This window comes from Kitasatospora sp. SolWspMP-SS2h, assembly GCF_003259315.1.
Classification (GTDB): Bacteria; Actinomycetota; Actinomycetes; order Streptomycetales; family Streptomycetaceae; genus Kitasatospora; species Kitasatospora fiedleri.
The window spans coordinates 287,502-342,781 of record NZ_QLLT01000004.1 but is presented as its reverse complement, the minus strand read 5'-3'; the positions used below and the strand labels follow the sequence as shown (position 1 = coordinate 342,781).

At 75.5% G+C, this 55,280-nt stretch carries 57 protein-coding genes and 1 tRNA gene (2 of these 58 cut by a window edge); 34 read left to right on the top strand and 24 right to left on the bottom strand.

What is annotated here, in order from left to right:
* On the top strand, window positions 1-922 hold the 3' portion of the coding sequence (locus tag K353_RS07440) for a hypothetical protein (RefSeq protein ID WP_111552758.1). Its footprint begins 386 nt before the window's first position; only the last 922 of its 1,308 coding nucleotides appear in the window; the start codon falls outside the window, past its left edge; it ends in the stop codon at window positions 920-922.
* Window positions 923-1,183: 261 nt separating this feature from the next.
* On the opposite strand, the gene K353_RS07435 is transcribed toward K353_RS07440, so the two are convergent.
* Both K353_RS07435 and K353_RS07430 read right to left on the bottom strand, forming a co-directional pair.
* A complete protein-coding gene (locus tag K353_RS07435) occupies window positions 1,184-1,807 on the bottom strand; it encodes a GNAT family N-acetyltransferase (RefSeq protein WP_111552757.1) in 624 nt (207 codons plus the stop codon).
* Window positions 1,808-1,995: 188 nt separating this feature from the next.
* Entirely contained in the window at window positions 1,996-2,727 is a 732-nt protein-coding gene (locus K353_RS07430; protein ID WP_111552756.1) for a Clp protease N-terminal domain-containing protein, read from the bottom strand.
* Between the two features lie 188 nt (window positions 2,728-2,915).
* On the opposite strand from K353_RS07430, the gene sph reads away from it, so the two are divergent.
* Window positions 2,916-3,893 (top strand): sphingomyelin phosphodiesterase, encoded by a 978-nt coding sequence (gene sph / locus K353_RS07425; protein ID WP_111552755.1) that lies wholly within the window; start codon window positions 2,916-2,918, stop codon window positions 3,891-3,893.
* Window positions 3,894-3,969: 76 nt separating this feature from the next.
* On the opposite strand, the gene K353_RS07420 is transcribed toward sph, so the two are convergent.
* Both K353_RS07420 and K353_RS07415 read right to left on the bottom strand, forming a co-directional pair.
* Entirely contained in the window at window positions 3,970-4,383 is a 414-nt protein-coding gene (locus K353_RS07420) for a VOC family protein (RefSeq protein ID WP_100834958.1), read from the bottom strand.
* 95 nt (window positions 4,384-4,478) lie between these two features.
* The gene (locus K353_RS07415) at window positions 4,479-4,847 is read right to left on the bottom strand and encodes a helix-turn-helix transcriptional regulator (RefSeq protein WP_370447569.1); all 369 of its coding nucleotides are present in this window, start codon (window positions 4,845-4,847) and stop codon (window positions 4,479-4,481) included.
* Window positions 4,848-5,122: 275 nt separating this feature from the next.
* Between K353_RS07415 and K353_RS07410 the strand changes: the two genes are divergently transcribed.
* A tRNA-Cys gene (locus K353_RS07410) sits at window positions 5,123-5,193 on the top strand.
* A gap of 67 nt (window positions 5,194-5,260) precedes the next feature.
* Window positions 5,261-6,658: an NADP-dependent succinic semialdehyde dehydrogenase gene (locus K353_RS07405; protein ID WP_111552753.1), complete on the top strand. Its 1,398-nt coding sequence runs from the start codon at window positions 5,261-5,263 to the stop codon at window positions 6,656-6,658.
* Between the two features lie 90 nt (window positions 6,659-6,748).
* Here the strand turns inward: K353_RS07405 and K353_RS07400 are convergent, their stop codons facing one another.
* Window positions 6,749-6,964 (bottom strand): hypothetical protein, encoded by a 216-nt coding sequence (locus K353_RS07400; protein ID WP_100834960.1) that lies wholly within the window; start codon window positions 6,962-6,964, stop codon window positions 6,749-6,751.
* Window positions 6,965-7,116: 152 nt separating this feature from the next.
* On the opposite strand from K353_RS07400, the gene K353_RS07395 reads away from it, so the two are divergent.
* The 8 genes from K353_RS07395 (at window position 7,117) to K353_RS07360 (ending at window position 14,903) form a co-directional block, all read left to right on the top strand.
* Window positions 7,117-7,785, top strand: coding sequence for a cupin domain-containing protein (locus K353_RS07395; protein ID WP_111552752.1), 669 nt, complete (start codon window positions 7,117-7,119; stop codon window positions 7,783-7,785).
* Window positions 7,782-7,964, top strand: coding sequence for a hypothetical protein (locus tag K353_RS35350; RefSeq protein WP_111552751.1), 183 nt, complete (start codon window positions 7,782-7,784; stop codon window positions 7,962-7,964). The genes K353_RS07395 and K353_RS35350 overlap by 4 nt, the downstream gene beginning before the upstream one ends.
* A 73-nt stretch (window positions 7,965-8,037) precedes the next feature.
* Window positions 8,038-9,198 (top strand): hypothetical protein, encoded by a 1,161-nt coding sequence (locus tag K353_RS07385; RefSeq protein WP_111552750.1) that lies wholly within the window; start codon window positions 8,038-8,040, stop codon window positions 9,196-9,198.
* A 112-nt stretch (window positions 9,199-9,310) separates the two neighbouring features.
* The gene (locus tag K353_RS07380) at window positions 9,311-10,144 is read left to right on the top strand and encodes a hypothetical protein (RefSeq protein ID WP_233533429.1); all 834 of its coding nucleotides are present in this window, start codon (window positions 9,311-9,313) and stop codon (window positions 10,142-10,144) included.
* A gap of 19 nt (window positions 10,145-10,163) precedes the next feature.
* Window positions 10,164-10,772: a hypothetical protein gene (locus K353_RS07375; protein ID WP_111552748.1), complete on the top strand. Its 609-nt coding sequence runs from the start codon at window positions 10,164-10,166 to the stop codon at window positions 10,770-10,772.
* Complete coding sequence (locus K353_RS07370) at window positions 10,765-12,612, top strand: asparagine synthetase B (protein WP_233533428.1); 1,848 nt, start codon at window positions 10,765-10,767, stop codon at window positions 12,610-12,612. The genes K353_RS07375 and K353_RS07370 overlap by 8 nt, the downstream gene beginning before the upstream one ends.
* A 105-nt stretch (window positions 12,613-12,717) precedes the next feature.
* Window positions 12,718-14,040 (top strand): aldehyde dehydrogenase family protein, encoded by a 1,323-nt coding sequence (locus tag K353_RS07365; protein ID WP_111552747.1) that lies wholly within the window; start codon window positions 12,718-12,720, stop codon window positions 14,038-14,040.
* Window positions 14,041-14,102: 62 nt separating this feature from the next.
* Window positions 14,103-14,903 (top strand): aminoglycoside phosphotransferase family protein, encoded by an 801-nt coding sequence (locus K353_RS07360; RefSeq protein ID WP_111552746.1) that lies wholly within the window; start codon window positions 14,103-14,105, stop codon window positions 14,901-14,903.
* 558 nt (window positions 14,904-15,461) lie between these two features.
* Here the strand turns inward: K353_RS07360 and K353_RS35345 are convergent.
* On the bottom strand, window positions 15,462-15,608 hold the full coding sequence (locus K353_RS35345; RefSeq protein ID WP_233533427.1) for a hypothetical protein: 147 nt from the start codon (window positions 15,606-15,608) through the stop codon (window positions 15,462-15,464).
* Window positions 15,609-16,194: 586 nt separating this feature from the next.
* On the opposite strand from K353_RS35345, the gene K353_RS07345 reads away from it, so the two are divergent.
* Window positions 16,195-17,196: a NucA/NucB deoxyribonuclease domain-containing protein gene (locus K353_RS07345; RefSeq protein WP_111552744.1), complete on the top strand. Its 1,002-nt coding sequence runs from the start codon at window positions 16,195-16,197 to the stop codon at window positions 17,194-17,196.
* 10 nt (window positions 17,197-17,206) lie between these two features.
* On the opposite strand, the gene K353_RS33715 is transcribed toward K353_RS07345, so the two are convergent.
* A complete protein-coding gene (locus tag K353_RS33715; protein ID WP_146616419.1) occupies window positions 17,207-17,674 on the bottom strand; it encodes a hypothetical protein in 468 nt (155 codons plus the stop codon).
* A gap of 166 nt (window positions 17,675-17,840) precedes the next feature.
* Between K353_RS33715 and K353_RS07335 the strand changes: the two genes are divergently transcribed.
* The 10 genes from K353_RS07335 (at window position 17,841) to K353_RS07290 (ending at window position 27,726) form a co-directional block, all read left to right on the top strand.
* The gene (locus tag K353_RS07335) at window positions 17,841-18,269 is read left to right on the top strand and encodes an HAD family hydrolase (protein WP_111552742.1); all 429 of its coding nucleotides are present in this window, start codon (window positions 17,841-17,843) and stop codon (window positions 18,267-18,269) included.
* Window positions 18,270-18,576: 307 nt separating this feature from the next.
* Window positions 18,577-18,765 (top strand): YegP family protein, encoded by a 189-nt coding sequence (locus K353_RS07330; RefSeq protein ID WP_100834967.1) that lies wholly within the window; start codon window positions 18,577-18,579, stop codon window positions 18,763-18,765.
* Between the two features lie 185 nt (window positions 18,766-18,950).
* On the top strand, window positions 18,951-20,045 hold the full coding sequence (locus K353_RS07325) for an NUDIX hydrolase (protein ID WP_146616417.1): 1,095 nt from the start codon (window positions 18,951-18,953) through the stop codon (window positions 20,043-20,045).
* Window positions 20,046-20,214: 169 nt separating this feature from the next.
* Window positions 20,215-20,595, top strand: a complete 381-nt coding sequence (locus tag K353_RS07320; protein WP_100834969.1) for a DUF6188 family protein — start codon at window positions 20,215-20,217, stop codon at window positions 20,593-20,595.
* A gap of 73 nt (window positions 20,596-20,668) precedes the next feature.
* Window positions 20,669-21,046: a GNAT family N-acetyltransferase gene (locus tag K353_RS07315; protein ID WP_370447568.1), complete on the top strand. Its 378-nt coding sequence runs from the start codon at window positions 20,669-20,671 to the stop codon at window positions 21,044-21,046.
* An 84-nt stretch (window positions 21,047-21,130) separates the two neighbouring features.
* Window positions 21,131-22,321, top strand: a complete 1,191-nt coding sequence (locus tag K353_RS07310) for a DUF5685 family protein (protein ID WP_111552802.1) — start codon at window positions 21,131-21,133, stop codon at window positions 22,319-22,321.
* 997 nt (window positions 22,322-23,318) lie between these two features.
* On the top strand, window positions 23,319-24,104 hold the full coding sequence (locus tag K353_RS07305) for a DUF4232 domain-containing protein (protein ID WP_233533426.1): 786 nt from the start codon (window positions 23,319-23,321) through the stop codon (window positions 24,102-24,104).
* Window positions 24,105-24,866: 762 nt separating this feature from the next.
* Window positions 24,867-25,574, top strand: a complete 708-nt coding sequence (locus K353_RS07300) for a response regulator transcription factor (protein ID WP_111552738.1) — start codon at window positions 24,867-24,869, stop codon at window positions 25,572-25,574.
* 428 nt (window positions 25,575-26,002) lie between these two features.
* Window positions 26,003-26,422 carry a YciI family protein gene (locus K353_RS07295; RefSeq protein ID WP_111552737.1) on the top strand — a complete coding sequence of 140 codons (420 nt, stop codon included), beginning with the start codon at window positions 26,003-26,005 and terminating at the stop codon, window positions 26,420-26,422.
* The gene (locus K353_RS07290; protein ID WP_111552736.1) at window positions 26,395-27,726 is read left to right on the top strand and encodes an RNA polymerase sigma factor; all 1,332 of its coding nucleotides are present in this window, start codon (window positions 26,395-26,397) and stop codon (window positions 27,724-27,726) included. The genes K353_RS07295 and K353_RS07290 overlap by 28 nt, the downstream gene beginning before the upstream one ends.
* A 33-nt stretch (window positions 27,727-27,759) precedes the next feature.
* On the opposite strand, the gene K353_RS07285 is transcribed toward K353_RS07290, so the two are convergent.
* From K353_RS07285 to K353_RS07275, 3 genes are all read right to left on the bottom strand, one after another.
* A complete protein-coding gene (locus K353_RS07285) occupies window positions 27,760-29,445 on the bottom strand; it encodes a GAF domain-containing sensor histidine kinase (RefSeq protein ID WP_199528020.1) in 1,686 nt (561 codons plus the stop codon).
* A gap of 238 nt (window positions 29,446-29,683) precedes the next feature.
* A complete protein-coding gene (locus K353_RS07280) occupies window positions 29,684-30,478 on the bottom strand; it encodes a RimK family alpha-L-glutamate ligase (protein ID WP_370447567.1) in 795 nt (264 codons plus the stop codon).
* Window positions 30,475-31,356 (bottom strand): RimK family alpha-L-glutamate ligase, encoded by an 882-nt coding sequence (locus tag K353_RS07275; protein ID WP_100834979.1) that lies wholly within the window; start codon window positions 31,354-31,356, stop codon window positions 30,475-30,477. Before K353_RS07275 ends, K353_RS07280 begins: the two co-directional genes overlap by 4 nt.
* A 240-nt stretch (window positions 31,357-31,596) precedes the next feature.
* Here K353_RS07275 and K353_RS07270 point away from each other — a divergent pair, with 240 nt between their 5' ends.
* The 3 genes from K353_RS07270 to K353_RS07260 all read left to right on the top strand — a co-directional run bounded on the left by K353_RS07270 (window position 31,597) and on the right by K353_RS07260 (window position 34,483).
* On the top strand, window positions 31,597-32,271 hold the full coding sequence (locus K353_RS07270; RefSeq protein ID WP_111552734.1) for an AAA family ATPase: 675 nt from the start codon (window positions 31,597-31,599) through the stop codon (window positions 32,269-32,271).
* Between the two features lie 768 nt (window positions 32,272-33,039).
* Window positions 33,040-33,984, top strand: a complete 945-nt coding sequence (locus K353_RS07265; RefSeq protein ID WP_111552733.1) for a hypothetical protein — start codon at window positions 33,040-33,042, stop codon at window positions 33,982-33,984.
* Window positions 33,985-34,147: 163 nt separating this feature from the next.
* On the top strand, window positions 34,148-34,483 hold the full coding sequence (locus K353_RS07260; protein WP_158585369.1) for a hypothetical protein: 336 nt from the start codon (window positions 34,148-34,150) through the stop codon (window positions 34,481-34,483).
* 7 nt (window positions 34,484-34,490) lie between these two features.
* Here the strand turns inward: K353_RS07260 and K353_RS07255 are convergent, their stop codons facing one another.
* From K353_RS07255 to K353_RS07245, 3 genes are all read right to left on the bottom strand, one after another.
* The gene (locus K353_RS07255; protein ID WP_100838309.1) at window positions 34,491-35,138 is read right to left on the bottom strand and encodes a response regulator transcription factor; all 648 of its coding nucleotides are present in this window, start codon (window positions 35,136-35,138) and stop codon (window positions 34,491-34,493) included.
* 39 nt (window positions 35,139-35,177) lie between these two features.
* Entirely contained in the window at window positions 35,178-36,758 is a 1,581-nt protein-coding gene (locus tag K353_RS07250; RefSeq protein WP_111552731.1) for a sensor histidine kinase, read from the bottom strand.
* 126 nt (window positions 36,759-36,884) lie between these two features.
* Entirely contained in the window at window positions 36,885-38,396 is a 1,512-nt protein-coding gene (locus K353_RS07245; protein ID WP_111552730.1) for a dienelactone hydrolase family protein, read from the bottom strand.
* 237 nt (window positions 38,397-38,633) lie between these two features.
* On the opposite strand from K353_RS07245, the gene K353_RS07240 reads away from it, so the two are divergent.
* Together K353_RS07240 and K353_RS07235 are read left to right on the top strand one after the other, a co-directional pair.
* On the top strand, window positions 38,634-40,061 hold the full coding sequence (locus tag K353_RS07240; protein ID WP_111552729.1) for a histidine kinase: 1,428 nt from the start codon (window positions 38,634-38,636) through the stop codon (window positions 40,059-40,061).
* On the top strand, window positions 40,058-40,720 hold the full coding sequence (locus K353_RS07235; protein WP_111552728.1) for a response regulator transcription factor: 663 nt from the start codon (window positions 40,058-40,060) through the stop codon (window positions 40,718-40,720). Before K353_RS07240 ends, K353_RS07235 begins: the two co-directional genes overlap by 4 nt.
* 93 nt (window positions 40,721-40,813) lie before the next feature.
* On the opposite strand, the gene K353_RS07230 is transcribed toward K353_RS07235, so the two are convergent.
* Window positions 40,814-43,291, bottom strand: a complete 2,478-nt coding sequence (locus K353_RS07230) for a SpoIIE family protein phosphatase (protein ID WP_233533425.1) — start codon at window positions 43,289-43,291, stop codon at window positions 40,814-40,816.
* 118 nt (window positions 43,292-43,409) lie between these two features.
* On the opposite strand from K353_RS07230, the gene K353_RS07225 reads away from it, so the two are divergent.
* The gene (locus K353_RS07225) at window positions 43,410-44,570 is read left to right on the top strand and encodes a polysaccharide deacetylase family protein (protein WP_111552727.1); all 1,161 of its coding nucleotides are present in this window, start codon (window positions 43,410-43,412) and stop codon (window positions 44,568-44,570) included.
* A 40-nt stretch (window positions 44,571-44,610) separates the two neighbouring features.
* Here K353_RS07225 and K353_RS07220 read toward each other — a convergent pair whose 3' ends face one another.
* Window positions 44,611-45,723 carry a mechanosensitive ion channel family protein gene (locus K353_RS07220; protein ID WP_111552726.1) on the bottom strand — a complete coding sequence of 371 codons (1,113 nt, stop codon included), beginning with the start codon at window positions 45,721-45,723 and terminating at the stop codon, window positions 44,611-44,613.
* Window positions 45,724-45,845: 122 nt separating this feature from the next.
* Between K353_RS07220 and K353_RS07215 the strand changes: the two genes are divergently transcribed.
* The 3 genes from K353_RS07215 to K353_RS07205 all read left to right on the top strand — a co-directional run bounded on the left by K353_RS07215 (window position 45,846) and on the right by K353_RS07205 (window position 47,856).
* Window positions 45,846-46,973, top strand: coding sequence for a YihY/virulence factor BrkB family protein (locus K353_RS07215; RefSeq protein ID WP_111552725.1), 1,128 nt, complete (start codon window positions 45,846-45,848; stop codon window positions 46,971-46,973).
* Window positions 46,974-47,077: 104 nt separating this feature from the next.
* Complete coding sequence (locus tag K353_RS07210; protein WP_100834991.1) at window positions 47,078-47,431, top strand: hypothetical protein; 354 nt, start codon at window positions 47,078-47,080, stop codon at window positions 47,429-47,431.
* Between the two features lie 68 nt (window positions 47,432-47,499).
* A complete protein-coding gene (locus K353_RS07205) occupies window positions 47,500-47,856 on the top strand; it encodes an immunity 51 family protein (protein ID WP_111552724.1) in 357 nt (118 codons plus the stop codon).
* Between the two features lie 116 nt (window positions 47,857-47,972).
* Here K353_RS07205 and K353_RS07200 read toward each other — a convergent pair whose 3' ends face one another.
* The 5 genes from K353_RS07200 to K353_RS07180 all read right to left on the bottom strand — a co-directional run bounded on the left by K353_RS07200 (window position 47,973) and on the right by K353_RS07180 (window position 51,875).
* A complete protein-coding gene (locus K353_RS07200) occupies window positions 47,973-48,770 on the bottom strand; it encodes a transglycosylase family protein (RefSeq protein ID WP_111552723.1) in 798 nt (265 codons plus the stop codon).
* A 523-nt stretch (window positions 48,771-49,293) separates the two neighbouring features.
* Window positions 49,294-50,061, bottom strand: a complete 768-nt coding sequence (gene map, locus K353_RS07195) for a type I methionyl aminopeptidase (protein WP_111552722.1) — start codon at window positions 50,059-50,061, stop codon at window positions 49,294-49,296.
* Between the two features lie 284 nt (window positions 50,062-50,345).
* The gene (locus K353_RS07190; RefSeq protein ID WP_111552721.1) at window positions 50,346-50,915 is read right to left on the bottom strand and encodes a Uma2 family endonuclease; all 570 of its coding nucleotides are present in this window, start codon (window positions 50,913-50,915) and stop codon (window positions 50,346-50,348) included.
* Window positions 50,916-51,178: 263 nt separating this feature from the next.
* A complete protein-coding gene (locus tag K353_RS07185; RefSeq protein WP_100835002.1) occupies window positions 51,179-51,349 on the bottom strand; it encodes a hydrophobic protein in 171 nt (56 codons plus the stop codon).
* A gap of 127 nt (window positions 51,350-51,476) precedes the next feature.
* Entirely contained in the window at window positions 51,477-51,875 is a 399-nt protein-coding gene (locus tag K353_RS07180) for a hypothetical protein (RefSeq protein ID WP_199528019.1), read from the bottom strand.
* 150 nt (window positions 51,876-52,025) lie between these two features.
* On the opposite strand from K353_RS07180, the gene K353_RS07170 reads away from it, so the two are divergent.
* A complete protein-coding gene (locus K353_RS07170; RefSeq protein ID WP_111552720.1) occupies window positions 52,026-52,313 on the top strand; it encodes a helix-turn-helix transcriptional regulator in 288 nt (95 codons plus the stop codon).
* Window positions 52,314-52,358: 45 nt separating this feature from the next.
* Here the strand turns inward: K353_RS07170 and K353_RS07165 are convergent, their stop codons facing one another.
* The 4 genes from K353_RS07165 to K353_RS07150 form a co-directional block, all read right to left on the bottom strand.
* Window positions 52,359-52,856 (bottom strand): DUF664 domain-containing protein, encoded by a 498-nt coding sequence (locus K353_RS07165; RefSeq protein WP_111552719.1) that lies wholly within the window; start codon window positions 52,854-52,856, stop codon window positions 52,359-52,361.
* A 48-nt stretch (window positions 52,857-52,904) separates the two neighbouring features.
* A complete protein-coding gene (locus K353_RS07160; protein WP_111552718.1) occupies window positions 52,905-53,564 on the bottom strand; it encodes a class I SAM-dependent methyltransferase in 660 nt (219 codons plus the stop codon).
* A 65-nt stretch (window positions 53,565-53,629) separates the two neighbouring features.
* Window positions 53,630-54,331, bottom strand: a complete 702-nt coding sequence (locus K353_RS07155) for a LysE family transporter (RefSeq protein ID WP_111552717.1) — start codon at window positions 54,329-54,331, stop codon at window positions 53,630-53,632.
* 111 nt (window positions 54,332-54,442) lie between these two features.
* Window positions 54,443-54,757 (bottom strand): hypothetical protein, encoded by a 315-nt coding sequence (locus K353_RS07150; RefSeq protein ID WP_233533424.1) that lies wholly within the window; start codon window positions 54,755-54,757, stop codon window positions 54,443-54,445.
* A gap of 186 nt (window positions 54,758-54,943) precedes the next feature.
* Between K353_RS07150 and K353_RS07145 the strand changes: the two genes are divergently transcribed.
* Window positions 54,944-55,280, top strand: partial view of an SLC13 family permease gene (locus K353_RS07145; protein ID WP_111552716.1) — the start only. It continues 917 nt past the right edge of the window; only the first 337 of its 1,254 coding nucleotides appear in the window; the start codon lies at window positions 54,944-54,946; the stop codon falls past the right edge of the window.

Sequence of the window (55,280 nt, the reverse complement as noted above, 5' to 3'; positions counted from 1 at the left end):
GCTGCTGGTCTGCCCGGGCCTGGTGTACCGGCGCGACAGCATCGACCGGCTGCACAGCGGCACCCCGCACCAGCTGGACCTGTGGTACCTGACCCGCCGCCCGGTCCCGGCCGGTCCGGCGGACCTGGCGGAGATGATCGCCGTGCTGGTGGACGCGCTGCTGCCGGGCACGGAGTACCGCACCGAGGAGCGGGTCCACCCGTACACCCTGGCGGGACGCCAACTGGACGTCGCGGCGGGCGGCGGCAGGCAGAGCAGCGGCGGGCGGAACAGCAGCGCGGAGGACGGCAGCGCGAAGGACGGCAGCGCGGAGGACGGCGCCTGGGTGGAGGTCGCCGAGTGCGGGCTCGCCCATCCGCGGGTGCTGGCCGGGGCCGGGCTGGGGCCGCGGTGGAGCGGGCTGGCGCTCGGGATGGGCCTGGACCGGGTGCTGATGCTGCGCAAGGGCGTTCCGGACATCCGCCTGCTGCGCTCGGCCGATCCGGCCGTCGCCGCCCAGCTCACCGACCTCGCGCCGTACCGGCCGGTCTCCGCGCTGCCCGCGGTCCGCCGCGACCTGTCCGTCGCGGTGGACGGGGCCGACCTCGCCGAGGACCTCGGCGACCGGGTCCGGGACGCCCTCGGCCCGGACGCGGACCGGGTGGAGACGGTCGAGGTCCTCTCCGCCACCCCGTGCCACGCCCTCCCCCCGCAGGCCCTGGCCCGGCTGGGCGCCCGTCCCGACCAGCAGAACCTGCTGCTCAAGGTCGTCCTGCGGGACCTGCGCCGCACCCTCACCGACGCGGACGCCAACGCGCTGCGCGACCGCGTCTACGCCGCCCTGCACCAGGGCACCGTCCACCAGTGGGCCGTCCGCCCGGCGGGGCCGTCCACGCCGGAGCGGCCGTCCACGCCGGAGCGACCGCCCGCGTCGGAGCGATGATCGGATCATCGTCCCGCAGTCGCTGAGCTGCCCGGACGTGCGCGCACGCGGGCTCGCTTCAGCCGGGCGCACGGCGGGAATCCAGCCGTTGACCGCACCTGCCGGCGGCGGTCCGCGCCGCCGCCGGACGCACCGAGGAGGGGAACCGTGGCACCGCAGAAAGCTCCGTCCGGGAAGCCGACCGGCATGGGCGGCGCGCCCCCGCCCCCGCCCGGCCCGGCCAACCCCCCTCCCCCGCACGGGAAGTGACCGGACGAAAGGTCACTTCCCGTAGCGGGCGACGCGCTCCCGGAGGGCGGCCCCGGCCCGCGGCCACTCCTCGTCGGTGATCGAGAACATCGCCGCGTCCCGCAGCCGGCCGTCCTCCCCCGGGGCCCAGGAGCGCGACCAGTTGCGCAGGACGCCCTCGAAGCGGGCGCCGACGGCGGCGATCGCGGCGCGGGAGCGCTCGTTGCGGGCGTCGGTCTTGAGGTCGACCCGGCGGACGTTCCACTCCTCGAAGGCGTGCCGGAACAGCAGCAGCTTGGACTCGGCGTTGACGCCGGTGCCCTGCGCGGAGGCGGCGAGCCAGCTGAAGCCGATCTCGACGGCGTACAGGACGCCGGTGTCGGGCAGGGTGCGCGGGTCCAGGAAGGCGGTCGCGCCGACGGCCCGGCCGGTGGCCGTGGAGATCTGCGCGTACGGGGCGACCAGCCCCGTCTCGGCCCGGCCGCGCTGGGTCTCGACGTACCCGGCGACCTCGTCGGCGCGCGGCACCCAGGTGAAGCCGTAGCTGTCCCGGCCCTCCTCCGCCGCCCGCGCCAACTCCGCGGCGTGCCGCTGCTCCAGCGGTTCCAGCCGCACCAGCCGCCCCTCCAGCACCGGGCCCTGCAGTCGGTACGCCATGCGTGCTCCACCCTCCGTACGTGCGTGCGTGCGGGATCGTTCCCGGCAGCAGCGAACCGGGCGCGCCGGCGCGGCGTCAACGGAGTTTCGCCCGCCGGAAGCGGCCGGGGCGGCGGGGGACGGCCGCGGGCGGCGGGGCCGCTCCCGTCCCGGGCGGCCCCGCCGCCCGCGGGGTGGGGGGTGGATCGTCAGGACCCGGCGGTGAGTTGGGCGAGGGTGGCGAGGAACTCGGCCTCGGCGGCGGCCTTGTCGAGGCCGAGGGAGGTGAGGACGCCGTCGCCCGCCTCGTGTTCGAGCAGGGCGAGCAGCAGGTGCTCGGTGCCGACGTAGTTGTGCCCGAGGCGCAGGGACTCGCGCATGGTGAGTTCGAGGGCCTTCTTGGCCCCGGCGTCGTAGGGGACGAGTTCGGGGGCGTCCTCGACGGCGGGCGGGAGCGCGGCCAGGGCGGCCCGGCGGACGGTGTCGAGGGGGACGCCGCTGGTGACGATGTAGGCGGCGGCGAGGCCCTCGGGCTCGGCGAGCAGGCCGAGCACCAGGTGCGCGGGGCGGACCTCGTCGTTGCGGGCGTCCTTGGCGGCCTGGTGGGCGGCCATCACCACGTTGCGGGCGCGCGGGGTGAAGCGGTTGAAGCCCTGCGCGGTGTCGATCGCGGTGACCTCGCCCGGGTCCTTGGGGACGAAGCGCTTCTGGGCGGCCTGGCGGGTGACGCCCATGCTGCGGCCGATGTCGGTCCAGGACGCGCCGGAGCGGCGGGCCTGGTCGACGAAGTGGCCGATCAGGTGGTCGGCCACGTCGCCGAGGTGGTCGGCGACCAGGACCGCGTTGGAGAGCTGGTCGAGCGCTTCGGGGTACGAGTTCTTGATGCCCTCGATCAGGTCGTCGAGCCGGACGGAGGGTTTCGCTCCAGAGGTGTCAGCCATGAGGCAACCTTAGGTTGACAGTCCGAGAGTGTCAACCTTCGGTTGACAGTGGACGGGGGGCCGATTCCTACCCACCGGTAGCGGGTGTTTCGGCCGAGTTCACCCGGCCGCCGTCCGCCGTCTTGTCCGTGTCACGGAGGCCCGAGTTGACTGCACAACATCGACCGGCCCTCACCCCCGGAGTTCCCGTGACCACCACCCGCAGCACCCGGCTCGCCGCCGTACTCACCGCCGCCGCAGCCCTGTTGACGGTTCCTCAGGCCGCCGCGCACGCCGAGACCGCGCCCGCCGCCGTCGCCCCGCTGGACGTGCTCAGCTACAACACCTTCCTGATGAGCACCTCGCTCTACCCCAACTGGGGCCAGGCCCAGCGCGCCCAGGCGATCGCCGGTGCGGACTTCTTCCAGGGCCACGACGTGGTCGTCCTCCAGGAGGCGTTCGACAACGCGACCTCGGACGCACTGGCCGCGAAGGCGTCCGCCGCCTACCCGTACCGCACGCCGGTGGTGGGCCGCTCCACCTCCGGCTGGGACGCCACCTCCGGCAGCTACAGCAGCACCACCCCGGAGGACGGCGGGGTGCTGCTGCTGAGCAAGTGGCCGATCCTGCGCAAGGAGCAGTACGTGTTCAAGGACGCCTGCGGCTCGGACTGGTGGTCCAACAAGGGGTTCGTCTACGCGCAGATCAACGTGAACGGGCAGCGCACCCACGTGGTGGGCACCCACCTCCAGTCCACCGACTCCGGCTGCGCGAGCGGGCAGGCCGCGGACGTCCGGGCCGAGCAGCTACGGGCGATGCGGGCGTTCCTGGACGCCCGGCGGATCCCGGCGAACGAACCGATCGTGCTGGCCGGCGACCTGAACATCGACTCGCACGGCGGCGAGTACCCGGCGCTGCTAGCCAACGGCAACCTGGCCCCGGCGACCACCCGCACCGGCTGGGCGAACTCCTTCGACACCGCCGACAACTCGATCGCGGCCTACCGGTACCCGGGCGAGCCGAAGGAGGACCTGGACTACGTGCTGTACCGGGCCGACCACGCCCGCCCGCAGCAGTACACCAACACCGTGCACCGCTTCCACTCCGCGCCGTGGACGGTCAGCAGCTGGGGCACCTCGTACACCTACACCGACCTGTCGGACCACTACCCGCTGCTCGCGGGCTGAGCCGGGTGGCGGGAGGCGGCGGCCGGACGCGCGCGCTGCCGCCCGGAGGGTTCCCGGGCGGCAGCGCGCGCGGGGGCTACCCGCGGGGCTGGGCGAAGCGGACCATGTTGCCCGCCGGGTCGCGGAAGGCGCAGTCGCGGACGCCGTAGGGCTGGTCCATCGGCTCCTGGAGCACGTCGGCCCCGGTGGCGCGGATCTTCTCGAAGGTGGCGTCGCAGTCGGAGGTGCGGAAGTTGACGGCGCGCAGCAGGCCCTTGGCGAGCAGTTCGGCGGCGGCCCGGCGGTCGGCCTCGGTGGCGCCCGGGTCGGCGACCGGGGGCTCCAGCACGACCTCGACCTCGGGCTGGGCGGCCGAGCCGAGGGTCACCCAGCGCATCCCCTCGAAGCCGACGTCGTTGCGCACCTCCAGGCCGAGCGCGTCGCGGTAGAAGCCGAGCGCGGCGTCGTGGTCGTCGACGGCGATGAAGCACTGCGAAAGCTTGATGTCCATGCCCCCGACGCTACTGACCCGCCCCGGCCCGCGCTTCTCCGTTCCTGATCCGTTCCCGGCCCGGTCCGCCGCGACCGGCGGGCCGCTGCCTCGAGTCACTGCGGCCGTCCGGTGTCGGTGCCGCGGACCGGCCGGGTCAGGTACATCGCCACGCACGCGGTGATGTGCTCGGCGGCGCTGTGGTCGCGGGCCCGGTACGCGCTGGGGCTCTCGCCGACCAGCTCGGTGAACCGGGTGCTGAACGAGCCCAGCGAGGTACAGCCGACGGCCATGCACACCTCGGTGACGGACAGATCGCCCCGGCGCAGCAGCGTCTTGGCCCGCTCGATCCGGCGGGTCATCAGGTAGCTGTACGGGGTCTCGCCGTACGCGGCGCGGAAGCTGCGCTGGAAGTGGCCGACGGACATCAGCGCGACCCTGGCGAGGGCGGCGACGTCCAGCGGTTCGGCGTAGTCGCGGTCCATGGTGTCGCGGGCCCTGCGGAGGCGCTTGAGGTCGTCGATCTGCACGGCGCCCAGGGTAGTCGCGGAGCCGGACGGCGGACGGGACGGGAAGGGCGAGGAGCGAGGAGTAGGGGCGGGCGCAGGGGGTAGGGGTCGAGGGCGGCGGGCAAAACCGATCATCTGCTGATCGATCGTCACATTCCGGGGCAGGATCGGCATTCGGGTGAGTTCCGGGTGCGTCGGATTCCCGCTCCGGGTTTTCCCGCTGCTAGTTTCTGAGTCACGCGAGGGAGCCGGGTGGAGTGGCCGAGAGGCGAGGCAGCGGCTTGCAGGGCCGTGTACATGGGTTCGATTCCTATCTCCACCTCCTCGCTCCCCTCGATGTCCGCCCCCCGCCCGGTTGGCCGGGCGGCAGTCGAGGAAGGAATGGCCCGATGGCCATCGCCACCGTCAATCCGGCCGACGGCCGCACCGTCGAGGTCTTCGATCCGCTGGACGAGGCGGGCGTGGAGCGCCGGCTCGCCCGGGCCCAGTCCGCGTTCGAGTCCTGGCGGCTGACCACCTTCGCGCACCGGGCCGAGCTGATGCGGCGGGCCGCCGAGCTGCTGGAGCAGGCGAACGAGCAGGTCGCGCGGACGATGACGCTGGAGATGGGCAAGCCGCTGGCGCAGGCCCGGGCCGAGGCGGCGAAGTGCGCCAAGACGATGCGCTGGTACGCGGAGCGGGCCGAGGGGCTGCTCGCCGACGAGCACCCGGAGCCGGGCGACGTGGAGGACTCGGGCGGGGTGTCGGCGTACGTCCGGTACCGGCCGCTGGGGCCGGTGCTGGCGGTGATGCCCTGGAACTTCCCGTTCTGGCAGGTGGTGCGGTTCGCCGCGCCGGCCCTGATGGCGGGCAATGTGGGCCTGCTCAAGCACGCCTCGAACGTGCCGCGCACGGCGCTCGCGCTGGAGGAGCTGTTCGCCCGCGCCGGGTTCCCGCAGGGGTGCTTCCAGACCCTGCTGATCTCCTCGGGCACGGTCGAGGCGGTGATCCGGGACGAGCGGATCGCCGCGGTCACGCTGACCGGCAGCGAGGGCGCGGGCCGCTCGGTGGCGGCGGTGGCCGGGGACGAGATCAAGAAGACGGTGCTGGAGCTGGGCGGCAGCGACCCGTTCCTGGTGCTGCCCTCGGCGGACGTGCCGGCCGCGGCCGAGCGGGCGGTGACCGCGCGGGTGCAGAACAACGGGCAGTCCTGCATCGCCGCCAAGCGCTTCATCGTGCACACGGACGTGTACGAGGAGTTCCTGGCCGCGTTCACCGCGCGGATGCGGGCGCTGACCGTCGGCGACCCGATGGCGGACGGCACCGAGGTCGGCCCGCTGGCCACCGAACAGGGCCGCACCGACCTGGAGGAGCTGGTGGCGGACGCGGTGGCGCTCGGCGCGACCGCCGAGTGCGGCGGCGGCCGGCCGGACGACCCGGCGCTGGCGGACGGCTGGTACTACCTGCCGACGGTGCTGACCGGCGTCACCCCCCGGATGCGGATCCACCGCGAGGAGACGTTCGGCCCGGTCGCCACCGTGTACCGGGTCGCCGACCTGGACGAGGCCGTCGCCGTCGCCAACGACTCGCCGTTCGGCCTGAGTTCCAACGTCTGGACCCGGGACGACGCGGACCGCGAGCGGTGCGTGCGCGACCTGCGGGCGGGCGGGGTCTTCTTCAACGGGATGACCGCCTCGCACCCGGCCCTCCCGTTCGGCGGGGTCAAGCGCTCCGGTTACGGGCGGGAGCTGTCCGGTCACGGCATCCGGGAGTTCTGCAACATCACCACGGTGTGGTCCGGGAGCTGACCCGGCACCCGGCGCGGCCGTGAACCCGGGCGTGGCCGTGGACGCGGCCACCCCCAGGGCGGGCCGGGCTCAGGCGTGGTGCGGGTGGGCTCAGGCGTGGTGCGGGTGGGCGTGGCGGGGGTGGGCGTGCTCGTGGCGGCCGACGAACTGGGCGGCGAACGCGACGATGGTCACGCCCCACACCACCGAGAACACCACCAGCAGCCAGAGCTGGCCGACCTGCGGCGCGACCAGGCCCAGGCCCAGCGACAGGGCGAGCAGGAAGACCAGCGAGGAGTTGTGCTTGGCGGTCAGCCAGGCGGCCATTCGACGGATCGGGTTGGATTGCGGCGCTCCGGTAGCGGTCGCGGGCATCGCTCTCACCTCCGCAGAGTTCAACGTCTGTTCGAGTATCCCGCTGGTCAGCGCACCCGGCAGCCCGGGTAGCATCACGGCGAGTACCGACGAGGGGGTCGTTGATGCCGATACGCGGGGACCTGCGCGGGGGGCTGCGCGCGCTGGAGCGGCAGGCGTCCGGGCTGCCGGACGGCGCCGAGCTGTACCGGCTGCGCCCGGACGGGCGGGTGCTGCGCGCCGACCGCACCGGTGCCCGGGAGCTCGGCCCGCAGGACCCGAACAGCCGGCTGCTGCGCTTCATCGACGACCGGCAGTGGGCGCACTACTTCATCGGGGACGCCGCGACCTCCCCGGAACGCCCGTCGAACGCCACCTACAAGCTCGGCCTGGTCGCCCCGCACAGCGCGTTCACCCCGCACGCGCACGGCGGTGAGCACCTGGTGCTGGCGCTCGGCCCGGCCTCCTGCGGCCTGTACGACGCGCGCCGGCGGCAGGTGGTGGAGGTCCGGCTGGCGCCGGGCACGCTGATCCGGATACCCGGGCTGATGCCGCACTCGTTCGGCAACCGGGGCCGCGACCGGCTGGCGATCCTGGCCGCGAACACCGGCTACGGCATCGACCACGAGGACTACGCGATCACCGCCGAGGCCGCCGAGCGGCGCGGCGAGGACGGACTCGCCACCGCGCTGCGGGAGGTCGCGGCGGCCCAGCGCCCGGGCACGGTCACCCTCCGCGAGCGGCTGGCGCTCGGGCTGCGCCGGGCCGCCGCCGCGCTGGAGGACACCCGGTGAGGCCGACCGGGGCGGACGCCCGGTACGGCCGGGACGACTGGCTGGGCCGGTTGGGCCGGTCGGGCCGGCTGAGCCGGTTGGACTGGTCGGGCCGGGTGGGCTGGTCGGGCCGGGTGGGCTGGTCGGGCCGGGTGGGCTGGTCGGGCCGTTGCAACGCCCCGGCTGTCGGCCGCGTCTGATGGAGTGTCCGACGGCGGCCCGCCGAGATCAGCCCCCCGACCGAGGACGCCCGTCGCCCTGGGAGGACGCCCGATGATCTGTCCGCACTGCCACGTCGACCGCCGGCAGCGGGAACGCACCGGCCACACCTGCTCGAACTGCCGGAAGGTGTTCGCGCTCGATCCGAAGGTCGAGCCGGGGCGCCTGCACGACACCAAGTTCCGCGAGCTGGTGGCGAAGGCCGCCCCCGGCGGGCTGCGGATCACCGTCGAGCAGCTGTACTGGGTCAACGAACGCCGCCTGTACCGCTTCCCGACCGGGCAGGAGCGGCGCGGCAGCGTCACCGGCGGGACGGTGCTGGCGACGGCCGTCGTCCTCGCCGTCTCGCTCTCCGTCGGCGTCGGCGGCCTCGCCCATCTGCTGCTCGACCCGCTCGCGTTCCTCTTCGGCTGGCTGTCCTACCGGCAGTTCCAGGGCGCGAAGCAGTACCGCCCGCCCCGGCCGTTCGGCACCTGGGTGCGGCCGGAGGACTTCGAGCGGCGGGTCGCCGGGCGCTGGCGCCAGGTGTACGGCGCGCTCCCGGACGGGCTGGCGGAGCTGCCGACCGCCGACGTCCCCACCTGGCCGGCCGACCCGCGCGCCGTGGTGCTGTGCGAACTGCCCGCCGTGCTCGCCTTCCTGCGCGTCAACGGCTTCGCCGAACGCCACCGGGTGGCACTGGCCCGGACGCCCGCGCAGCTTCCGGCCGGACTGCCCGTGGTGGTGGTGCGCGACCTGTCGCTGACCGCGCTGGCCCGGACGGCGCGGCTGCGCGCCGAACTGCCGGACCGCCGGGTGGTGGACTGCGGGCTGCTGCCCCGCGCCGTCGACGTCCCCGCGCGGGCGGTGCGGCTGCGCACCGGCGGCGCCGAGCGGCCGGCGGTGCCCGACGCGCTGGCCGGCTCCCCCGGCTGGCGGCGCCTGCCCGACCGGGAACGGGAGTGGCTGCTCGACAACTGGTCCTCCCCGCTGATCGCCCTGCCGCCGGTGAAGCTGATGGCACTGCTGGACAAGGCCGTCGAACGGGCCGTCGCCGCCCCCGCCACCGCCCACGCCACCACCGTCCGGACCGGGGCCGCCGAGGTCGAGAGCCCGGCGGAGACCCGGCGACGGGCCGAACGGATCGGCTTCCTCACCTGGCCCCGGGCGATCCCCGCCCCGCGCACCGGAACCGACACCACCCCGGCCCCGCACCCGACGGACGGCACCCGATGACCGCGCGCACCACGGGCCCCGACCACCCGCCCGACCACCGCGAACCTGCCCGACGCCCTTCCGTCCCGCGCCCGTTCGCCCCGCGCGGGGCCGCCCGTCCGGGAGGTCCGCTGTGACACCGGCGATATCGGCGATACCGGTGCCCGACCGGCTGCTCGACCGCGCCCTGCGGTCGGCCGCCGAGCGCTGCGCCCGGCCCGGTGGACTCGCCTTCACCGCGCGGCAGTTGTACTACGAGACGGACCGGACGCTGTTCCCGCTGCACCGGGGGCCGCACCGCCTGCGGTACACCACCCGGCCGCTGCTGTCCGAACCCCGGTTCGCCGCCACGCTCGCCCGGCACCCCGGACTGGACGTCCTGCCGGACCCGGTGGCCCCCGCGCCGCAACGGCCGGGGCCGGAAGGCGACCTGTACGACTACGCCTTCCCCCGGCTGCTGGTCTGCCAGGACCCGGCGATCGCCGGGATGCTGCGCGCCAACCGCCTGCACCTGGAAGGGGCTTGCCCGGTCCTGACCCCGGAGCGGCTGCCGCTGGACGGGCGGCTGCTGGCAGCGATGGCGCGGGCCGACGGGGCGGTGGTGCACGTCCTGCACGACGCCTCCCCCGCCGGGCTGGAGTTGTTCGTCCGGGTGCGCGCGCACGCCGGGCCGCGGCTGCGGGTGCGCACGGCGGGGCTGCTGCCGCGGCACGCCGCCGCCCTGCACCTGGCCGCGCCGGGCGGACGACCCCGGTGCGCGGTCGAGGAGTTGCCCGCCGAGCTGCCCGCCGCCGAGCGGGCCTGGCTGGCCGGCGGCCGGGTCGCCGAGCTGGCCGCGGTCCGTCCGGCCCGGCTGCTGCGGGCCGTCCTGCGCACCGTCCGCGGCGGCGGCTTCGCCCCGCCCGCCCGTCCGGCCGCGCCCACCCGGGCCCGCGACACCGGCTTCCTGACCTGGCCGACGCCCTGACCCCCCGAGGACGTGGACGATGACTCAGCCACCCGAAATCACCTACAGCGACGAGCTGTTGGCCGACGGCACGGTGCACCGCCGGTACTCCGACGGCCGCAGCGAGTGGCGCAGTCGCGGCGCCGACGGCCGGGTCCACTGGCGGGACGACCGGGGTGACGCGGGCACCGACGAGCGGCTGGGCCGCGACCTGGTCAAGCGCGTCCACGCGGACGGCCGGGTCGGCTACGGCCGGGACATCGGCTACGGCCGCACGGTGTGGGGCCAGGGGCGGTACGTGCTGGTCAACCGCAGTTCGTTCCCGGGCCGGGTCGGCGTGGTGCTCGGCGCGCTGGGCCTGGGCGCGGGCGTGGCCGCCGCGCACTACGCGCCCGAACTCCTCTCGGCCGACGAGGAGGAGGAGCTGCGCCGGGAGGCCGAGCGGGCCCGCGCCGGGGGCGACGGCGGCAGCGGCGGGGACGGCGGCGGCGGGGACGGCGGCTTCGACGACGGGGGCGACGACCACCGGCACGACGACGGCTCCGACCCGGACGGGTTCGACTCGGGCGGGTTCGGGAGCGCCGGGGACGGCGCCGACGGCGGCGATCCGTCGGACAACGACGGCTGGGACGGGGACGACTTTGGCTGAGCAGCACCCCGGGACGACGGCCCGCACCGCGGCCCCGCCCGGCACCCCCGCCCGACCCCACCACCTCGACCACCTCGACCGCCTCCACCGCCCCACCCCTCCGGCCCGCTACGCGGTCAGCTCGTTGCCCGCTCCGGTCGGGCCCGAACCCGGCCTGGTGGCGGGCCCGTTCGAGGCGGGCGGGCGGCGGCTCGCGGCGGCACTGCTGGCCGGGGAGCCGGGTTTCGCGGACGGCCCGTTCACGGTGGACGGGCGCACCGCGGTCGGCGAGGTGACGCTGCACAACCGGACGGAGCTGCTGGCGGTGCTGGCCGCCGCCGGGCGTCCGGCCGAACCGTCCTGCCCGGACGGGGAGTTGCTGCTGCGCTGCTGGTCGGCGCTGGGCCCGGACGGGCTGCGGGCGGCGGACGGGATGTTCACCCTGGCGGTGCTGGACGGGCCGGACCTGGTGCTGGTGCGCGACCACGTCGGCGCCCGGACGGCGTTCCACTGCCGGACCACGGGCGGCGGCTGGGCGGCGTCCAGTTCGCTGCGCGCGCTGCGGACCCGCCCCGACGTGGAGACCGGGTTGAACCTGTCGGCGGTCCGCTCCTTCCTGACCTTCGCCTACCTGCCGGGCGAGGAGACCCTGCTGCGCGGCGTCCACGAGCTGCTGCCCGGCCGGGTGACCCGGCTGCGGCCGGACGGGCGGGTGGACGTCGAGGCGTTCTGGGAACCGCAACCCGGTTCTTCCGGCGGCGAGTTGACGGCCGGGCACTACGCGGAGGGCCTGCGGGAGCTGCTGGAGCTGGCGGTGGCGCGGCGGCTACCGGAGGGCGGGCGCGAGGTGGCGGTGCTGCTGTCCGGCGGGGTGGACAGTTCGCTGGTGACGGCGCTGGCGGCGCGGCTGCACGGGGGGACGGTGCGCACGTACTCGATCAGCTTCGGTGCCGAACTGCCCAACGAGCTGGGCTACTCGGGCCTGGTGGCCGCGCACTGCGGGACGGCGCACCGGGTGCTGACGGTGCCCGGGGAGCAGGTCGCGGCACGGCTGGCGGACACCGTGGCGCTGTTGGACAGCCCGGTCGGGGACCCGCTGACGGTGCCGAACCTGATGCTGGCGGAGGCGGTGGCGGGCGACGGCATCGCGGTGTCACTGAACGGCGAGGGCGGGGACCCGGTGTTCGGCGGGCCGAAGAACCTGCCGATGCTGGTGTTCGAGCTGATGCGGGACGACGACGCGGCGCAGGCCCGGGCGGACGCCTACCTGCACACGTACCGCAAGTGCTGGGAGGACCTGCCGGCGCTGCTCACCGGCGAGGCGCTGGCCGCGCTGGAGTCCGCCCCGCACCCGCGCCGACACGTCGCCCCCTACCTGACCGATCGCCGGTTCCCCTCGCTCCTGGACCAGTTGCTGCACTGCAACCTGCGCACCAAGGGCGCGCACCACATCCTCACCAAGGTGGAGCGGCTGACCGCCTCGCAGGGCGTGCAGGGGCGTTCGCCGCTGTTCGACCGGCGGGTGGTGGACCACGCGTTCGCCACCCCGCCGGGGCTCAAGCTGCGCGGCACGGAGGAGAAGTGGATCCTCAAGGAGGCGGTGCGCGACCTGCTGCCCGACACCGTCACCTACCGGCCGAAGAGCGGCATGCGGGTGCCCGTGCAGCAGTGGCTGCACGGCCCGCTCAGCGAGCTCGCCGCCGACCTGCTGCTCGGGCCGACCGCCCGGGCCCGGGGCCTGTTCCGGGCGGACACGGTGGAGACCTGGATGCGCGGCGGCGGGCTGCTGCTGCCCCGCCAGGGCGGCAAGCTGTGGCTGCTGCTCACCCTCGAACTGTGGCTGCGCGCCTACGACCTGTGAGAAACGCCACGAGAGGACCGGCAGGAATCCAGGTCGGAAGTCCCGCGGAAAGTCCCGTGAAGAAGTCCCGTGAAGAAGTCCTGCGCGAACGAGGGAGAAGCGCCGATGGAACTGATCGATCCCCGCACCGGCGGTGTCCGCCGCACCGTGGCGCCCGGCCGGGCGGACGAGGTGGCGGCGGCCCTGGCCGGGGCCCGGGCGGCCCGGGCCGGGTGGGCGGCGCTGGCGCCGCGGGAGCGGCAGCGGCGGCTGGGCGCGCTGGCGGAGCTGGTCGAGCGGCACGCCGGGGAGTACGTGGCGGCCGAGTGCGCCGGGACCGGGAAGCCGGTGGCGGAGGCGGCGAACGAGGTGGCCGAGGTGGCCGACCTGTTCCGGTTCTACGGGGGTGCGGTGCGGGCCGCGACGGCGCCCGCCGCGGGCGACTACCTTCCCGGGCACCAGAGTTGGGTGCGCTGGGAGCCGGTCGGGGTGGTGGCGGCCGTGGTGCCGTGGAACTACCCGCTGCTGATGGCGGGTTGGCGCTGCGCGCCCGCGCTGGCGGCCGGGAACTTGGTGGTGCTCAAGCCCGCCGAGACCACCCCCGACAGTGCGCTGCTGCTCGCCGAGCACGCCGAACAGGCCCTCGGTCCGGGCGTGTTGACCGCGCTGCCGGGCGACCGGGAGACCGGCCGGCTGCTGGTCGGCGCGGGCTGCGACCTGGTCGCCTTCACCGGCAGCCCGGCGGGTGGCGCGGACGTGGCCGCCCGGGCCGGGCTGACCCCGGTCAGCCTCGAACTCGGCGGCAACAGCCCGGTGCTGGTGCTGCCGGACGCCCCCGCCGACACCTGGCGGCAGCTGGCCGCCGCGTGCACGTACAACGCGGGGCAGAGCTGCGCCGCGCCCGCCCGGGTGATCGTGCTGGAGCCGGCCTACCGGGAGGCGGTGGCCGCGCTGGCCGCCGCGCTGGCCGAGCGGCGGGCCGGGCGGGACTTCGGCCCGCTCAACAACCCGGACCAGGCGGCCCGTTACGACCGCCTCCTGGCCTCGTCCGGGGCGAAGACCGTGCACACCGCGCCGGGACGCGGCGACGGGCTGTGGCGGCCCGCGACGGTGCTGGCCGACCTGCCGGACGACGATCCGGCGGTGGTCGAGGAGGTGTTCGGTCCGCTGCTGACCGTGCAGCGGGCCGCGACCCTGGACGAGGCGGTGGCGCTGGCCGAGTCCGTCCCGCAGGCCCTGGCCGCCTCGGTCTGGACCACAGACCTGTCCACCGGCCTGGCCCTCACCGACCGGATCTCGGCCGGCGAGGTCTGGCTGAACTGCCACCTCGCCCAGTCCGCCGAACTCCCGCACAGCGGCCGCCGCTCCTCCGGCGCGGGCACCGACCTGTCGGCGCTGGCCCTGCGCGAGTACCAGCGGCCCAAGACGGTCACCGCCCGGCTGCTCTGAGCCGCCGACAGCCGACCGCCGTCCGCCGTCCGCCGTCCGCCGTCCGGTGGGAGGATCGGGGCATGGACATGGACGGGGAACAGCTGGCGGGCGGGTGGGCGAACGCGGGGGCCGTGGTGCGGCGCGGGGACGTGGTGGAGCGGCCCGCGCCGCCGCACGCCGGGGCGCTGCACGCCTTCCTGACCGGGCTGCGGGCGGGCGGCTTCCCGGGGGCGCCGGTGCCGGTGGGCCCGGTGGCGGACGGGCGGGAGCGGCTGGAGTTCCTGCCGGGCGAGGTCGCCCTGCCGCCGTACCCGGCCTGGGCGCTGGGCGAGGACGCGCTGGTGTCGGTGGCCCGGCTGCTGCGCCGCTGGCACGAGGCCGCCGCCCGGACGCCGTTCGACCCGGCGGCGGCCTGGCCCGGCGAGTTCGCCGACCCGGAGGGCGGGCCGCTGCTGTGCCACAACGACGCCTGCCCGGAGAACGTGGTCTTCCGCGCGGGCGAGGCCGCCGCGCTGATCGACTTCGACTTCGCCGCCCCCGGCCGCCCGCTCTGGGACGTCGCCCTGACCGCCCGCTACTGGGTGCCGGTGCTCGACCCGGCGACCGCCGCCGAGACCGCCCGCGCCGACCTCGAAGTCCCGGCCCGACTCGCCCTGTTCGCCACCGCCTACGGCCTCCGGCCGGCCGACCGCCTGGCCCTGCCGACCGTCCTGGAACAGGCCACCGCCGTCTGCCGCACCTTCGTCGCCCGCCGCGTCACGGCCGGACACCCCACGTTCACCCGCTACTTCGACGCGTACGGCGGCTGGCCCCGCTGGGACCGCCTGCAATCCTGGCTCGCGGACCGACGCCCCACCCTGGAACGGGAGTTGGCCTCCTGACCCGCCCGCCCGACGGCGGGCAGGAGGCCCGGAGCGAGTGGGCGACCCGGCCCCCCGGATGGACGTCCCGGCGGGCGGCGAGCCGGCGACGTTCGCGCTGGTAGTCCGCCTCCAGCAGCAGACCCTCGTCGCGCAGCAGCCGCAGCACGGTCGCCTGCGAGACCCGGTGGCCGTCGTACCGGCACATCGCCCAGACCTTCCGGTGGCCCCGGGCGGGATGGGCGAGCGCGTGCCGGCGGGCGGTCTCCTTCACACTCTCGCGGGCCGGGCGTGGCCACGGCCCCCCGGCCTGCGCGCCTTGGCGTGCGCGGGCCTGGTGGCGACGCCAGGTCCGCTCGGGCACGCCGATGAGCCGGCAGAACCTCGCGGTGGGCATGCCCGCCTCGGTGCGCATCACCTCGAGGTCCGCGAAGGGCCGCCAGCCCTCCGCGGACTTCTTCCACACCCGCAGCTCGACCGCGGCCTCACCCAGCGCCTGGGTCAAATCGGCAACCCGGGCCCCGAGTGGCTGTTCCCGGGCGCCGGGACCGGACTTGCCCGCGAGGCCGGCCCGGCCGACTACAGGAACCGGCGTTTCCAGGTTCCTATCGACTGCCCGGACACCTTCGCCCGCCGCGTAGCCTCCGCGACGGTCATCTCACCGGCCAGGATCGACAGCACGATCCGGACCTTCTCCTGCGGCGGCAACGCCGGCGGTCTCACCATGATCGATCAGACTCCTTCAAGCAGCAGGACCCGCAACAAACGAGTCCTGCCACAAAGTCTGACGCGCGACAGGCTGATCACGGCGGGTCCCGGTCACCCCCGCTTGCGGCGTGCCCGCCGAAGGCGTGCCACGGTCGGCCACCCGGACCGGCCAGTCATCGCCCAGAACAAGCCAAGTGCGTACACCATCATATTGATCAAGCGGAGCCCCGAGTAGGGTTTTCACAGGAATTAGGCCAATCATGCCCGGGGGGTAGGATTGAATATACAATGGCGTCACCTCGCACTGGTTTCTGCGCTGACTGCGACAACCGCACTGACTGCGACTTCACCTGTTTACGCAGAAACGCATGGAAACATATCCATCGTCTCCTACTCAAGCTCTGACCCCTCCATCACCGTGCAGGTGGGGGAGAATATTTCGCACGTCCGGGAGCGGTTCTCCGCAGCAGGATCGGTAGAAATCGGAGGCACAGTCTCCCCGGCGGCCGGCATCGAGCCGAGCCCTTCGGTCGGTGAGAGCGGAGCCCCGCCACAGCGCGTGCCGAACGTTGCAGCAGGCAGTACGGCGGGAATCACAGGAATCGTGGACTTCAATGCTTGCCGGGCGAACCCCGATGCCGGGGTGCGAGAAGGCAAGGTCATATCCCGATATGACTTCTGTCGCTACCAGACGATCTATTCCATTGCAGTCAGCGCGAGCGGTCAGACCCTCGGGACGATCAGCTTCCTACAGACCGAGGTGACAACGGGATCCAACGGAACCAGGGAAGTCCTCAGCAGCGTCGAGATCACCGATATCCGCTACAGCGGCGTCTACACCGCCGCCAGCCAAATCCAGACTTACCGGGCGGCCGGCACTGGCGCGAACGACCCGGAATGCACCGTATCGGGGGGAACCAACCCTTACACCGCAACGGCCGCCCAGCTACAGGGAAACGGATTCCTCGGAATGAACATAACGTCTCCGCCAACCACCGGCGACGGGGACGACAAGATCAAGGTTTGCACCATCCAATGGTTCTACAAGATATTCTTCCCTGCCGGGACCTACCCCACTCAGTGGCTCTCCGGAGGGTTTAGCACGGTCCGATTCGACTCGGCTTCCTACCTGCCGTCCAAGCAGGGCGCCGTTTTCAGCGAGCTGACTCCCTCGATGACCATGAGCATGAGCGACACGCGCGTCAAGGGAGTTGCCCAGCACATCAACCAGGCATTCACCGACCCGGGAAGCACGCTCCCAGTGAAGTCCGACAACTCACCCAAGGTGATCCCGGGGAACGCCCAGCAGGGCTCCACGCTGTCTCGCCTCTACTCCGGAGCCAACCCGTTGGCCGCCCAGGCGTATGCCGACAATCGCAGCGCCGTGAGCAGGGCATGCACCCCCCTGCCCCACGGGCCGCTTGAGGAGTGCGACGAATTCCCGTTCGCATCGACATGGGAGGGGGCAGGCGTCGGCAACGGAAACTTCTCCGTCAAGTATGTCAGCGCGACTGAAAACAGCAACGCGGGATACGACCTTGCGAATTTCTACGGTTCGCAGAGAATCCTTCACAACGACACATTCAAGGTTCTGATCACCCCGTAGGGGCAGTCGGTCACCGGCAGGGCGAGAAGTAGAACCAATATTCCTCCAGTCCCTCAGGCACACCGAGGGGGCCCTCCTCGAAAGAGGGAGCCCCCTCCGGCCTCCTGCGGAATATCTGCAGCCACAAGGTCGACTGCGGTTCACCGAACTCAAGCTCAACACCAGCCGGACCAGAGAAAAGCGACCACAGCTCCACCGCGGCGCCCCGAGTGACATAGCGGTATGTGCCGATCATTTCCCAGCCGTGCGCCACTGCAAGAGCACCTTGACCATATTCCAGGGTGACTGAGGCGTAATGATCCTTGTACAGACTCCGCACTTTGACACGACCTTCGTCAACGGTGGCAAAGAACGGAGGGTTTGCGATCTCCAGAGCCGTCCAAGGACCGCCCCCTTCATCGAAGGGGTCGTCTTCCCAGAGGCCGAACTGGCTGTTCTCGACCGACACCTTGCCGCTGACCCGCCCTGGCGTACCCATGCTTCACATCGTGCCATGGGCGATGCGGCCCGGGAGGAAGTCGTAGAAAGTGACGCACTGCTTGGCCGACCAGCGCATCATCAAATGCCCGCCCCGTCAGCTCGCCTTCATCCGACCGTCTGCTCCAGCAGCTCCACGCCGCCCACACCCTTGACACCGAACCCTGGTGGCGAACGAGGCCCTGGAGCGCGGGGCGCAGCACACGAGGTCCGCCGACCGCGCCTCCTTCACCGACCTGGACCTCACCGTCCCCGGACCCTGGCTGCACGACGCCCCGCTGGCCGACCTGGACGCCCTATGCCACCGTCTGCGCAGCGACCTGGGGCTCCCCGCCCGCACCCAACTCGCCCGCCCCGTCCGACGCGTCGTGGCCGCCGCCCGCCACCTGGCCTCCATCCTCCCTGCCGCCGTCGCCTCCGCCAACGGCGGCGAAGTCGTCCGAGCCGGCCTCACCGCCACCGAGCTCGACCACCTCTTCCGCCACATCTTCGCCCGCAAACACGTCACCCACCGCAAACCCGCCCCCGGCGCCTACCTCCTGGCCGCCACCCGTCTCCGCGCCGATCCCCGCAGGTGTCTGGCCTTCCCCCGGTAGGGCCGATCGGGCACGAGGGTTCAGTAGTCACGTTCTGTCAACGGGCACATAGCGTGACACAGCCCCGGACGAAGCTCGAAGCACCGCCGGCTGACGACATACCGCCACCCCGTGCCCCCTCGCCTCAATGTGCAATGGATGTGAAATGAGGCAGCCGACAGCTCTCAACCATCGCGCCGCCCTCTCCCTTGGCGGTCCCGCCGCAGGCCCGGCCACGCACTCGGATGGCACACCCGGGAGGCGTGCAAGGGCAGTTGACCCTACGTTGGCCGTCGAGGGGGCTACCCAACGAGAGGTGTGCATTTCCATGGCTGGGAAGTTCGAGCTGTACGTGGACGAGTCGGGCAACCACCGCTTCCGCCTCAAGGCGAGCAACGGTTCGGTCGTGGTGATCGGCGAGCCGGAGGAGTCCCGCGAGCAGTGCCTGAAGAGCATCGAGTCGATCCGCAAGCTCGCGCCGTACGCGCAGTTGCAGGAGACTCCGGCGCACGCCTGACGGCGGCGCACCGGCCGGGAGCCGCGGGCGGTGGACCGCGGCGGGCCGGGAGCGCGGGCCCGTGACGACCGAGTTGTCGGTCCGTCACGGGCTCGTCGGCGTCGCGGCGGGGCCGGGCAGATCCAGTTCGGTTCGGTCCGGGGCATGCTGGGCGGGGACGGCCGGCGGCGGGCGAGGGGGTTGCGGTGAGCGGGCGGGAGATCATGGCGGCGGCGGGGGTGCTGTTCCCCGACGGGCGGGGGCGGCTGCTGGTGGTGCGGAACGCGTACCGGGCCAAGCACCCCGTCGCGGTGCCCGGCGGCGGCTGGGAGCCGGGCGACCCCTCGCCCCGGCACACCGCCGTCCGGGAGATCCGCGAGGAGCTGGGCGTCACGCCCGTGCTGCGCGAACTCGCCTGCCTGGACTGGTCGCGGGACCACGACCGACCGCCGGTCGCCGCGTTCCTGTACTGGGCCGACCCGCTGACCCCGGAGCAGCTGGCGGCCGTCCGGCTGGAGCGGGCCGAGCTGGACGCGATGGTCCACCTGCCGTCCGAGCTGCTGCTCTCCGCCGTGCCCCCGCTGCTGTCCCGCCGGATGGGGGCGTGCGTGCTGGCCCCGCGCGCCGCCGCCCCGCTGGAACTCGCCGACGGCCTGCCGGTCGGCCACTCCGCGCTGCACCTGCCGCCGCGCCCGGCCCCCGCGTACCTCGGCGCGACCGCCCTGGAGGGGCTGCTGCCCCCCGGCAGCGGGCGGGACGCACCGCCGCCGCCGCTGGACAAGGCGGCCTACTACGCGACCCGCCCGCGGGTCCGGGCCAAGGCCCGGACGCTGTTCACCGACCCGGACGGGCGGGTACTGCTGGTGCGCCTGGCGCCGTGGCGGGGCGAGTCGCCGTGGGTGCTGCCCGGCGGGTCGATCGAGGCGGACCGGGAGCTGCCCCGGGCGGCGGCCCGCCGCGAGACCCTGGAGGAGCTGGGCTGGCGGCACGAACCGGGCCGCCTGCTGGCCGTCGACTGGGTGGGCGGCCGGGCACCGGAGCCGGACGGCCGGACGTCGGAACCGCCGCACCTGTCGCTGGTGTACGACGGCGGGACGGCGGACCCCGGGATGCTGGCGGCGGTCCGGGTGCAGGAGGAGGAGATCGCCGAGTGGCGGCTGTTCACCCCTCGGGAGGCCGCGACGGTGCTGAGCCCGCCGCAGGCCCGGCGGCTGGCGGCCTGCCTGGCGGTGCGCGCCCTGCCGCCGACGGCCGGGCCGGTCGAACTCCTCGACGGCGCGCCCCCGGTGATCGGCCCCTGATCGGCCCCTGAGTGGCCCCTGAATGACGTTGCCGGGACGGGACGGTCGGCGGTTCGCGGCGGGTACCGGGGGCCCGGCCGGGTATGAATAGGCAGGTCGGGGCGGTGTCCGCCGGTGCGGCCGGCGGATCGCGGAGATCACGGAGATCGGGAAGACCGGGAGGTGCGGGGTGGGGAAGTCGCTCGGGTCCGAGCTGGACGGGCGTGCGGTGCGGGCGCTCGGCGGCGGCAGTCGGCTGCTCCTGCGCCTGGACGGCGAGCTGCTGCTGACGGTCGAGAACGACTTCCGGCTGCGGCACGGCGCGGAGGTCGAGCACTTCTACCCCGCGCTGGGCCTGACCACCTCCGGCGCGCTCGGGCGGCTCGCGGACGCCGTCATCACCGCGACGACCGTCACCCCGGCCGGGGGCCTGGAGCTCGCCTTCGACACCGGCCAGGTCCTCGCCGTCGCCCCCGACCCGGCCCCCGGCGGGCCGGTCCACCCCTGGCAGCTCTCCTCCCCCGCCGGGCTGCTGTGCACCGGCGGCCCGGACGGCTCGTTCGGCCCGTGAGGCCCGCGTCCGCCCGGTGAGGCCCGCCCTGACGGTGCGTCGCTGACGGTGCGTCGCGGGCAGTGCGTCGCGGGTGGTGTGCCCCGGGTCGGGTCCGGTACCCGCGTACATCAACTTGTTTACCGGACAAGGTTGTTGGGTGGGTATGGCGGCGCGCCGGACGTTGGCGGCCAGCCGGGGGCGGGTGCTGTTCGTCGACGACCTGGTGACCGATCCGGCGCTGCGCTCGGGCGGCGTCGGGTCCTGGCTGCCGGCCGAGTCGGCGCGGCGGGCGGCCCTGGCGGGCTGTGCGCGGGTGGAGCTGGACTCCGGGGTGGTCGACCAAGGCGCGCACCGCTTCCACTACGCGCGGCGGATGCCGGTGGTGGCGTTCCACTTCTCGCCGGACGTGTCGTCCGGCCACCGCCGAGCCGGGGAGGGGGAACCCCGGCGGCGGACCTCGCGTCACTAGGATGGCGGCCGGTCGACACGGCTGACCAGCGCGGCTGACCGGTACGGCGGACCGGCGCGGGTGGGCGGGGAGAAGGGGCGGGACGTGTTCGGAATCATCAGGCCGTGCAGACACCGGTTGTCGGAGCGCCTGCACGCGTCGTGGACGGCGCACCTGTGCGGGCTGTGCCTGGCCCTGCGCGACGGCCACGGGCAGTTGGCGCGGACGGCGACGAACTACGACGGCCTGGTCGTCTCCGTCCTGGTCGAGGCGCAGTCGCCGCGGGCGGCGGACCGGCGCACGGCCGGGCCGTGTCCGCTGCGCGGCATGCGCACCGCGCCCGTGGCGACCGGCGAGGGGGCGCGGCTGGCGGCGGCCGTCTCGCTGGCGCTGGCCTCGGTGAAGGTCCGCGACCACGTCCTGGACGGCGACGGCGTCTTCGCCCGCCGGCCGGTGGCGGCCGGAGCCCGGCAGGTGGCACGGCGCTGGGACCGGCAGAGCGCGAGCGGCGGCGCCGCCGTCGGTTTCGACACCGGCGTCCTGCTCGCCGCCGCCGGGCGCCAGGGCGCGGCCGAGTCCGCGGTGACCGCCGGCGGGCCGCTGCTGCTCGCCACCGCGCCGACCGAGGAGGCCACGGCGGCGGCCTTCGCGCACACCGCGGTCCTGGCGGGCCGGCCGGGGAACGCCGCCGCGCTCGCCGAGGCGGGCCGGCTGTTCGGGCGGCTGGCGCACCTGCTGGACGCCGCCGAGGACCGCGCGGACGACGAGGCCCGCGGGCTGTGGAACCCGCTCACCGCCTCCGGCACCACCGGTGCCGAGGCCGAGCGGCTGTGCCGGGACGCCGTCCACGGCATCCGACTCGCCCTCCGGGAGGTCGAGTTCACCGACCGGGCGCTCGTCCACCGCCTGCTCGGCCACGAGACCGAGGAGGCCGTGGACCGCGTCTTCGGACGCCGCGCCCACCACCGGGCCTGCGCGAACGCCGCCGCGCGCACCTCCCCGCCCGACGCCGATCCCGGCGCCCCGTCGGCCCCGGAGCACACCCACGACGTCGGGAAGCCGAAGCAGCCCCGCTCGCTGATCCCGGGCTGCGCGGTCTGGCTGACGATGGCCTGCACCTGCCAGTTGCTCTGCTGCGACCACGACGACCCGTTCACCCGTGAGCGGCGCGAGGGGTTCTGCCAGCGACACGACTGCGACTGCGGCGACTGCTGCGACCCGTGCAACTGGGACTGCTGTGACTGCTGCGGGGGCGACGGGTGTTGCAGCGGGTGCGACTGCGGCTGCGACTGCTGAACGCGGGACGCCCGGCCGGCCGCCCACCTGCGGGAACAGCGCCCACGGAACGGCACGGCACGGCACGGAAGCAGGGCGGTGACGGGACAGCGGGACGTCGCACCGGCCGCGGAGCCGACCGCCGAGTGGGGCGGTCGGCCGACGCTCCAGGCGCTGGGCGAGTCGGCGGACCCGTTCGCGGTGGCGGCGGCCCCGGACACCTGGCGGCCCGAGGACCGGCACTTCGGCGTGCACCGCGACGGCTGGCCGGTGGGGCACGCGGGTTCGTGGTGGCGCCGGTCGAGGGCGGCGGGCGGCGCTTCGCGGTGGCCGGGATCGGCGGGGTGCTGGTCTCGCCGCACCGGCGCGGCCACGGTCCGGACCGTCGTCGCCGCTGCCGCGCTGGACGTGGCCCGGACCGACGGCCTGGAACTCGCGATGCCGTTCTGCCCGCCCGACCGGGCCCCGCTGGACGCCCGCCTCGGCTGGACCCCGCCGCCCGGCCCGGTGACGGCCGATCAGCCGGACGGCCCGGCGCCCGGCGCGCTCGGCGCTATGTGGACCGCGCTCGCCACCGGCGCGGCCTGGCCAACGGGCAGGGCGGTCCGGCGGGCGGGGCGGTCCGGCGAACGGGGCGGTCCGGCCGCACTCGCTGCCGTTCTGACGCCGGGTCGGCCCACCGCCCTTACGGGGGAGGCGAGTTGGTGCCACCTGGCGGGCTCGCCTGACGGGGTGTCGGCAGGCAACCGTTGCAGGGCTGTTGCACGAGGTGTGAGGCGGGCCACAGCCCGGGGGGGAAGGTTCGTGGTCGACTCGGCGGATGGCTTGGATGCGGACGGTTCGGGTGGGTGTGGGGGCCGCGGTCGCGGTCGTGGCGATCGGGGCGGCCGCCGGGTGCGGGTCGGCCACGGCGGGCGGGGGCACCGCGGCGGGGTCCGCGGCACCGTCCGCCACGGGCAGCGCGGGCCCCTGCGGGGCGGCCCCGGCGGCGCGGCCGGACGGCTGGACCCGGGACACGGTGCGTGTCCTCGCCGTCGGCGCGGACTGCCTGGAGTACGAGGTGACCAACCCGGGCACCGAGGCCGTCGACGTCGCGGTGTCGTTCGGCTGGTCGGGCACCGAGGCCCGGCTGTCGTCCAACGCGACGGGGACCCGGACGGCGGTGGCGCCGGGGGCGACCGTCCGGGGCACCTTCCCGCTGAACGGGCGTCCCGCCCCGCCGGACCTCCCGGTGGGCGCGGAACCGACCTTCTCGGGCGCCGCACGATCCACCCCCTCCCCCGGCCCGTCCGGCGCCGCGGCGCCCGTCCCGAAGGTGCGGATCACCCGGGTGCGCAGCGTGCCGACGGCGGAGGCCCCGTCGACCGGCGGCGCCTGCCCCGCCGCCGGAATCCGGGTCTACGCGGACCGGGGCGACGCGGCGATGGGGCTGCGGGTGGTGGGGCTGCACCTGGAGAACTGCGGGACGAAGGACGTCACGCTGAACGGCTACCCGCAGACCCAGCTGCTCGACGAGGCACACACCCCCCTGGACGGCGTCCAGGTGCTGAAGGGCGGCGCGGCGATCGCGACGAGCACCGGCGCGGACGCCCCGCCCCGGCGCTTCACCCTCGCACCGGGCGGGAAGGCGCACGCGACGCTGGTGTGGCGCAACACCGACGACGCCTCCTCGGCCCCGGTGAACGCACCGTACGTGCGGGTGCGGGCCACCCCGGACGCCGCGCCGGTGACGGTGACGCCGGAACTCGACCTGGGCACGACGGGGCGGATCGGCGTCGGCGCCTGGCAGCCGGACGAGTCCTGACGTCCCGCCACCACCCTGTCCGGGGGGAGACGGGTGGCGGGCTCGGCGGGTCGTAGCAGTGGGTGAGGAGGGGCGGGGCGGACGAAGGGGGAGGCGGCGGGCGCCGTGGACGTCGGGCCGGGGGTGGGGTGGCCCGGCCCGAGCGGGCGGTGCCCGAGCGGAGTGCGGTCGCGGGGCGCCGCCGGGCCGTCGAGGCGGGGCCGGTGGACGGTTCGCCCGGGCGCGGGGGTTCAGGCCGGTCCGTCCGGTCCGGGACCATCGGCCCGGTGCGCGGGACCTCCTGCCCCTGGCCGCGCGCCGGACCGTTTCGGCAGACTGCCATGGTCGCGCCGCCGGGGAGGGGAATCCTCGCGCGCCCCGTCCGCACCGCCCGTCCGTGCGCCCGCTGACCCGCCGCCGGTTCGACCGCCGTCAGCAGCCGCACCACCGGCGGGGCGGGGGCGCGCGGCGCGACCCGCTCCGCCGCGGGGTGGGCCGGGCCGGGCGGCGGGCGGCCGCCCTGGCGGGCCGGGCGGTGGAACGTGGCGGGTGACCCGGGCGGCGGATGACGCGGGCGGCGGGTGAGGCGGCACGGGCACGGTGAGGTGAAGGGTGTGGGCGCGGCGGGCGGTTCGAGCACGTCCGGGCGGAAACCGTCAAGGGCCGGTCGGGTCCTGGTCCGGGCGGCGGTCGGGGGCGGGTGGCCCTGTCGGCGGGCGGGACGGGTTTGGCAGACTGCGGGGTGTACGCGGGGGGCAGGGGTCTGCGAGGAGGAGTGCTGCCATGTCCGAGGGTTCGGCACCGATCAGGGTGTTCCTGCTGGACGACCACGAGGTGGTCCGCCGCGGGGTGCACGACCTGCTGGACTCGGAGCCGGACCTCCAGGTCGTCGGCGAGGCCGGGACGGTCGAGCAGGCGCTGGCCCGGGTGCCGGCGCTGCGCCCGGACGTCGCGGTGCTCGACATGCGGCTGCCGGACGGCGACGGGGTGACGGTCTGCCGGGAGTTGCGTTCACGGATGCCGCAACTCGCCTGCCTGATGCTCACCTCGTTCGACGACGAGGAGGCGCTGCTCGACTCGATCATGGCGGGCGCGGCGGGCTACGTGCTCAAGCAGATCAGCGGCACCGACCTGGTCACCGCGATCCGCACGGTCGCCTCGGGCCGGTCGATGCTGGACTCGGGCGCGGCGACCCGGCTGATGGCCCGGCTGCGCGGTGACACCCCGGCGCCCGCACCGGAGTTCCCGCACCTGACCGACCGGGAGCGGGAGATCCTGGCGCTGATCGGCGAGGGACTGACCAACCGCCAGATCGGCGAGCGGGTGTTCCTCGCCGAGAAGACCGTGAAGAACCACATCTCCCGGCTGCTGGCCAAACTCGGCGTGGAGCGCCGCGTCCAGGCCGCGGTGATCGCCACCCAGACCCTGGCCGCGCAGCCGGGCGGCAGCGGTAGCGGCGGCGGTAGCGGCAGCGGCGAGCGGGGTTTCTGAGCCCCGGCACCCCGGGGGGGTGACCGTGACCGACGTCGTCTTCTCCATCGATCCGGTCCCCCGGCTGGAGTTGGTGGTCGGCAGCGGCTGGTCCGCCCGCCACGGGGACCCGGGCACGTGCGGCGAGGGCGAGGGCGACGGGCTCGGCTCCTACCAGGGCGCGAAGGGGAAGGGGTACGTCCCGGACCGGATCGCGGTGGGCTTCGGAGGCCCGGGTCACCTTGATCGGCCTGGACCTCCTCGGCGGCCGTCCGAGCACCCCGCGCACCATCGCGCGCTGACCCGGGCGGCGGCTGCCGGAGGCCGTCGGACGGGCGGTGCGGGGAGGAGGGCGAACTTTTTCGGTTCCGGTGTCGATCCGCGCCCGTACCGTTCGACCTTGGAGTGGAGAGGGTCGGAACACGGCCCCGAGGACGAGGAGAGCGGCGATGGCGAAGTACATGCTGATCATGCGGGCGACGGACGAGACGCTCGCGAAGATGATGGAGACGCCCTTCGAGGAGATGCTCGAAACGGTGGGGCGGTTCAACGAGGAGCTGATCCGGGCGGGCGTGCTGGTCGCCGCGGAGGGCCTGGACGACGCGTCGCAGGGCGCGGTGGTCGACTTCGGCGGTGAGGTGCCGGTGGTCACGGACGGGCCGTACGGGGAGACGAAGGAGCTGTTCGGCGGGTTCTACCTGCTCGACGTCGCGTCGAAGGAGGAGGCCGTGGAGTGGGCGAAGCGGCTGCCGGCGATGCCGGGGGCGAAGTGCGAGGTGCGGCGGGTGCCGGGCATCGAGGAGTTCCCGCAGGACAACGAGTGGATCGTCAAGGAGCGGGCGTGGCGCGAGCGGACCGGTCAGCTCTGATGCCGGTCACCGACGACGGCCCACCGGTCACCGAGGCGGCGCGGCGGGCCGTCGCGGCGGTCTGGCGGATCGAGTCAGCCCGGGTGGTCGGCGCGCTGGCCCGCTGGACCGGGGACTTCGCGCTGGCCGAGGACGTCGCGCAGGAGGCGCTGGCGGAGGCGCTGGTCCGCTGGTCGCGCGACGGCGCGCCCGCCGAGCCGGTGGGCTGGCTGCTGACCACCGCCCGGCGGCGGGCGGTGGACGCCTTCCGCCGCCGCTCAGCGCTGGACAGCCGGTACGCCCTGCTGGCGGGCCCGCTCGCCGAGGGCGAGGCGCACGCGGGCGCGGCGCCCGGCGGCGCGCGGCCGGACGACCTGCCGTGGGACCCGGACCGGATCGACGACGACGTGCTGGCGCTGGTGTTCACCGCCTGCCACCCGGTGCTCTCGCCCGAGGCCCGGGTGGCGCTGACGCTGCGCGTGGTGAGCGGCCTGTCCAGCGAGGAGATCGCCCGGGCGTTCCTGGTGCCGGTGCCCACCGTGCAGGCCCGGATCACCCGGGCGAAGAAGACGATCGCGGCGGCCCGCGTCCCGTTCGAGCTGCCGCCCGCCGAGGAGCGGCGGGCCCGGCTGGGCGCGGTGCTGAGCGTGCTGTACGTGGTGTTCACGGAGGGGTCGACCGCGACGGCGGGCCCGGACCTGCTCCGCCCGGACCTCGCGTACGAGGCGCTCCGGCTGGCCCGGACGCTGGCCGCCCTGCTGCCGGACGAGGGCGAACCGTACGGTCTGCTGGCGCTGTTCGAGCTGACGGCGGCGCGCTTCCCGGCCCGCACCGGGCCGGACGGGGAGGCGGTGCTGCTGGAGGACCAGGACCGCGGGCGCTGGGACCGCTCCGCGATCCGGCGCGGGCTGGCGGCGCTCGGCCGGGCCGCGTCGACCGGGCGCGGCCCGGGGCCGTACGGGTTGCAGGCGTCGATCGCCGCCTGCCACGCGGTGGCGCCCTCGGTGGCGGAGACCGACTGGGAGCAGGTCGTGCTGCTCTACGAGGCGCTCGGCCGGATCGCGCCGTCGCCGGTGGTCGAGCTGAACCGGGCGGTCGCGGTCGCGATGGCGAGCGGCCCGGCCGAGGCGCTGGCCCTCGTCGACGACCTGCTCGCCGCCGGCCGGCTGCCCGGCTCCCACCTGCTGCCGGGCGTGCGCGGCGAACTGCTGTCCCGGCTGGGCCGCACCGCCGAGGCCCGCGCCGAACTCGAACTCGCCGCCCGGCGCTGCGGCAACGCCCGCGAACGGGCCGTCCTGCTGCGCAAGGCGGCGGCGCTGGGCTGACGGCGGGTCCGGCGGACGGATACTGACGGATCGTCAGTGTCCGAGCGGGACGGTCCAGTTGAGGACGGTGCCGCCGGCGGGCGGGGCGGTGACGGCGAGGGAGCCGCCGAGGGTGCGGGCGCGCTCCGCCAGGTTGCGCAGGCCGCTGCGGCGGCCCTGGGCGGGGATGCCTACGCCGTCGTCCTGGACGGTCAGCGCGACCTGGCCGCCGGCCGCCTGGAGGGTGACCTCGACCCGGCCGGCCCGGGCGTGCCGGGCGGCGTTGCTGAGCGCCTCGCCGAGGACGGCGACCAGGTGGTCGGCGACGGCGGGCGGCACATCGGTGTCGAGCAGGCCCTCCATGCTCAGCCGGGGCGCGAAGCCGAGGGCGGCCTGCGCCTCCTCGACCACGTGCACGGCCCGGGCCCGCAGGCCCTGCCCGGCGCCGGCCTCGCGCACCCGCAGCCCGAAGATCGTCGAACGGATGATCTTGATGGTCTCGTCCAGGTCGCCGACCGCCCGCAGGACCCGGTCGGCCGCGCCGGGGTGGTCGATGAAGCGGGACGCGCTCTGGAGCGTCATGCCGGTGGCGAACAGCCGCTGGATGGCCAGGTCGTGCAGGTCGCGGGCGATCCGGTCGCGGTCCTCCAGGACGGCCAACTGCTCGGCGTCGCGCCGCCGTTCGGCCAGTTCCAGGGCGAGCGCGGCCTGGTCGGCGAAGCCCAGCAGCGGGTCGGTCTCGCGCTCGGTGAACTCCGGCTCGCCGCTGCCGCGCACCAGCAGCAGCACCCCCTCGGTGTGGCCCTCGGCCCGCCCCAGCGGCACCGCGACGGCCGGGCCCGTGCCCTCGAAGCGCGGCACGCAGCCGGGGTAGCGCGGGTCCTGCGCCAGGTCGGGCGAGGCGACCGGGAAGCCGGTCGCGCAGGCCGCGCCGGAGATCGTGCCGTCCAGCGCCACCGCCACCCCGACCCGGCCGTTGACGTCCCCGCCGAGGGCCAGTTCGACCCGCAGGCCGCTGCCGTCGGGCAGCGCGGTCAGCACCTCGGCCAGCTTCGCGCCGGAGATGTCACAGGCCCGCTGGGCGATCAGCTCCACCACCTGGGCACGCGAACTCCCGGACAGCAGACGGCGGTTGATCTCGGCGGTGGCGGTCAGCCAGCGCTGTCTGCGCTGCGCCTCCTCGTACAGGCGGGCGTTGTCGATGGCCACGCCCGCGGCGACCGCGAGGGTGGCGATCACCGACTCGTCGTCGTCGTCGAACCCGGCCGCGCCGCGCTTGTCGGTCAGGTAGATGTTGCCGAACACCTCGTCGCGCACCCGCACCGGCAGGCCCAGGAAGGTCCGCATCTCGGGGTGGTGGGCGGGGCAGCCGGTGGACGCCGGGTGCTCCGTGAGGTTCTCCAGGCGCAGCGGCTGCGGGTGCCGGATCAGCTCGCCGAGCAGGCCCTTGCCGGTCGGGTAGGGGCCGATCCGGGAGATCTCCTCCTCGTCCAGGCCGACGGTCAGGAACTGCGAGAGGGTGTCGCCGTCGGGGCCGATGATGCCGAGCGCCGCGTACTTGGCGTCGGCGAGGACGGCCGCCGCCTCCACGATCCGGCGCAGCACCTGGGTGAGTTCCAGCTCCCGGCCGACCGACAGGACGGCCTCCAGCAGGCTGTGCACCCGGTCACGGGTGCCCCGGGCCACGTCGATCCGGGCCTGCAGCTCGTCCAGCAGCTCGTCCAGCCTCAGCTGCGGCATCCGCGACCGCGGTCCCTCCTCGCGCACCGCGTTCCTCCCTCGTCCGTGGCTCCGCCGCGCACCGATTCTCGCAGACGCCCGGGGGCGGGTGGACCGACGGGGTGCGGATGCGGTAGGCGCTCCGCGCGCCGGGAACCGGCAGGTCACGGCGGGAACGGGCGTACCGGGCACCGGTTTCGGCGGGACGGGCGGCGGTCCCGGCGGAACGGGCGGCTCAGCGTCCGGGGGTGGGGGCGGCTCAGCGTCCGGCGGTGCGCAGCACGAGCGCGGCGAGCGCCTCGGGGGCGCCGGCCTGGTGGCGGACGCCGGGGAAGGCGTTGACGTCGACGGCGACCGGGCCGTCCGGGCCCGGCAGCAGGTCGACGCCATACACCTGGAGCCCGAACGCCTCCCCGGCGGCCAGGGCGATGGCCCGTTCGCCCGGGTCGGGCGTCCAGGGGCGGCGCTCCGGCCCGCCGGGCTCCAGCTCGGAGCGGCGCAGCTCGGCGAAGACCTGCCCGCCGACCACCCACAGCTTGCGGTCCCAGCCGTCGCCGGACACCGGCCGCTGGAGCAGCACCGGCTCCCCCGGCCACCGCTCGGCGAGCGCGCGCCACTGCGCGGGGGTGTCGGCCCGGGCCACCAGGTCCTCCTTGCGGCTGTGCCGGCTCTTCACCACCACCGGCCCGGGCCAGGCGAGTTCGGCGAGGACGCCGCCGCCGAGGGTGGCGGCGAACGGCAGTCCGGCGGCCCGGGCGGTGCGCTCCATCCAGGCGCGGTCCTGGCAACGGGCGGTGACGGCGGCCGAGTTGAGCACGGGCGTGCCCGCCCGCTCGTACCGCTCGGCCCGCCGCAGCGCGTGCGGGTCGCGCGCCTTGAGCAGCACCACGTCCACCGGTTCGTCCTGGCCGACCTCCAAGTGCCCTTCTCGCTCCAGCAGTTGAAGGGCCCCGGCGAGCAGCGGGTGGTCCGGTTCGCGGGCGACCAGGGCGATCCGCAGCGGTCGGGGCGCCGGGGTCGGCAGGGTCGGTCGGGGCGGCCCGGGCGGCGTCACCGGGCGGCCCGGGCCTCGGGGACCCCGGCGTCGGTGAGCAGCGGGCCCGCGCCGGGGGTGGGCCAGGAGGAGCCGGTGCGGGCCAGCCGGACCACGGCGTCGGCCACCCGCTCGACGGCGTCCGGGACTTGGCGGAAGCTCGGGAAGTCGTTGATGTCGACGACCACCGGGCCGTCCGGGCCGATCAGCACGTCCAGCCCATACAGGTCGAGGCCGAACACCTCGCCGACCTGCGCGGCGAGCGCGGCGACCTCGCGCGGCAACGGGACGGGCCGCTCCACGGCGGGGCGGTTCGGGTGCAGCGGCGAGGTGCGCCGGGTGGCGAACAGTTCGCCGCCCGCGCAGTACACCTTCAGGTCGCAGCCGTCGTTGCGGACGTAGGGCTGGGCGATCAGCAGTCCGCCGTCCGCGGGCGCGGCCAACTCGGCCAGCTGCTCGGGCCGTTCGACCAGGTGGACGGCGCGCCCCGAGGACCCGTCGGCGGGCTTGACGACCAGCGGGTAGCGGCGGGCGTCGATCGCGGCGAACGCGGCCGGGTCGGCGGCGGCCCAGGTCCGCGGCATCGGCAGGCCGTGCAGCGCGGCGACCACGGCGGCCTGCGCCTTGTCGCGGACCGGACGGATCGCCCGGGCGTCGTTGACGGTGGTCAGACCGGCCGCGGCGGCGGACTCCAGCAGCCCCAGGCCCGGACCGCCGGAGACGGTCTTGAGCACCCACGCGTCGTGCTCGCCCGCGCGCACCAGTTCGGCGAGGTCGAGCAGGTCGGCGCCCGGGCGCAGCACGTCCACCCGGTGGCCGGTGGCCCGCAGGTGCTCGACCACGGCCAGCGGCATCCCGTCGTTGCGGTAGTGCTCCTCGACCAGGAAGCAGAACCTCATGCGCCCCACCCCATTCCCACCCATTCCCACTGTTCCCACTGTTCCCCTCCGCCCCCGTCGGACTCCCCCGGGGCGAATCGCGTCCGCCCACCCTGCCACGGATCGTCCGCCGCATTTCACCCAGGGTGTCCGGGAACGGATACAGCCGCGTCACAGCCACCTCGACGAGGGCTGGAACCGACTTCCCTGGGCATGACGTTCACATGACGCACCCTTGGCAGACCCTTTGAGGAGGACCACGTGTCCCCGCAGCTGCGCCCGCACGCCCGGCACGACCTGACCGGCCGTCCCGCCCCGGCCCGACTGGCCTACCCGGCGGACGACGTCCTGGTGGTCTCCGGGCTGCCCGGCAGCGGCAAGAGCACCCTGATGCGGCGCTGCGCCCGCGCCCGGGTGATCGACTCCCAGCACACCCGGGCCCGGTTCGCCCGCGCCCTGCCCGGCGTCCCGTACGCGCTCTACCGGCCGCTGGTCCGGCTCGCCCACTACCTGCGGCTGCGCGCGGCGATACGGGCCGGCGGCCCGCTGGTCGTCCACGACTGCGGCACCCTGCCCTGGGTGCGCCGCGCCCTGGCCCGCACCACCGCTCGGCAGGGCCGCCGCCTGCACCTGCTGCTGCTCGACGCCAGCCCCGCGCAGGCCGCCGACGGACAGCGCCGCCGCGGCCGCCGGGTCTCCCGCTACGCCTTCGCCCGCCACCGCCGCGCCGCCGCCGCACTGCGCACCCTGGTCACCGCCGACGGCCCGCTGCCCCCCGGCGTGGCCTCCGCCGTCCTGCTGCCCCGCGCGTCCGCCGCCCACCTCACCACGATCGAGTTCACCCCGGCCCCGGCTCCGGCCCCGGCCCCGCAACACCCCCTCCCGGCACCCCGCACCGCCCCGGCCGCGCCCGTGGCCGTCCCGGCCAACGGCTGAGGACACCTGACGGCCCGCCAGGCACCCCCGGCGCCCGGCCCGGCCCGCCGACAGATCGAGGCCACCGACCGGTCATCCCTCGCCGCCGGACAGACCACCGACCACCCCGGCGGGCCACGCCCGACCACTGGCTGAGGCCACCAATCGACCCGGCTCCGCCACCTGACGGCCCGCCGGACACCCACGGCCCAGCCCGGCCCGGCCCGGCCCGGCCCGCCGACGGAGAGAGGCCACCGGCCGACCCGCACGCGCGACCTGACAGACCACCGACCGTTCCCCACCACCACCGCCCCGACCACCGGCTGGGACCACCAGCAGACCTGCCCGCGCCGCCGGACGGACCGCCGAGCGCTCACGGCCGGGCCCGGCCCGCCGACAGGCGAGGCCCCCGGCCGGCCGGACCTGCGCGACCTGACAGGCCGTCGCCCGCCCCCGGCCAGCCACGTCCCGACCACCGGTGAGCCCGGTTCCGCCACCCGACGGCTCGCACCGGTCGGATCGTTCACCCGCCCGCACCACCCGCCGGCCCGCCGGGCACCCGCAGCCTGCCCCGCCCCGGCCTAATCGCTTCCCGCTCCCGCCCCGCCACCGGCTGAGACCACCGGCCGATCGGCCCGCGCCGCCTGGCGGACCACCGACCGGCCACGCCCCAGTCCGTCGCGGCCCGGCCGCGCCTCTCGCGTCGCGGGTTGCGGCGAACGGCTGAGCCGCTCCGCGCGTCGCCCGTCGGCGCCGTGGCCTGCGGTCGGCCGTGGCTAGTCTCCGGCCATGGTCACCCCCGAACGCACCCCGGAGCGCGCCGCCGCGCCCGCGCCCGGGTCCGCGCCCAGTGCGCCGGCGGCTTCGCAGCCGCAGGCCCCGCGGCCTCCGCAGGCCCCCCGGTCCCCGTCGCACGGCCCGCTGGCCCGGCGGGTCGCCGATCGGCTGTCCGTGCAGTTCCGCGTCCCGGTCGAGCCGCAGTGCGAGCCGGTCGGGCAGCGCTGGACGCTGCGCTGGTACGACGGGCCGACGGTGGACGCCGTCCGGTGCGCGCTGGAGCGGCTGTTCCCGGACGGGGCGGCCGGCGCCTTCGCGGTGCGCCGGGACCTGACCACCCGGGCGCTGGCGCTGGCCGCGATCCGGGAGACCCGGGCCGGGGCGATGCACCGCTCGGTGGGCAGTTGGGGCCAGCGCTACCACCTGGAGCAGTTGCTGGCCGGGCAGGAGCACCCCGACCGGCCGACCGACCCGCGCGAAGCGGCCATGCTGGAGCGGCTGTTGGCGGCGGCGACCATCGAGTCGGCGCGCGGCCCGGCAGCCCCTGACCTGTCCCGGGCGTTCGACCTGGTGGCCCGGGACGGGGTGGCCTGGCTGCTGCCGGAGCACCGGCTCGCCGGGCCCGCCGACCGGGACGCGCTCGCCCTCGCCCCGCTGGAGTACCTGACCTCCCGCTACGCCACCGGCGTGCACCGCACCGCGTGGGAGACCGCGCTGGCCGTCCTGCCGCTGCGCACCGCCGTCGCCGCCGCCCACCGGGACCCGCACCCCGACCCGGACGCCGCCCGCGCGGCCCTCGCCCTGCTGCCCGCGCTGCGCGCCCAGGTGTCGGCGGAACTCGACCTGATCGGCGAACGCCTCGCCGCCTCGGCCACCGGAACGGACGCCGACCCGGGCGCGGAATCGGACCCCGCAGTCACCGGAGCCGTCACCGGAGCCGTCACCGCCACCACCTGAGCCCCGCCCGGCAGCGTATCGATCCACATTCTGCCTGTTCACGGCCGTTTCCGGTAGGACCGAGCGCACGTCCGTCCTCCCTTGTCCGACCCGCCCCGCGGGCCGCAGACTCGTCCGCATTCCCCCCTTGGACGAGATCGATGGGAGCCGTGTGTCCTCACACGTGGATCAGGAACTGGCGTTGCGGGCGCGGGTGCTGCTGGCGGGCAGCGAGCCGCCCACCCCGTGGCAGGCGTACCGGGCGCACCGCCTGCTGGCCGGGGAGAACCCGGTGGTGCACCTGCCGAGGCTGGCGCTGGCGGCGATCGAACTGACCGTCCACCAGCCGGTGTTGCTCCGGCCGGACCTGCAACGGGCGCTGCTGGCGGAGGCGTTGGCCGTCGCGGCGGCCATCGCGCCGGACGACCCGTACCGGCCCGAGGCGCTGCGGCAGATCCGGAAGGCGTACGTCGAGCGGGCCGGGCAGCTCGGCTTCCCGCTGCCGGAGGAGTGGAGCTGACGGTACGTCAGAGTTCCGCGTCGCGGGCCAGCAGGGCGGCCTGGACCCGGTTCTCGCAGTCGAGTTTGGCCAGGATGCGGCTGACGTAGGTCTTCACCGTCGCCTCGCTCATGTGCAGGCGGGCGCCGGTGTCGGCGTTCGACAGCCCCTCGCCGAGCAGTTCGACCACGGCGCGTTCGCGGGCGGTGAGCACGGCCAGTCGGCGTCTGGCCTGTTCGCCGCGCGCGGCCGCCGGGCCGTCGGCGAGGCTGTCCACGATGTGCCGGGTGGCGGCCGGGGAGAGGAAGGCGTGGCCGGTGGCGGCGGCCCGGACGGCCTGGATCAGCTCGCCCGGCGCGGTGTCCTTGAGCAGGAAGCCGGCGCCGCCGGAGGTGATCGCCCGCAGGACGTTCTCCCGCTCGCCGAAGGTGGTGAGCACGATGGCCCGGGTGCCGGGCGCGGCGCGGGGCAGTTCGGCGAGCGCGCTCAGCCCGTCCAGGACCGGCATCCGGATGTCCAGCAGCAGGACGTCCGCGGCGAGTTCGCGGGCCAGCCGCAGCGCCTGCGCCCCGTCGGGGGCCTCGCCGACCACCTCGACGTCCGGGGCGGAGGTGAGGATCATCCGGATGCCGGCCCGGATCAGCGGCTCGTCGTCGGCCACCAGGACACGGATCACCGCCCGTCCTCCCCTCCTGTGCCTGCGCCCGTTCTCGGCTCACACCTTGCCATGGAAGTGCTGCTTCTCCACCAGCAGGCCGTCCTCGAAGCAGAACCGGACCACGTCCTGGTCGCCGTCCAGGCCGCTCTCCCGGTCCCCGGCGAACCAGCGGCAGTGCGCGCCCGCCGGCACCGGCGGGCCGATCTTCCGGAAGTCGTGGGTGAGGAACTCGCTGCCGACCGGCAGCCGTTCGTTGACGGACCGCTCGCTCTGGCCGACCTCGATGCTGTCGTACAGCCGGGCCGGGACGGTGGCGTCCCGCAGCGAGCTGACGAACACGACCGCGCCGAGCACGGCGACCGCGGCCACCACCCCGAGCACCGCGAGCGCGCCGAGCGCGCAGCCCACCGCGGGGCTCCGGCGGCGCTTCTCCGGTTCGGCCGACTCGACGGCCAGGAGCGCGAGTTCCTCGTCCTCGGGGAGGGCGGCGCGGGCCCCCTCGGCGGTGTAGGGCAGCATCCCGGCCAGCCGGAAGCCGCCGTCCGGCAGCGGCCCGCTGTGCACCATCCCGCCCAGCAGCCGGGCCCGTTCGCGCAGCCCGGTCAGGCCCTGCCCGCCGGAGACCGCCGCGGCGCCGTCCCCGCCGGGTCCGTTAACCACCTCCACCACCAGGGCGTCCGGCTCGTAGCGGACGGTCAGCTCGATCGCCGCGCCCGGGGCGTGCTTGTGCGCGTTGGTCAGTCCCTCCTGGGCGATCCGGTACGCGGCGTGGCCGGTGGGCGCGGGCAGCGGGCGGGGCGGGCCCAGGCGGCGCAGCTCGATCCGGGCGCCGGCCGCGCCGGAGGTCTCGACCAGGCGGTCGACGGCGTCGACGCCGCCGGGGGCGGTCGCGGTGTCCTCGCGCAACAGGCCGACCACCTCGCGCAGTTCGCGCATCGCGCCGGTGGCGGCCTGCCGCAGCACAACGACGGCCTCGCGCTGCTGCGCGCCGAGGGTGCGGTCGACCTCCAGGGCGCCGGCGTGCACGGCGATCAGGGCGAGCTGGTGGCCGAGGCTGTCGTGCATGTCCTGGGCGATCCGGTGGCGTTCGCGCAGCCGGGCCTGCCGGGCGATCATCACGCGTTCGCGCAGCAGTTGCGCGTTGTGCTCGCGCAGGCTGGCGAGCAGGGCGACGCGCTGGGCCCGGTAGCGGCCGATGACGGCGGGCAGCACGCCGATCAGCAGGTACCCGGCGACGCACAGGCCGAGCAGGACGGGCAGCGGGAAGTGGTCGCGCCGGTTCTGCAGGACGCCGACGCCGACGGTGCCCAGGAAGCCCAGCGCCAGCACCGCCGGGGCCCGCCACGGGCGGCCGATCCGGCGGCCGGCCGAGTACCCGGCGGCGACCAGCAGCGGCAGGAAACCGGTCGGCCCGCCGACCCCGGCCGCCGACGCCACCAGCACCGTCCCGGGCAGCCCGCGCCGCAGCGCGAACAGCACCGCGCACGCCCCCACCACCGGCCCGGACGGCCACCCGCCGCTGTCGCCCGCCTGCAACAGCGCCGCGAGCCCGCACACCAGCAGCCCGCCCAGCACCTCCCGGCCCGCCGGCGCCCACCCCCAGGGCCCGGGGAACGCCCGTCCGATCCACGTCCGCATCCTCACCCGCCCGACCCTAGCCACCCCGTCCCGGCCCCCGATGCCGCCGAAAGTCGCCCGCCCGCTCCGACCATCGTCGCTCCGGGCCCCCGCCGGACGGTCTCGGGAGTGGGGGCCGGGGGCCGGTCAGCCGTCCATGCCCGGGGGGTGGACGGTGAGGCGGCCGTAGGGCGAGAGGGCGGCGGGGAGGTCGCCGGGGGCGTGTCGGAGGGTGGCGTCCAGGAAGGCGAGGGTGGTCGCGGCGACGAGGCGGGGGGCGGCGGTGCGGCCCAGGGTGCCGACGATCGAGGGGACCGGCGGCAGGTAGAGGGGCGCGTCGGTGAAGGTGAGGTGGGCGGCGTCGGGGACGGTGAGGCGGTAGCTCGGCGCGGTGTCGGCGGCGAGGGCCTCGGTGAGGCGGGGCAGGTAGCGCGGGTCGGTGCCCGGGGTGAGGTCCTGGGTGAGGGCCAGCACCGGCTGGTGCAGGGCGGGGGTCGCGGGGCCGTGCGGGAAGCCGTCCAGGTCGATGACGGCGTCGATCCGGGGGTCCCGGCGGGCCGCCTGGAGGGCGGCGGCGCCGCCCATGGAGTGGCCGGTCGCGGCGACCCGGCCGGTGTCCGGGCGGCCGGCCAGCGGGTCGGCGCCGCCGGCCCGGTCCAGCTCCTCCAGCCGGGTGAGGACGAAGCCGAGGTCGGCGGCCCGGACGGCCGTCCAGTCGGCCGCGAGCCGCTCGTCGGTGTCCCGGTCGCCGCTGGAGGCGGTCGCGGCGCGCACCGTCCGGCCGTCGTCGAGGACCACCGCCGCGGAGTCGTACGGGTGGTCGACGGCGGCCACCAGGTAGCCGTGGCCGGCCAGTTCCTCGGCCCAGGCGGTGTTCTGGGTGCGCGCCCCGCCCGAGCCCGGGGAGAACAGCACCACCGGGAACCGTTCGTCCCCGCCGGCCACCGGGGCGTCCGCGACGGCCCGGGTCCGGGCGTGCGCGGCGCCGTCGAACAGGAAGCCGGGCAGGCCGACGCCGGCGGCGAGCGCGTCGGCCACGGTGCGCGCCTCCTGCGGCGTGCGCCCGAGGTACGGGGCGCGCGGCGTGCCCGCCGGGCTGGACCGCGCGGGGTACCAGAGCTGGACGACGACCGTGCGCCGGTCGTCCGGGTCGGCGGTGAAGGTCTCCGGGCGGTCCGGGTCGGTCCACTGCACCACCCGGGTGCCGACCGCGAAGGGGCCCGACGGCTCGGGGAACACCGGCACCGGGAACGCCCAGGCGGCCACCGGCCCCGCCGCGATCAGCCCGAGGCAGGCCGCCGCCCCCGGCAGCGCCAGCCACCACGGGACCCGCCGGGCCGGCCGGGCGGGGCGACCGCGCAGCCGCCGCAGCGGCGGGGCCAGGACGGGCGACAGCGCGAACGGCAGCGCGACGGCGCCGCCCGCCAGCACCGGCAGCAGCTGCCAGCGGACGCCCAGCCCGCCCAGCACGGCGGCGGACAGCGCGAACACCGCCCCCGCCGCGACGGCGGCCCGCGGGCGGACGGCCGGGGGAAGCCAGCGGGCCGCCACCAGCGCGACGGCGCCCAGGACGGCCAGGAACTCCGGAAGGGACAGCGAAAGCCCCGTGATGGTCTCGGTCACGTCGCCATCCTCGGCGCGGGCCGCCCCCCGCCACATCGCCCCCGGGTCGCCCCCGCGCTACCCCCGAGGTCGCAGCCGAACACCCCTGGCGGGCGGCCGTCCTGCGACCCCGGGAGGTACCGGAACTCCTCCTGCGGTCGTACCCCGGCCCGCCGCCCTCCGACGCCGGGCGCATGTGCGCCGCCGCCCCCGCGGCCTACCGTGGCAGCACCGCGCGACGCGACGCGGCGCACGAACGCAGCACCGAACGACCGAACGACAGGAACACGTGTGATGACCGAGGCCGCCGCAGGGCCTGGCACGGCCCGCCCCGGCCCCCGCCGGGAGACCGCACGGCGGGCGGGGACGGCCCTGCGCCGCCGGATCGAGCAGCTCCGACTCCCCTCCCCCGCAAGGGAATCCCTGTCGACGGCGCTGCTCCTCTCCCTGCTGCTGCTCCACGTCGCCGCCACCCACGCGCCGCGCGATCTCCCGGTGGCCGCCGCCCTCACCACCGCGCTCGTGCTGCCGCTGCGGTGGCGGCGCCGGGCCCCGCGCGCGGTGTTCGCCGCGGTGGCCGCCGCGGCCGGCGTCCAGTGGCTGGCCGGCATCCAACTTCCGGCGGACGCCGCCCTGTTGGTGGCCCTGTACGCGGTGGCCGCGCACGCCGGACGGCCCGACCGGGCGCGACCCGACACGGCGGGGCTCGATACGGCGCGACCCGACACGACGGGGCCCGATACGGCGGGGCCCGATACGGCGGGGCTCGACACGGCGGTACGGCCCGGCGCAGTGGTACGGCGCGACACGGCGGCGCGGCGCGACACGGCGGCGCGGCGCGACACGCTGCTCGCCTGCGCCGTCCTGACCGGCGGCGCCCTGCTGGCCTGCCTGCGCTGGACGACCGGAGGGGCGTTCCAGGCCCCCTTCCTCGCCCTGACCGCGACGGTGGTCGCCGCCGCCACCCTGGGCACCAACGCGCGGACCGGCCGCGCCTACCTCGCGGTCCTGGCGGAACGGGCCGCGCGCCTGGAGCGGCAGCAGGACCAGCAGGCCCGGCTGGCCGTCGCCGAGGAGCGGACCCGGATCGCCCGGGAGGTGCACGACATCGTCACCCACAACCTGTCCGTCATGGTCGCGCTCGCCGACGCCGCCGTCCACGCCCGGCACCACTCGCCCGACAAGGCCACCGCCGCGATGCTCCGGGCCGCCGAGACCGGCCGGCAGGCCCTGACCGACATGCGGCGCTCGCTCGGCCTGCTGCGCACCGACGAACCGGACGCGCAGCGCCACCCGCTGCCCGGCGTCGCCGAACTGGCGGACCTGGCCGACCGGATGCGCGCCGCCGGGCTGCCGACCCGCGTCGACGTCCGGGGCGAGCCCGCCCGGCTGCCCGCCACCGTCCAACTGACCGTCCACCGCCTGGTGCAGGAAGCCCTGACCAACACCTTCAAGCACGCCCCCGCCGGCACCCGCGCCGAGGTCCGGATCCGCTGCACGGCCACCGCCGTCACCGTGGACGTCACCGACGACAACCCGGGCCCGCCCCCGTCCCCTGGACACGGCGCCCCCGGCCACGAGACCCCCGGCCACGGCATCGCGGGCATGCGCGAACGCGCGGCCGCCCACGGCGGGACGCTGCGGGCCGGACCGCTCCCGGGCGGCGGCTGGGCGGTCCGCGCCCGCCTCCGGCTCGACGGCGTCCCGGCGGCGTCCGCATGACGATCCGGGTCCTGATCGCCGACGACGAAGCCCTGCTCCGGCTGGCCTTCGGCACCATCCTGGACGCCCAGCCCGATCTGACCCCGGTCGGCGAGGCGGCGGACGGCGCCGAGGCCGTGCGCCTCGCCCGGGAACTGCGCCCCGACGTCGTCCTGATGGACGTCCGGATGCCCGGCACCGACGGGATCGAGGCGACCCGGCAGATCACCCGGCTCCGTCCGCGCAGCAAGGTGCTGATCCTCACCACCTTCGACCTGGACGCGTACGCCTTCGCCGGGCTCGGTGCCGGCGCCTCGGGCTTCCTGCTCAAGAACACCAGGCCCGAGGAGCTGCTCACCGCGATCCGCGACGTGGCCGCGGGCGACGCCGTCCTCTCCCCCCGGATCACCCGCCGCCTGCTGGAGGACTTCCGCCCGTACCTCCCCGACGGCGCGGGCACCGACCGCGACGAACGGCTCGCCCGCCTCAGCGCCCGCGAACGCGAGGTGCTCGTCCAGGTCGGCCGCGGCCTGTCCAACGCCGAGATCGCCGCCACCCTGCACCTCGCGGAAGCCACCGTGAAGTCCCACCTGGGCCGCGTCCTGCACAGACTCGGCCTCCGCGACCGCGTCCAGGCCGTGGTCTTCGCCTACGACTGCCACCTCGTCCGCCCGACCTGACCGGCCACGGCCCCCGCCCACGAGACGTCCGGCCCACCAGGGCGTCCCCGCCGGAACGCTCCCGCCCGGGCGTCCCCCGCCGGAACGCCCCCGTCAGGGCGTCCCCGTCAGCCGCGCGATCAGCACCGCGGTGTCGTCCGCCCGGTGGCCGTCGTGGCGGGCCTGGCCGAGGAGGAGGTCGGCGAGTGGTTCGAGGGCGGAGGTGGGGGCGTGGGCGAGGGTGGTGCGGAGGCGGTCGATGCCCTCGGCAAGGGGGGCGGCGGCGGATTCGACCAGGCCGTCGGTGTAGAGGACGAGGGTGGCCCCCGGCGGCAGCCGGATCTCGGTGGCGGGGAAGTCGAGGCCATCGTCGATGCCCAGCAGCGGCCCGCCGTCCAGGTCGAGGACGGTGGTGCGGCCGTCGGGTGCGCGCAGCAGCGGCGGGGGGTGGCCGGCCCGGACGACGTGCAGGGTGCGGGTGGCGGGGTCCAGGCGCAGCAGGCAGCAGGAGGCGAGCAGCCCGGCGTCGAGGTCGACGAGCAGGTGGTTGGTGCGGCGGGCGACCGTCTCGACGGGGTCGTCCCCGCTGGCGAACGCCCGTACCGCGCTGCGGAGTTGGCCCATGAGCGCGGCGGCCTTGACGCTGTGTCCCTCGACGTCGCCGATGATCAGGACGACGCCGCCGTCGGGGGTGGGCAGGACGTCGTACCAGTCGCCGCCGATCTCCATGCCGCGGGTTCCGGGCAGGTAGCGGGCGGTGATGTCGAGGCCGGGGACGGCGGGCAGCCGGTGCGGCAGCAGGGCCTGTTGGAGGCCGCGGGCGACGGCGGACTCGGCGTCGTAGAGGCGGGCGCGTTCGAGGGCCTGGGCGATCAGGCCGCCGAGGGCGGTGAGGACGGAGCGGTCCTCGGAGGTGAACACCCGGGGGCGGTCGAAGCCGAGGATGAGGCTGCCGACGGGGTGGCCGGAGGCGATCAGCGGGAGGAAGGCCCAGGCGGCCATCTCGTCGCGCGGGATGCCGGGGTAGGCGGCGGAGAGTTCGTTCCCGGACTCGAAGAAGATCGGCGCGCCGGTGGTGAACACCTCGGTGCCGGGCAGCCGGGCCCGGATCGGGGTGCCCTCGAACGGGTCGAGGAAGCCGGCGGGGTAGCCGGTCTCGGCGACCAGGTGCATCCGTCCGCCGCGGGCCAGGTAGAGGGCGAGTTCCTGGCCGCCGAAACCGGGCAGGATCTGCTCGGCGACGGCGTCGGCGACCTCGCGGACGGTGACCGCCTCGGTGAGCGCGGAGGCGAGTTGCAGCAAGTGGTAGACGCCGCCGAGGGAGGCCGGGACGGCGGGCGGGGCCTCGGGGAGCGGGGTGTCCTCGGTGGGGGCGGCGGACACGATCCGGCCGGTGAGGCCGTGCGCGTCGGGGTAGAGCGAGAAGGCCAGCCAGTGGCCGGGCGGGCGGCGGGCGAGGAACGCGGTGGGCTGCTGGGCGAGCATCGCGGAGCGGTAGCGGTCCTCGTAGGCGGGGTCGGCGAGCCAGGCCAGCGCGTCCCAGGGGCGCCGGCCGAGCAGTTCGGCGCGGGGGGCGTGCAGCAGCAGTTCGGCGCTGTGGTTGACGTAGCCGACCCGGCCGTCCGGGTCGAGGGCGAAGACGCCGTCGCGCAGGCGTTCCACGGCGGCGGCGGTGGCCGCGGCGGCGCTCGCGTCGACCACGGCGACGACCAGCCGGGCGGAGCCGGTGACGGGGTGCCCGGACAGGTCGAGCTGCCGGGTGCCGCCGCCGGGGTCGCGCAGCCGGACCCGGTGGGTGAACGGCCGGCCCTGCCGGGCGGCCAGCCGGGCGGCTTCGCGCAGCGGGGCAACGTCCTCGGGGACGATCCGGTCCAGCAGGGCGGCGGCGCGGCCGTCGTACGGGCCGGTGCCGAGGATCTCGTGCAGCCGTTCGTCGGCGGTGAGCCGGCGCTCCGCCAGGTCCCAGTCGAGGAAGCCGAGCCGGATGCCGTCGCCGGGCGCCGGCAGCGGCACCACGACGGGCGGGCGCTCCCCGCGGACCCGGTCGCCGTACGGCAGCAGGCCGGTGGCCAGGCGGTTTCCGGCGGTGCGCAGCTGGCGGCGGGTGGCGGCGGGCGGGCGGGCCCCGCCGGCGGGCCAGAAGACGGCGATCACGCCGAAGGTCCGGTCGCCGACGGTGACGGGCGTGGTGGCGGAGGCGTGCGCGTACGGGAGCCCGACGGCGAGGCGGGGGTAGCGGCGCATGGTGTCGTCGGCGTCGGCGAGCACGATGGTGCGGCCGGCCCGGTAGGAGTCGGCGACCGGCAGGGGCGCGGCGACGGCGATCCGCCGGAACGGTTCGATCAGGCTGAGCGGGATGCCGGCGACGGCGGCGACGGCCAGCGAGCGGCGGTCGGCGGAGTGCAGGTAGAGCACGCCCCCGTACGCGGCGGTGGCCCGGACGGCGCGCAGCAGGCCGTCGGCGAGCAGCGCCTCCGCGGCCGCGCCCCAGCGCGGGCGGGCGGCGCCGGGCGGGGGGCCGGTGCGCGTCGCCGGTTCGGGGTCGGTCCGTGGGGGCGGGCCGGACGGGTCCGCCGGGACACCCGGGCGCATGTCTCACTCTGTACGCCGCCGCCGGGGTCGAGTCAAACGGGGGACGGTGGCGCTCCGTCCGGGTGACGCTCCACGGCGTGTCGGTACGACAGGTACGACAAGGGGATCATCTGCCGGTATGGCGACCCCCTCCACCGTGCCGTCCGGCACCCCCAGCGCTCCCCGCACCCCCGGCACTCCCGGTGCCCGCGGCATCCGCGCCCGCGCCCGCCGCTCCGGGCCGGGACGCCGCCACCGCCGGGGCCTGGCCGCCCTCACCGCGCTCGCCACCCTCACCGTCGGCTGCTCCGCCCTGCACGCCCAGGACCCCGCCCGCACCTCCGCCCCGGCCGCGCCGCCCGCCACCGGCGCGCCCGCCGTACAGGCCGTCCCGGCGGCCCAGGCCCAAGCCCAGGCGGGCCAAGCGGCGCAGGCCCAGGCAGCGCAAGCCGCCCAAGCCGCCCAAGCCGCGCAGGCCGTTCTCGCCGCCCGGGCCGCGCTCGCCGCGATGCCCGCCGCCCGCCCGCAGGCCGCCGCCGGGCAGGAGCTGAACGCCCGGGTGTCCGCCGCCGAGCAGCAGGCGGGCGTGCAGCAGGCCCTCGCCGCCGCCCGCCGCTGGGGCCTGGCCGCGCTCCCGCTGCGCGCCCCCGCCCCGCCCGCCGTCAAGCCCGAGCTGGCCGACGGACCCGGCGTCAAGCGCGCCCCGGGCCTGCCGCCGGTGGTCTACCGCGTCCCGACCACCGACAGGGTGGTGTTCCTGACCGTCGACGACGGCGCCGAGAAGGACCCGCAGTTCGCCGCGATGGCCGCCGAGCTGGGCGTTCCGATGTCCGCGTTCCTCTCCGACTACCTGGCCCGCTCCGACTACGGCTACTTCCGCGCCCTCCAGGCCCACGGCGTCACGCTCGACAACCACACCCTCACCCACCCCGACCTGCGCCGCCTGGACGCCGACGCCCTCCGGCGCGAGATCTGCGACCAGCAGGACCACCTCCAGCAGGTGTCCGGCACCCGCCCCCGCCTGTTCCGACCCCCCTACGGCGAGTACACCGAGGCCGCCCTGCGCACCGCCGCCTCCTGCGGCGTCACCGCCTTCCCGCTGTGGAACGAGGAAGCCTTCCCCGACCACCTGGAGTGGCGCTACGCCGACCAGGAGTTCCACCCCGGCGACATCGTCCTCACCCACTTCCGCGCCCCCTCCACCGACTGGAAGGGCACCATGCCCGACATGCTGCGCCGAGTCGTCGACGCCGCCACCGCCCAGGGCTTCGCCATCGCCCGCCTGGAGGACTACCTCTGAGCCCCGGCGCCCGCCCCGTCACCGGTGGTGCGCCGTCACGTCAGGCCCGCGTCCTCGCCGCCGCCGTTTCCGCGTCCGCCACGTGTGCCGTGTCCGTCGTGTGTGCCGTGTCCGTCGGGGTGGCCGGGTCCGTCCGGTCGTCGGGGGCGGGGGCGACCGCGACGCGGGGGAGGGCGTGCGGGTGGTGTTCGCGGAGGAAGCCGATCAGGTGTTCGCGCAGTTCGCAGCGGAGCTCGAAGGCGTCGCCCGCGTTGGCGGCGGTGGCCAGGGCGCGCACCACCAGGGTGGTGGGGGTGGTGTCGACGACCTGGAGGGCGCTGCCCTCGCCGTCCCAGTGCGGGTTCTTGGCCAGGTAGGTCTCGAACTCGGCGCGCAGCAGGTCGACGGGGGTGCTGTGGTCGAGGTGCAGCAGCGCGGTGCCGGTGATCCGGTCGGAGCGGCGCGACCAGTTCTCGAACGGGCGGCCGGCGAAGTACGACATCGGCATCACGATCCGCCGCTGGTCCCAGGTGGCGATCACCACCGCGGTCAGGGTGATCTCCTCGACGGTGCCCCACTCGCCGCCGACCACCACCACGTCGCCGATCCGGGCCAGGTCGCCGAAGGCCATCTGGATGCCCGCGAACAGGTTGGACAGCGCGCTCTGCGCGGCGATGCCCGCGACCACGCCGACCAGTCCGGCCGAGGCCAGCAGGCTGGTGCCGACCACCCGGACCGCCGGGAAGGTCATCAGCATCCCGGCCAGCGCCAGCAGCGCGATCGCCGCCTGGAGGATCCGGCTGAGCAGCCCCACCTGGGTGCGGGCCCGCCCGGCCCAGGCGGCGTCCCGGCGCCGCACCGCGAGCCGCACCGCCCCGTCCAGCACCAGTGCGGCGGCCCGCGCGGCCAGCCAGGCGCACGAGCCGATGGTGGCCAGCACCAGCAGGTGCCCGATCCCGCCGGGTGCCCGCACCCACGGCATCGCGGCCAGCAGCAGGCCGCAGCCGGTCACGGCGAGGATCGGGCGTCGGCAGCCGCGCAGCACCCGGGGCACGTTCCCCGCCCGTACCGAGAGCCGACGCGTCGTCACCTCCACGATCCGGTCGACCCCGTACAGCACCAGGGCCACCGCCGCACCGACCACCACCAGCCGCACCGCGCTCCACCACCACACCTGCCCTGCCTCCTCACCACTCGGCTCCGGGTCCTCCGCCCGCCTTTCCGTCCCCCGTGCGTTCACACCCCCGGGCGGGGCATACGCGCGAGTGCCGTCCGTCACTGTGAGGAGCCCGCGCCGTGAACCCCTTCGAACGCGCCCTGCGCGCCGTCGACCGCACCCAGCAGCGCCGCCGACCACTGGCCGTCGTGGTCGGGGTGGTCAAGAAGTACGGCGACGACCGGGGCGGGCTGCTGGCCGCGCTGATCACCTACTACGGCTTCGTCTCACTGATCCCGCTGCTGCTCCTGCTCTCCACCGTGCTCGGCTTCGTCCTGCACGGGCACCCGGACGCGCAGCAGGCCGTGGTCGACTCGGCGCTCGCCGACTTCCCGATCATCGGCGACCAACTGCGGGAGAACGTGCACTCGGTGCAGGGCAGCGGGCTGGCGCTGGTGATCGGTGCGGCGGGCCTGCTCTACGGTGCGCTCGGCATCGCGCAGGTGCTGCAGCACGCGATGGCCGAGGTGTGGAACGTCCCCAACTTCCAGCGTCCCGGTTACTGGTCCCGGCTCTGGCGCAGCCTGGCGCTGTTCGCCACGCTCGGCACCGGCCTGCTGCTGAGCACGGCCGCGGCGGCCCTGGTCGGCGCCGCGCTGGGCGGCCCGGCCGCCCGGATCGGCGGGCTGCTGCTCGCGGCGGTCCTCAACACGCTGCTGTTCCTGGCCTGCCTGTGGATCCTCACCCCGAAGGAGGTCCCGGTCCGCTCGCTGTGGCCGGGCAGCTTCCTCGCCGGCCCGCTCTTCACCCTGCTCCAGGCGTTCGGCGCCGCCCTGGTGACCCACCAACTGCGGCACGCCACCGCCGTCTACGGCTTCTTCGCCACCGTGATCGGCCTGCTCTCCTGGCTGTACCTGGCCGCCCAGGTCACCGTGTACGCCGCCGAGGCCAACACCGTCCTGGCCCGCCGACTGTGGCCCCGCTCCCTGCTCCAGCCGCCGATGACCGGCCCGGACGAGCAGGTGCTGGGGGACATCGCCCGCCAGGAGGAGCGCCGCCCCGAGCAGCGCGTCGACGTCGACTTCACGGACGAACCCCGGGAGGACGAACGCCGGGAGGACGGACCCCGGGAGGACGAACGCCGGGAGGACGCGCCCGCGAAGGACGCCCGGTCGAAGGACGCGCAGGCGAAGGACGTCCGGCCGAAGGGCGAGTCCGCGAAGGACGCCCCGCCGGAGGGTCGTCGGGGCGGTTCGACCGCCGCCTGAGCACCGGCCGTCCGGCTGTCCATGATGCGGATGACCCGGTGGACGCGGGCCCCGGCGTGGTCGACTGGGCGTCACACCCGCTGCCCGGCCCAAGGAGCCCCGCCATGCTGTCCGCGCTGCCCTCGCTCGACGGGCTGGAGTTCGCCCCGGTGTCCCGTCCCGAGCAGGGCGAGGTCGACCCCGGCACCCGGTTCGCGTACCACGAGGACGAGGGCCTGGTGTGGGCCGACTACCAGGGCGGCGAGGTGGTGCACGGGCACCTGGTCGGCACCCGCACCGGGGACACCGTCGACTTCCGGTACGTACAGCTCAACCGGGCCGGGGAGACCAACTCCGGCCACTGCACCAGCGTCCTGACCCGGCTCGCCGACGGCCGGCTGCGGCTGGACGAGACCTGGCGGTGGGAGTCCCGCCCCGGCTCGGGCACCAGCGCGGTCGAGGAGGTCCTCCCCTACTGACGGGCCCCGCTCCCCCGGCCGTCCATGGCCGTCCCTCGCTGTCGGTGGCCACCGGTAGCGTCCGGGTCATGACTGATCGTGAGACCTTCGCCCCGCTGGTGTTCATCGAGTACGACCACAAGCCCGGCTCGTACGGCCTGCTGCTGACCGACGACCGGATGGTCGCGGTGGACGAGGTGTTCGAGGCGGCGGGGCAGCAGAACGGCGGCTACGGCTGGGAGGCGGTGGCCCGCTCCGCCGTCCGCTCGCGGGCGCCGCAGCTGGAGGGCCGGTTCCGGTACGACCCGGAGGCCGGCATGTTCGTCGCCCACGGGGAGGACGCGGCGGCGCTGCGCGAGCTCGGCGCGCTGCTCTCGGGGGCCTTCCACGACCGGCCGGGCCTGCGCGAGTTGATCGACGCCGCCGAGCCCGACTGGTTCGACTGACGGCCCCCGGCCGTGCCGCACGCGGGAACGCCGACGGCCGCCCCTCCCGACATGAGGGGCGGCCGTCGGCGTCGTGCGCGGGGTCCGGTCCTACCGGAGTCCGATCGGGGGTCCGATCAGACGGTCAGGACCTGGCCCGGGTAGATGACATCGGCGGAGGAGCCGATGGTCTGGGCGTTGGCGCTGAACAGCGCGTCCACGGTGGTGCCGTTGGCGGCCGCGATGGCGCCCAGGGTGTCACCGGACTTGACGGTGTAGGTGCTGCCACCGGTGGTGTTGCCGCCGCCGGTGTGGCCGCCCTTCTTCCAGGACTGGTGGCCCTGGTAGGAGGACTTGCCGCTGTCAGCGGTGGTGTTGGTGCTGGTGGAGGCCGAGTCGGAGTCAGCGGTGGCCGACTTCGCGGACTTGGTGCCGGTGGTGCTGCTGCTCGCGGAGTCGCTGGTGGCGCTCGACTTGCTGCTGGTGCTGCTGCCGGACGAGGTGTCGACCTGCGCGGCGGCGCCGCCCTGGGTCAGACCGGCCTGCACGGAGCAGACGGGCCAGGCACCGGGGCCCTGCGAGGCCAGGACCTTCTCGGCGACCGCGATCTGCTGCGCCTTGGTGGCCTGGTCGGCCTGCGGGGCGTAGGCGGTGCCACCGAAGGCGGCCCAGGTGGAGGAGGTGAACTGCAGGCCACCGTAGAAGCCGTTGCCGGTGTTGATCGACCAGTTGCCGGTCGACTCGCACTGGGCGACCTTGTCCCAGGTGGACACGTCCGCGGCCGAGGCCGAGGTCGCCGTCACGAGGCCGGCCACCGGGAGGACGGCCACCGCACTGCCCGCGACGATGGCAGCCCGGACGCGGTTGCGCTTCCGGTTGCCCCGCTCGGCGGTGGTGGCGGTCTCGGTGGCGGCAGTCTCGTTACGGAAGATCATGCGATTCCTTTCGGATGCCCCGGGCAGGCAAGGCGGAACCAGGGGCCCGACGGGCCCTGCGGTCTCTCGCGCTTGTGGATCGGACGGCGCGGTCGGGGTCCGACCTGCTCTCCGTCGCGGTCACCCTGCCCGTCGGGCGGCTCGGTGGCCGCACCGGGGCGTTGGTTTCGGGTGATCCCGGGTAGTGCGCCCTGCACTGGTTACGAAGTTACGGGCGCTCGGGCCGAACTCCAAGCATTCGAAGGTTTACGCAGGTCAGGACCCCGTTACCGCCAGTACAGCGGCCTCCGCGGCCCGGTCCGGCCGCCATTTCCCGGGCCCGGGCGGGGCGGGACCGGCGGCTCCTGTGACCGGGCTCACCGGTTCCGGCCGCCTCCGGCCGGGGAACCGCACACCCTCCGTGGCCCCCCGCTGACGGCGCGCCGACTGTCCAGCGATCCGCCTATGGGACGGACCACAGCGGCCACCCACCGTCCACCCGGCCGTCACCCGCCGTGGCCGGGACCGGCCCCGAACTCCCCGGTCAGGACAGCGCGGTGAGCACCCGCGGCCCGTCCTCGGTAATTGCCACGGTGTGCTCGGAGTGCGCCCCGCGCGAGCCGTCCGCCGAACGCAGCGTCCAGCCGTCCGCGTCCACCCGCAGCTTCGCCGAACCGGTGCACCACCACGGCTCCAGCGCCAGCGTCAGCCCGGGCCGCAGCTCCAGCCCGCGCCCGGGCCGCCCGACGTTCGCCACGTGCGGGTCCTCGTGCATGGTGCGGCCCAGGCCGTGCCCGCCGAAGTCGGTGTTGATCCGGTAGCCCGCGCCCTGGCCGACCGCCGCGATCGCCGCCGAAATGTCCCCGACCCGGTTGCCCGGCACGGCCGCCGCGATCGCCGCGTCCAGCGCGGTACGGGTCGACTCCGCCAGCCGGACGTCCCGCTCGTCCGGGGTGCCCACGATGACGGTGACCGCCGAGTCGGCCACCCAGCCGTCGATCGACACCGCGAAGTCCAGGCTCAGCACGTCGCCGTCGCCCAGCACGTAGGGGTGCGGCTGCCCGTGCAGCACCGCGTCGTTCACCGACAGGCAGATCACGTTGCGGAACGGCCCGCGCCCGAAGGACGGCGCGTAGTCCCAGTAGCAGGACTCGGCCCCCCGCCGGTCCACCAGCTTCCGGGCCCGCAACTCCAGGTCCATCACGTCCCGCCCCACCTCGGCCAGCCCCGCCAGCTCGGCCAGCGTCTCGGCGACGAACCGGCCGGTGACGGCCATCTTCTCGATCGCCTGCGGAGTCTTCAGCTCGATCACGGCACCGCTCCCTGCACGACGACCACCCGGCCGCCCGGTCGAAAGAACCACCGGTATTCAAATACCGGCAGCGGACAGCGACACGCTAGCAGCCCCCGGTATTCAAATACCGCTCACCCCCGAGAGCGCCCCGACACGCCGACTGCCGCGCCACCACCGGACACATCGGACACCTACCGCCTTGACCGAAGCGCCACACGAGCGCGGGGCACAGTCCTGGTCGCCGCCGAGGGCGATGATCGCGCAGGGACCATCCCCGCGCCCGCGGGGAAGGCACCACGAGTTCAGGTGGTGTAGCGGATCAGGTTCGTTGTGGTGAGGCCGAAGTCGAAGGGCGGCGGGATCGGGACGGTGTCACCGAACTTTCCGGTCCACTGCTGACGGTACGACCCGTCTGACGGCTCGGAGAACAGGACGACCGTGCCCTCCCGCGGATCGACCATCAAGTAGAGGGGAATGCCCATCAGCGGGTAGTCGCGGACTTTGCCGACCAGGCCGTTCTCGGGGTTCGACACGGAGACGATCTCCACGGCGATCTCGGCGAGTTCCGCCGGAACCTCGTTCCCACCAAGCTCTACCACCGACACCGGGATGTACGTCAGGTCCGGGTTGCGGAGCTTGCCGACGTTCGGCGAGGCCAGATCCGTGTTCTCGCTGGGCATCATCCCCGCCGGGCGGTGGGCGTCGAACTGCTCCCGCACGATGAGCAGGTTCCGCTGATGGATCACCGACGGCCCGGCCATCATGATGATCTCATCACCCGACACCTCGACCTTCCACCCGGCAGGAGGTGTCAAGCTCTGCGCGAACTCCAACAACTGCGCGTGGCGTTCAGGAACACGGAACTCAGCCATACCACCATCCTCCCACCCCGAACCCAGGCCAACACCCCACGCTCCGTACCCCACCAACACGCCCTCAATCTGCTCCCCGCCGCGCGGACGCCTGACCCGCGAACTGCCGTACCACCCTTGGGAGTCCCGTCCAGCCGGCCGGAGCGGAGGACCGCCGACGCGGTCTCCGGTGGAGGGGGTTGGGCGCACGGGAGCGGGGCCCGCGCTGGTGCGCGGGCCCCGCTCGGTGTCCGGTCGCTCCGGGGTGCCGTCCTGGCCGTCGGTTACCAGCGGTACCAGCGGCCGCGGCTGCCACCGGCGTTGGTGCCGCGGGCGACGAAGCCGACCACCCAGACCACCAGCACGATGATCGCGACCCACCACAGGGCCTTGAGCGCGAAGCCGGCGCCGAACAGGATCAGCGCCAGCAGCAGAACCAGAAGAAGGGGAACCATGGTGACCTCCACGCAGTCAGTGTCGGTGCGCCGTATGCCCCTGAGCTGGATGGATATTCACATGAATCGGTGAGGGCCGCCGGGGCATGCGGTCGCGGGTCGGCTTGCCCCTGCCGGGGGCGGGGTTTCAGCAGGTGGTGGCGTCGAGGAGCGTCTCCACGGCGGCGCGGGCGCGGGTGGCGGGGGTGGGGTCGCCGTCGATCGCGGCGGTCACGATGGCGCCCTCGGCGAGGAGTTGGACGGGGGCCGGGTCGGTGAGGCCCGCCGCGCGGGCCCAGTCGGCGCGTTGGGCGTGGAAGGCTGCCTTGTGGGCGCGCACCTCGGCGAGGTCGGCCGGGGAGGTCGGGCCGAGTTCGCCGAAGGCGTTGATCCAGGCGCAGCCCCGGTAGCCGGGCTCGGCGAACCAGTGGCCCAGCCAGTCGAACGCGGCGAGCAGCCGGGCGCGGGGGGCGGAGGCCCCAGTGGTCTCGACGGCGGCGGTCAGGGCGGCCCGCCAGCGCAGGTCGCGGCGGCGCGAGGCCGGCATCGACGACGTCCGCATCGACGCCGCCGACCGTCGCATCCACGGCCCGCGGCCGGCCGCGGAGCGGGGCGGACCGGAGCTGCCGCTGCGCTGAGCTGCCCGTCCGGGCTGCCCGCCTGGGCGGCGGGCCGGGCGGTTCAGTAGCGTGTCCGCATGGTGCGAGTCCCCCTGACCCCCGAGCAGATCGAGGCCGGCCGCCGACTGGGTGCGCTGTTCCGCGAGACCCGGGCCGGTCGCGACCCCGCCACCGTCGCCCACAGCGCCGGGATCTCCCCCGAGACGCTGCGCAAGATCGAGATGGGCCGCCTGCCCAGCCCGGGCTTCGGCACCGTCGTCGGCCTCTGCGCCGCGCTCGGCCTGCCGCTCGACACCGCGGCCCACGTCTGGCTCGGCGAACCCGCGGGCTGCCCCCCGCTCAGCGGGAGCGGGGCGCACGAGTAGCCGCCCCGGGGCCCGGGGCGGCTACCGGCGACCGGTGGTGAGTGGTCAGGCGAGGACCAGGTACTGGCGGCCGTCGAGGAGTTCGCGGACGGCGTCCAGGTGGCCGGCGTGGGTGGCGGTCTCGGTGATCACGTGCAGGACGACCTCGCGCAGGGTGTCGTAGCGCCAGCCGTCGAAGAAGTCCGGCCACCAGGCGGGGGACGCATCGAGGGAGGCGGTGGAGAGGAAGACGTCGGAGAGCGCCGCCTGCCCGCGGTAGAGGGCGAAGACCTCCTCGGCGGTTAGCTCCGGGGCGGGCTGCCAGGCGTCGCCCCCGGTGTCGAGGATCTCGTCGATCGCGGTCCGGTCCCCCGCCGCGACCGCGCGGAACCAGAACTTCTCGTCGTCCAGCGCGAGGTGGTGCACCAGCCCGAGGCAGCTCCAGCCGGACGGGAGGACCGGGCGGCGCAGGGCCTCCTCGTCCAGGCCCTCCAGGATGTCCAGGACGTGCTTGCGCTTGCCGTTCAAAACACCCAGCAGCGTGGTCAGTTCGGTGTCGGCCATGGGCCGGACCGTACCCCGTCCCGCCGACAGCCCGCATCCGAACGGGGCTCAGACCAGGGCCAGGACCGCGTAGCGCTCGTCGTGGACCGGGCCGCCCCACAGCGCCGGATCGGCTTCGAGGGGCTCGACCCGCAGGTCGCGGACCAGGGGGCGCAGCGCGGCGGCCAGGACGGACGCGGTGACGCCGCCCGCCCAGGGCAGGCCCTCGGTGCCCGGGGCGTAGGGCTCGACGGGCGTGTCGGCCTCGCGCCAGCGGCCCTCGACCAGCAGCAGGCGGCCGCCGGGGCGCAGCAGGTCGGTCCAGGCGCGGAGGGCGGCGTGCGGGTCGGGGAGGGTCCAGAGCAGGTGGCGGGAGAGCACCGCGTCGTACCGGCCGTCACCGGTCGGGGGGAGGCTCGCGTCACCGACCAGGAAGCGCCCGTCCAACCCGGCGGCGGCCAGCTTGGCCCGGGCCCGGTCGACCATCGCGGGGGCGAGGTCGACGCCCGTCACCCGGTGCCCGGCCTCGGCGAGGAGCAGGGAGAGCGAACCGGTGCCGCAGCCGACGTCCAGCACGTCGAGCCCCGCACCGGGCAGCCACCCCGCGAGGCGCCGCCGCCAGGCCGACCGGGTGGCGCCGTCCCGCAGGCCGTGGTCGGGCTCCCGGTCGAACGAGGGGGCGGCGGCGTTCCAGTAGGCGGCGATCGGGCCGAGCGGCGGTTCGTCCATCCGGACAAGATCCCACCCGCCGGTGACAGTCGGCCCCCTCGGCCGTCTCAGTCGTCTCAGTCGTCTCAGCCGGCCAGCGCGAGACGTACCGCGAACACCGCGACCAGGCCGTACCCGGCGGCGTGGGTGAGCCGGCGGGCCCGGGGGCCGAGCCGCGACCCGGCCAGTGCCCCGGCCGCGGCGAGCACCTGCTGCCAGGCCAGGGAGGCCAGGAAGACCCCGACGACGAACGCGGCGGAGCCGTCACCGGCGGCGCTGCCCCGGCCGGTGACCAGGGCGGTGAAGTAGAGGGCGGTGGTCGGGTTGACGGCCGTGAGCAGCGCGAACCGGAGGAAGGCGCGGGCCACCACGGACGCCCGACCGGGCACGGCAGGGGCGGCGGGCCCCACGGGCCCGGCAGGCTCGGCGAGGACGGGCACGGTGGGGGCGGCTGGCCCCGCGGATGCGGCGGGCCCCGCAGGTGCGGTCGGGGCGGGGGCGGTGGGGCGGCGGAGGCCGAGCAGTCCGTGGGCGGCGATCGCGGCGAGCAGGAGGGCGGAGGCGGCCCGTACCGCGGTCTCGTGTCCGGCCAGGAGGGTGGCGACCTGTGGTCCGGCCAGCACGGCGGCTGCCGCGTACGCGCCGTCGACGGTGGCCACGGCGGTGGCGGCGCCCGCGGCGGGGGCCCAGCCCCGGCGGCCCTCCTGGAGGAGGAGCACGCCGATCGCGCCGAGCGGCAGCGCCACCCCGAGCCCGGCCAGTGCGCCCGCGACCAGCGTCCGTGTCATTCCGACACGATGGCGCTCGCGCCCCGTCCGGCGCACCGCATTTTCTGCGGGCACCAGGAACCGGGCCCCGGACGCCGACCGCCGGACGCCGACCGACCGGCCGGTCCCCGGTCAGCCGTGCCGGGTGCCGCCGCGGCGGCGGTGGGCCGCGGCGACGGCCCGGACCGAGCGGTAGGAGAGCACCGCGAGGGCCGATTCGGCGGACAGCACGGAGGCGGTGCTGCGCCAGGAGCCGAGGGAGAGGACGGACAGCGCCGAGCCGACCGAGCCGACCGACAGGAAGGACCCGACCGAGCCGACGGACAGGAACGAGCCGATCGAACCGATCGAGAGGAACGAGGCGGTCGAGCCGAGCGAGAAGCCGCCGGCCGCTGCCGCGCGCAGCCGTTGCGCGCGGATCTTCGGGGTAGGTGGTCGGACGGACATGCCCCCTCCTTCTGCCTCTGCTGGCCTGCTGCCTGCCCCCAGCCTTCCGCCGGGTCCCCGTCCGCGCAAAGGCGCCGGTCGCCGGGGGTGCCGGTTCGGGTGGCGGTGGGGGCGGAGCTGCTTGGATGGGGCGTTCGTCGGACCCGCCGGGTCCGGTGCGTCGAGTGTGAGGGAGGAGCGGGTCCGGTGAGTACGGTGTCCGCCGAGGTGCTGTCGTTGGTGCTGCTGGCGGCGGTGCTGGTGTGCGCGGTCCGACGACCGTTCGGGTGGCCGGAGGCGGTGGTGGCGGTGCCGGCGGCGGGGGTGCTGGTGGCGGTGGGGGCGGTGTCGCCGGCCGCGGCGTGGGCCGAGGTGGAGCGGCTGGCGCCGGTGGTGGGGTTCCTGGCGGCGGTGCTGGTGCTGGCGCAGCTGTGCGACGACGAGGGGCTGTTCGAGGCGTGCGGCCGCTGGATGGCGGGGGCTTCGGGCGGGCGGCCGGTGCGGCTGCTGGGGCAGGTGTTCGCGGTGGCGGCGGTGGTCACGG

Coding starts and splice junctions, on each gene's coding strand:
- K353_RS07435 (WP_111552757.1), bottom strand. CDS start 1,807: ATGGCGTACCGACTGCAGGGCCCGGTGCTGGAGGGGCGGCTGGTGCGG.
- K353_RS07430 (WP_111552756.1), bottom strand. CDS start 2,727: ATGGCTGACACCTCTGGAGCGAAACCCTCCGTCCGGCTCGACGACCTG.
- K353_RS07420 (WP_100834958.1), bottom strand. CDS start 4,383: ATGGACATCAAGCTTTCGCAGTGCTTCATCGCCGTCGACGACCACGAC.
- K353_RS07415 (WP_370447569.1), bottom strand. CDS start 4,847: ATGGACCGCGACTACGCCGAACCGCTGGACGTCGCCGCCCTCGCCAGG.
- K353_RS07405 (WP_111552753.1), top strand. CDS start 5,261: ATGGCCATCGCCACCGTCAATCCGGCCGACGGCCGCACCGTCGAGGTC.
- K353_RS07400 (WP_100834960.1), bottom strand. CDS start 6,964: ATGGCCGCCTGGCTGACCGCCAAGCACAACTCCTCGCTGGTCTTCCTG.
- K353_RS07395 (WP_111552752.1), top strand. CDS start 7,117: ATGCCGATACGCGGGGACCTGCGCGGGGGGCTGCGCGCGCTGGAGCGG.
- K353_RS07385 (WP_111552750.1), top strand. CDS start 8,038: ATGATCTGTCCGCACTGCCACGTCGACCGCCGGCAGCGGGAACGCACC.
- K353_RS07375 (WP_111552748.1), top strand. CDS start 10,164: ATGACTCAGCCACCCGAAATCACCTACAGCGACGAGCTGTTGGCCGAC.
- K353_RS07365 (WP_111552747.1), top strand. CDS start 12,718: ATGGAACTGATCGATCCCCGCACCGGCGGTGTCCGCCGCACCGTGGCG.
- K353_RS07360 (WP_111552746.1), top strand. CDS start 14,103: ATGGACATGGACGGGGAACAGCTGGCGGGCGGGTGGGCGAACGCGGGG.
- K353_RS35345 (WP_233533427.1), bottom strand. CDS start 15,608: ATGGTGAGACCGCCGGCGTTGCCGCCGCAGGAGAAGGTCCGGATCGTG.
- K353_RS33715 (WP_146616419.1), bottom strand. CDS start 17,674: ATGGGTACGCCAGGGCGGGTCAGCGGCAAGGTGTCGGTCGAGAACAGC.
- K353_RS07330 (WP_100834967.1), top strand. CDS start 18,577: ATGGCTGGGAAGTTCGAGCTGTACGTGGACGAGTCGGGCAACCACCGC.
- K353_RS07300 (WP_111552738.1), top strand. CDS start 24,867: ATGTCCGAGGGTTCGGCACCGATCAGGGTGTTCCTGCTGGACGACCAC.
- K353_RS07295 (WP_111552737.1), top strand. CDS start 26,003: ATGGCGAAGTACATGCTGATCATGCGGGCGACGGACGAGACGCTCGCG.
- K353_RS07285 (WP_199528020.1), bottom strand. CDS start 29,445: ATGCCGCAGCTGAGGCTGGACGAGCTGCTGGACGAGCTGCAGGCCCGG.
- K353_RS07275 (WP_100834979.1), bottom strand. CDS start 31,356: ATGAGGTTCTGCTTCCTGGTCGAGGAGCACTACCGCAACGACGGGATG.
- K353_RS07265 (WP_111552733.1), top strand. CDS start 33,040: ATGGTCACCCCCGAACGCACCCCGGAGCGCGCCGCCGCGCCCGCGCCC.
- K353_RS07250 (WP_111552731.1), bottom strand. CDS start 36,758: ATGCGGACGTGGATCGGACGGGCGTTCCCCGGGCCCTGGGGGTGGGCG.
- K353_RS07245 (WP_111552730.1), bottom strand. CDS start 38,396: ATGTGGCGGGGGGCGGCCCGCGCCGAGGATGGCGACGTGACCGAGACC.
- K353_RS07240 (WP_111552729.1), top strand. CDS start 38,634: ATGACCGAGGCCGCCGCAGGGCCTGGCACGGCCCGCCCCGGCCCCCGC.
- K353_RS07235 (WP_111552728.1), top strand. CDS start 40,058: ATGACGATCCGGGTCCTGATCGCCGACGACGAAGCCCTGCTCCGGCTG.
- K353_RS07230 (WP_233533425.1), bottom strand. CDS start 43,291: ATGCGCCCGGGTGTCCCGGCGGACCCGTCCGGCCCGCCCCCACGGACC.
- K353_RS07225 (WP_111552727.1), top strand. CDS start 43,410: ATGGCGACCCCCTCCACCGTGCCGTCCGGCACCCCCAGCGCTCCCCGC.
- K353_RS07210 (WP_100834991.1), top strand. CDS start 47,078: ATGCTGTCCGCGCTGCCCTCGCTCGACGGGCTGGAGTTCGCCCCGGTG.
- K353_RS07205 (WP_111552724.1), top strand. CDS start 47,500: ATGACTGATCGTGAGACCTTCGCCCCGCTGGTGTTCATCGAGTACGAC.
- K353_RS07200 (WP_111552723.1), bottom strand. CDS start 48,770: ATGATCTTCCGTAACGAGACTGCCGCCACCGAGACCGCCACCACCGCC.
- K353_RS07190 (WP_111552721.1), bottom strand. CDS start 50,915: ATGGCTGAGTTCCGTGTTCCTGAACGCCACGCGCAGTTGTTGGAGTTC.
- K353_RS07185 (WP_100835002.1), bottom strand. CDS start 51,349: ATGGTTCCCCTTCTTCTGGTTCTGCTGCTGGCGCTGATCCTGTTCGGC.
- K353_RS07180 (WP_199528019.1), bottom strand. CDS start 51,875: ATGCCGGCCTCGCGCCGCCGCGACCTGCGCTGGCGGGCCGCCCTGACC.
- K353_RS07170 (WP_111552720.1), top strand. CDS start 52,026: ATGGTGCGAGTCCCCCTGACCCCCGAGCAGATCGAGGCCGGCCGCCGA.
- K353_RS07165 (WP_111552719.1), bottom strand. CDS start 52,856: ATGGCCGACACCGAACTGACCACGCTGCTGGGTGTTTTGAACGGCAAG.
- K353_RS07160 (WP_111552718.1), bottom strand. CDS start 53,564: ATGGACGAACCGCCGCTCGGCCCGATCGCCGCCTACTGGAACGCCGCC.
- K353_RS07155 (WP_111552717.1), bottom strand. CDS start 54,331: ATGACACGGACGCTGGTCGCGGGCGCACTGGCCGGGCTCGGGGTGGCG.
- K353_RS07150 (WP_233533424.1), bottom strand. CDS start 54,757: ATGTCCGTCCGACCACCTACCCCGAAGATCCGCGCGCAACGGCTGCGC.